At 51.2% G+C, this 57,671-nt stretch carries 48 protein-coding genes (2 of these 48 only partly in view); 24 read left to right on the plus strand and 24 right to left on the minus strand.

Annotation, left to right across the window (positions count from 1 at the left end; genetic code table 11):
• The 4 genes from GZZ87_RS04070 to GZZ87_RS04085 all read left to right on the plus strand — a co-directional run.
• Positions 1-145: the 3' end of a glycosyltransferase family 2 protein gene (locus tag GZZ87_RS04070; RefSeq protein WP_162026309.1), read on the plus strand. 818 nt of this gene lie to the left of the window's left edge; only the last 145 of its 963 coding nucleotides appear in the window; the start codon falls outside the window, past its left edge; it ends in the stop codon at positions 143-145.
• Entirely contained in the window at positions 142-831 is a 690-nt protein-coding gene (locus GZZ87_RS04075; protein ID WP_162026308.1) for a GNAT family N-acetyltransferase, read from the plus strand. The genes GZZ87_RS04070 and GZZ87_RS04075 overlap by 4 nt, the downstream gene beginning before the upstream one ends.
• Before the next feature lie 126 nt (positions 832-957).
• Positions 958-2,091 carry a dTDP-4-amino-4,6-dideoxygalactose transaminase gene (rffA, locus tag GZZ87_RS04080; protein ID WP_162026307.1) on the plus strand — a complete coding sequence of 378 codons (1,134 nt, stop codon included), beginning with the start codon at positions 958-960 and terminating at the stop codon, positions 2,089-2,091.
• Positions 2,092-2,158: 67 nt separating this feature from the next.
• Positions 2,159-2,986, plus strand: coding sequence for a class I SAM-dependent methyltransferase (locus GZZ87_RS04085; RefSeq protein ID WP_162026306.1), 828 nt, complete (start codon positions 2,159-2,161; stop codon positions 2,984-2,986).
• A 293-nt stretch (positions 2,987-3,279) separates the two neighbouring features.
• Here GZZ87_RS04085 and GZZ87_RS04090 read toward each other — a convergent pair whose 3' ends face one another.
• Complete coding sequence (locus tag GZZ87_RS04090) at positions 3,280-3,972, minus strand: glycosyltransferase family 2 protein (protein WP_162026305.1); 693 nt, start codon at positions 3,970-3,972, stop codon at positions 3,280-3,282.
• Positions 3,973-4,136: 164 nt separating this feature from the next.
• On the opposite strand from GZZ87_RS04090, the gene GZZ87_RS04095 reads away from it, so the two are divergent.
• From GZZ87_RS04095 to GZZ87_RS04105, 3 genes are all read left to right on the plus strand, one after another.
• The gene (locus tag GZZ87_RS04095) at positions 4,137-4,337 is read left to right on the plus strand and encodes a hypothetical protein (RefSeq protein WP_162026304.1); all 201 of its coding nucleotides are present in this window, start codon (positions 4,137-4,139) and stop codon (positions 4,335-4,337) included.
• A 10-nt stretch (positions 4,338-4,347) separates the two neighbouring features.
• Positions 4,348-5,307 carry a glycosyltransferase family 2 protein gene (locus tag GZZ87_RS04100; RefSeq protein ID WP_162026303.1) on the plus strand — a complete coding sequence of 320 codons (960 nt, stop codon included), beginning with the start codon at positions 4,348-4,350 and terminating at the stop codon, positions 5,305-5,307.
• A gap of 115 nt (positions 5,308-5,422) precedes the next feature.
• The gene (locus GZZ87_RS04105; RefSeq protein ID WP_162026302.1) at positions 5,423-6,664 is read left to right on the plus strand and encodes an oligosaccharide flippase family protein; all 1,242 of its coding nucleotides are present in this window, start codon (positions 5,423-5,425) and stop codon (positions 6,662-6,664) included.
• Positions 6,665-6,678: 14 nt separating this feature from the next.
• Here GZZ87_RS04105 and GZZ87_RS04110 read toward each other — a convergent pair whose 3' ends face one another.
• Complete coding sequence (locus GZZ87_RS04110) at positions 6,679-7,626, minus strand: glycosyltransferase family 52 (RefSeq protein WP_280178257.1); 948 nt, start codon at positions 7,624-7,626, stop codon at positions 6,679-6,681.
• 506 nt (positions 7,627-8,132) lie between these two features.
• On the opposite strand from GZZ87_RS04110, the gene pseB reads away from it, so the two are divergent.
• The 6 genes from pseB (at position 8,133) to pseI (ending at position 14,738) form a co-directional block, all read left to right on the plus strand.
• Positions 8,133-9,146, plus strand: a complete 1,014-nt coding sequence (gene pseB / locus GZZ87_RS04115) for a UDP-N-acetylglucosamine 4,6-dehydratase (inverting) (protein WP_162026300.1) — start codon at positions 8,133-8,135, stop codon at positions 9,144-9,146.
• 91 nt (positions 9,147-9,237) lie between these two features.
• Positions 9,238-10,443 carry a UDP-4-amino-4,6-dideoxy-N-acetyl-beta-L-altrosamine transaminase gene (pseC, locus tag GZZ87_RS04120; protein WP_162026299.1) on the plus strand — a complete coding sequence of 402 codons (1,206 nt, stop codon included), beginning with the start codon at positions 9,238-9,240 and terminating at the stop codon, positions 10,441-10,443.
• Complete coding sequence (gene pseF, locus GZZ87_RS04125; RefSeq protein ID WP_162026298.1) at positions 10,440-11,156, plus strand: pseudaminic acid cytidylyltransferase; 717 nt, start codon at positions 10,440-10,442, stop codon at positions 11,154-11,156. The genes pseC and pseF overlap by 4 nt, the downstream gene beginning before the upstream one ends.
• The gene (locus GZZ87_RS04130; RefSeq protein WP_162026297.1) at positions 11,153-11,785 is read left to right on the plus strand and encodes a pseudaminic acid biosynthesis-associated methylase; all 633 of its coding nucleotides are present in this window, start codon (positions 11,153-11,155) and stop codon (positions 11,783-11,785) included. The genes pseF and GZZ87_RS04130 overlap by 4 nt, the downstream gene beginning before the upstream one ends.
• A 216-nt stretch (positions 11,786-12,001) precedes the next feature.
• On the plus strand, positions 12,002-13,489 hold the full coding sequence (gene pseG / locus GZZ87_RS04135; RefSeq protein WP_162026296.1) for a UDP-2,4-diacetamido-2,4,6-trideoxy-beta-L-altropyranose hydrolase: 1,488 nt from the start codon (positions 12,002-12,004) through the stop codon (positions 13,487-13,489).
• A 169-nt stretch (positions 13,490-13,658) separates the two neighbouring features.
• Positions 13,659-14,738 (plus strand): pseudaminic acid synthase, encoded by a 1,080-nt coding sequence (pseI, locus tag GZZ87_RS04140; RefSeq protein ID WP_162026295.1) that lies wholly within the window; start codon positions 13,659-13,661, stop codon positions 14,736-14,738.
• Positions 14,739-14,803: 65 nt separating this feature from the next.
• On the opposite strand, the gene GZZ87_RS04145 is transcribed toward pseI, so the two are convergent.
• From GZZ87_RS04145 to GZZ87_RS04195, 11 genes are all read right to left on the minus strand, one after another.
• Positions 14,804-15,277 (minus strand): acyltransferase, encoded by a 474-nt coding sequence (locus tag GZZ87_RS04145; RefSeq protein WP_244648061.1) that lies wholly within the window; start codon positions 15,275-15,277, stop codon positions 14,804-14,806.
• Positions 15,278-15,421: 144 nt separating this feature from the next.
• The gene (locus tag GZZ87_RS04150; protein WP_162026294.1) at positions 15,422-16,468 is read right to left on the minus strand and encodes a DUF354 domain-containing protein; all 1,047 of its coding nucleotides are present in this window, start codon (positions 16,466-16,468) and stop codon (positions 15,422-15,424) included.
• The gene (locus GZZ87_RS04155) at positions 16,465-18,111 is read right to left on the minus strand and encodes a glycosyltransferase family 39 protein (RefSeq protein WP_162026293.1); all 1,647 of its coding nucleotides are present in this window, start codon (positions 18,109-18,111) and stop codon (positions 16,465-16,467) included. Before GZZ87_RS04155 ends, GZZ87_RS04150 begins: the two co-directional genes overlap by 4 nt.
• Positions 18,096-20,240 carry a sulfatase gene (locus GZZ87_RS04160; RefSeq protein WP_162026292.1) on the minus strand — a complete coding sequence of 715 codons (2,145 nt, stop codon included), beginning with the start codon at positions 20,238-20,240 and terminating at the stop codon, positions 18,096-18,098. Before GZZ87_RS04160 ends, GZZ87_RS04155 begins: the two co-directional genes overlap by 16 nt.
• Positions 20,230-22,092, minus strand: coding sequence for a glycosyltransferase family 39 protein (locus GZZ87_RS04165; RefSeq protein WP_162051193.1), 1,863 nt, complete (start codon positions 22,090-22,092; stop codon positions 20,230-20,232). The genes GZZ87_RS04160 and GZZ87_RS04165 overlap by 11 nt, the downstream gene beginning before the upstream one ends.
• Positions 22,093-22,109: 17 nt before the next feature.
• On the minus strand, positions 22,110-23,630 hold the full coding sequence (locus GZZ87_RS04170) for a glycosyltransferase family 39 protein (protein WP_162026289.1): 1,521 nt from the start codon (positions 23,628-23,630) through the stop codon (positions 22,110-22,112).
• A 263-nt stretch (positions 23,631-23,893) separates the two neighbouring features.
• Positions 23,894-25,717 carry a glycosyltransferase family 39 protein gene (locus GZZ87_RS04175; protein ID WP_162026288.1) on the minus strand — a complete coding sequence of 608 codons (1,824 nt, stop codon included), beginning with the start codon at positions 25,715-25,717 and terminating at the stop codon, positions 23,894-23,896.
• Between the two features lie 74 nt (positions 25,718-25,791).
• Positions 25,792-26,154 (minus strand): prepilin-type N-terminal cleavage/methylation domain-containing protein, encoded by a 363-nt coding sequence (locus tag GZZ87_RS04180; protein ID WP_162026287.1) that lies wholly within the window; start codon positions 26,152-26,154, stop codon positions 25,792-25,794.
• Positions 26,155-26,338: 184 nt separating this feature from the next.
• Positions 26,339-27,361, minus strand: coding sequence for a PIN domain-containing protein (locus GZZ87_RS04185; RefSeq protein WP_162026286.1), 1,023 nt, complete (start codon positions 27,359-27,361; stop codon positions 26,339-26,341).
• Positions 27,362-27,382: 21 nt separating this feature from the next.
• Positions 27,383-27,526, minus strand: coding sequence for a hypothetical protein (locus tag GZZ87_RS04190; protein WP_162026285.1), 144 nt, complete (start codon positions 27,524-27,526; stop codon positions 27,383-27,385).
• A gap of 261 nt (positions 27,527-27,787) precedes the next feature.
• Complete coding sequence (locus GZZ87_RS04195; protein ID WP_162026284.1) at positions 27,788-29,476, minus strand: SUMF1/EgtB/PvdO family nonheme iron enzyme; 1,689 nt, start codon at positions 29,474-29,476, stop codon at positions 27,788-27,790.
• 304 nt (positions 29,477-29,780) lie between these two features.
• Here GZZ87_RS04195 and GZZ87_RS04200 point away from each other — a divergent pair, with 304 nt between their 5' ends.
• Together GZZ87_RS04200 and aroA are read left to right on the plus strand one after the other, a co-directional pair.
• The gene (locus GZZ87_RS04200; RefSeq protein WP_162026283.1) at positions 29,781-30,626 is read left to right on the plus strand and encodes a prephenate dehydrogenase/arogenate dehydrogenase family protein; all 846 of its coding nucleotides are present in this window, start codon (positions 29,781-29,783) and stop codon (positions 30,624-30,626) included.
• Between the two features lie 123 nt (positions 30,627-30,749).
• On the plus strand, positions 30,750-32,108 hold the full coding sequence (gene aroA / locus GZZ87_RS04205) for a 3-phosphoshikimate 1-carboxyvinyltransferase (protein ID WP_162026282.1): 1,359 nt from the start codon (positions 30,750-30,752) through the stop codon (positions 32,106-32,108).
• 56 nt (positions 32,109-32,164) lie between these two features.
• Here aroA and GZZ87_RS04210 read toward each other — a convergent pair whose 3' ends face one another.
• The 4 genes from GZZ87_RS04210 to GZZ87_RS04225 form a co-directional block, all read right to left on the minus strand.
• Positions 32,165-32,911, minus strand: a complete 747-nt coding sequence (locus tag GZZ87_RS04210; RefSeq protein ID WP_162026281.1) for an RsmE family RNA methyltransferase — start codon at positions 32,909-32,911, stop codon at positions 32,165-32,167.
• A gap of 158 nt (positions 32,912-33,069) precedes the next feature.
• A complete protein-coding gene (locus tag GZZ87_RS04215; protein WP_162026280.1) occupies positions 33,070-34,284 on the minus strand; it encodes a DEAD/DEAH box helicase in 1,215 nt (404 codons plus the stop codon).
• Between the two features lie 227 nt (positions 34,285-34,511).
• Entirely contained in the window at positions 34,512-36,596 is a 2,085-nt protein-coding gene (locus GZZ87_RS04220) for a BamA/TamA family outer membrane protein (protein ID WP_162026279.1), read from the minus strand.
• The gene (locus GZZ87_RS04225; RefSeq protein ID WP_162026278.1) at positions 36,593-40,309 is read right to left on the minus strand and encodes a translocation/assembly module TamB domain-containing protein; all 3,717 of its coding nucleotides are present in this window, start codon (positions 40,307-40,309) and stop codon (positions 36,593-36,595) included. Before GZZ87_RS04225 ends, GZZ87_RS04220 begins: the two co-directional genes overlap by 4 nt.
• Before the next feature lie 229 nt (positions 40,310-40,538).
• On the opposite strand from GZZ87_RS04225, the gene gluQRS reads away from it, so the two are divergent.
• The 9 genes from gluQRS (at position 40,539) to GZZ87_RS04270 (ending at position 48,297) form a co-directional block, all read left to right on the plus strand.
• Positions 40,539-41,405 (plus strand): tRNA glutamyl-Q(34) synthetase GluQRS, encoded by an 867-nt coding sequence (gene gluQRS, locus GZZ87_RS04230; RefSeq protein ID WP_162026277.1) that lies wholly within the window; start codon positions 40,539-40,541, stop codon positions 41,403-41,405.
• Between the two features lie 488 nt (positions 41,406-41,893).
• A complete protein-coding gene (locus GZZ87_RS04235) occupies positions 41,894-42,739 on the plus strand; it encodes a mechanosensitive ion channel family protein (protein WP_162026276.1) in 846 nt (281 codons plus the stop codon).
• A gap of 116 nt (positions 42,740-42,855) precedes the next feature.
• Positions 42,856-43,530 (plus strand): (d)CMP kinase, encoded by a 675-nt coding sequence (gene cmk / locus GZZ87_RS04240; protein ID WP_162026275.1) that lies wholly within the window; start codon positions 42,856-42,858, stop codon positions 43,528-43,530.
• Between the two features lie 17 nt (positions 43,531-43,547).
• Positions 43,548-43,937: a GxxExxY protein gene (locus GZZ87_RS04245; protein WP_162026274.1), complete on the plus strand. Its 390-nt coding sequence runs from the start codon at positions 43,548-43,550 to the stop codon at positions 43,935-43,937.
• A 108-nt stretch (positions 43,938-44,045) separates the two neighbouring features.
• Positions 44,046-44,696 (plus strand): lysophospholipid acyltransferase family protein, encoded by a 651-nt coding sequence (locus GZZ87_RS04250; protein WP_162026273.1) that lies wholly within the window; start codon positions 44,046-44,048, stop codon positions 44,694-44,696.
• Positions 44,697-44,753: 57 nt separating this feature from the next.
• Positions 44,754-45,110 (plus strand): four helix bundle protein, encoded by a 357-nt coding sequence (locus tag GZZ87_RS04255; protein ID WP_162026272.1) that lies wholly within the window; start codon positions 44,754-44,756, stop codon positions 45,108-45,110.
• Positions 45,111-45,149: 39 nt separating this feature from the next.
• Positions 45,150-46,346, plus strand: a complete 1,197-nt coding sequence (locus GZZ87_RS04260; RefSeq protein WP_162026271.1) for an AIR synthase-related protein — start codon at positions 45,150-45,152, stop codon at positions 46,344-46,346.
• A gap of 75 nt (positions 46,347-46,421) precedes the next feature.
• Entirely contained in the window at positions 46,422-46,817 is a 396-nt protein-coding gene (locus GZZ87_RS04265) for a hypothetical protein (RefSeq protein ID WP_162026270.1), read from the plus strand.
• A 382-nt stretch (positions 46,818-47,199) separates the two neighbouring features.
• Complete coding sequence (locus tag GZZ87_RS04270; RefSeq protein WP_162026269.1) at positions 47,200-48,297, plus strand: transporter; 1,098 nt, start codon at positions 47,200-47,202, stop codon at positions 48,295-48,297.
• Between the two features lie 610 nt (positions 48,298-48,907).
• Here the strand turns inward: GZZ87_RS04270 and rapA are convergent.
• From rapA to GZZ87_RS04305, 7 genes are all read right to left on the minus strand, one after another.
• Positions 48,908-51,751 (minus strand): RNA polymerase-associated protein RapA, encoded by a 2,844-nt coding sequence (rapA, locus tag GZZ87_RS04275; RefSeq protein ID WP_162026268.1) that lies wholly within the window; start codon positions 51,749-51,751, stop codon positions 48,908-48,910.
• A gap of 198 nt (positions 51,752-51,949) precedes the next feature.
• Entirely contained in the window at positions 51,950-52,273 is a 324-nt protein-coding gene (locus GZZ87_RS04280) for a hypothetical protein (protein WP_162026267.1), read from the minus strand.
• 112 nt (positions 52,274-52,385) lie between these two features.
• The gene (locus tag GZZ87_RS04285) at positions 52,386-54,296 is read right to left on the minus strand and encodes a ferrous iron transporter B (protein ID WP_162026266.1); all 1,911 of its coding nucleotides are present in this window, start codon (positions 54,294-54,296) and stop codon (positions 52,386-52,388) included.
• Between the two features lie 41 nt (positions 54,297-54,337).
• On the minus strand, positions 54,338-54,598 hold the full coding sequence (locus GZZ87_RS04290; RefSeq protein WP_162026265.1) for a FeoA family protein: 261 nt from the start codon (positions 54,596-54,598) through the stop codon (positions 54,338-54,340).
• A gap of 816 nt (positions 54,599-55,414) precedes the next feature.
• Positions 55,415-55,966 carry a PqiC family protein gene (locus GZZ87_RS04295; protein WP_162026264.1) on the minus strand — a complete coding sequence of 184 codons (552 nt, stop codon included), beginning with the start codon at positions 55,964-55,966 and terminating at the stop codon, positions 55,415-55,417.
• Positions 55,966-57,579 carry an intermembrane transport protein PqiB gene (gene pqiB / locus GZZ87_RS04300; RefSeq protein ID WP_162026263.1) on the minus strand — a complete coding sequence of 538 codons (1,614 nt, stop codon included), beginning with the start codon at positions 57,577-57,579 and terminating at the stop codon, positions 55,966-55,968. Before pqiB ends, GZZ87_RS04295 begins: the two co-directional genes overlap by 1 nt.
• 1 nt (position 57,580) lies before the next feature.
• Positions 57,581-57,671 carry the final stretch of a paraquat-inducible protein A gene (locus GZZ87_RS04305; RefSeq protein WP_162026262.1) on the minus strand. 524 nt of this gene lie beyond the right edge of the window, so only the last 91 of its 615 coding nucleotides appear in the window; its start codon lies beyond the right edge, outside the window; the stop codon is at positions 57,581-57,583.

The following is a 57,671-nucleotide window of genomic DNA, read 5'->3' on the forward strand; positions in this document are numbered from 1 at the left end:
CACTACCCTAATCCTATCAATCTGGTTCCTGTCTGGTATCATCATCTTCTTGCTCGGCATGCTAGGCGTCTACATTGGCCGAAGCTTCGAGCAAGTAAAGAATCGGCCAACCTATATCATCAGAGACACACTAAATCTGGAATGAAAATCGAAAAGAAAGACTGGGATTCCGATTTCTTCGGCTTTCCAATCGGGCATATTCAATTGGATGAAACTGCACCACCCGAAAAGCTCCTAAGAGACAGTGATTTTGAACTCGTCTACATTTCTACACACCGACGAACACCTAAACTAACTGAAAAAATATTAAATTCATGCACCTACATCGACGAAAGGTGCACCTACCAAAAGCAAGTATCCCAAGTCAGCCCATCCGCTGTTAACGTTATAGATTACCACGGCAGCCTGACCCCTGAAATACGAGAACTAGCGTTGCTCAGTGGCGTCCATTCGCGCTTTCAAAAAGATCCGAATCTGCGACCTAAATATATCGAGCTTTACACTTGCTGGATCGAAAAATCCCTAACTGGCGAAATCGCCGACCGCGTCTTACTTGCTTACATGGATGATGTTGCTGTCGGCTTGATCACACTCAAAAAAGAGATGATGCAGGGGCAAATCGGTCTAATTGCGGTAAGCCCCGAACACGCGGGAAAGGGAATTGGATCAGAACTAATTCGGGCTTCCGATTTTTGGTATAATGAGCATGAGACTCACAGTGCCGTCGTGGTCACTCAGCAGCAAAACCAAGCAGCAAGACGCCTCTATGAAAAGAACGGGTATGAACTGTCCTCAATGGACTCAATCTATCACTGGTGCAGAAATGACTAGCGCTCGCTACCACCAATCAAAAAGCTATGAATACAGCGATAGGATGCAAAAACACGAGGGACATTATAGAATATGGCGTTTCGCTATCGATGAATTAGTTAAAGCCCCCTACAGTAACTCACCACGATGATACCATTCAACAAACCATTCATAATCGGTAAAGAACTGGAGTATATTCAGGATGCGGTATCAAAAGGGCACCTTTCAGGCGACGGTGCCTACACCAAGAAATGCCACAAATGGATGGAGCAGCAGTATGGTGCAAAGAAGGTCCTACTCACCCACTCATGCACCGCTGCCTTAGAAATGGCAGCAATTCTGTCGAATCTGTCAACCGGCGATGAGGTAATCATGCCGTCCTATACCTTTGTCTCCACCGCCAACGCCTTCGTCATGAGGGGAGCGACTCCAGTTTGGTGCGACATCAGAGCCGACACTCTGAATATTGACGAAAATCAAATCGAAGCACTGATTACACCCAATACCAAAGCAATCACAGTGGTGCACTACGCTGGAGTCGCTGCAGAAATGGATACAATCATGGCAATAGCCCTGAAGCATAATTTGCTAGTGATTGAAGATGCCGCACAAGGCGTTAACGCTACATATAAGGGACGTTACTTAGGCACAATCGGCCACTTGGGAGCCTACAGTTTCCACGAAACAAAAAACATCATCACAGGTGAAGGAGGAGCGTTGCTCATCAACGATGAGCGCTTCATCAAGAGGTCTGAGGTCATACGAGAAAAGGGCACAAATCGCTGCCAATTCTTCCGAGGTGAAGTCGATAAATATACTTGGGTTGACATCGGATCATCCTTTCTACCATCCGAACTGGTTGCTGCATTTCTCTATGCACAACTAGAGGACTCCAAAATCATCACCACACAGCGAAAGCGCATCTTCCAGAGATACTATGAAGGCCTACATAGCCTAGAACGCCAAGGCATACTACGTAGACCAATAATCCCCGACACATGTGAGCACAATGCTCACATGTTTTATATCATACTAAACGAGGAGCCCGTTCGACATCATTTAATCCATCACCTGAAAGCACATGACATCCACTCCGTGTTCCATTATGTCCCCTTGCATAATTCACCCGCTGGAAAAAAATACGGAAAGCAAGCCTGCGCACTCCCCGTAACTGAACGCTACTCAGAGCGTCTACTTAGGTTGCCATGCTATTATGGACTAGATTCCCAATCGATTGACAGAGTTCTTAAGGCCGTTCACTTGCACCTCACTTCAATCTAATCGCCCATCATTAAGCACTGATGCACAGCCTCACTAGCTTCGACTGCAAAAAGCAAGAAATAGAGAAATGAACATCAATCAGCTAGCTAACAATTTAACACTATCACACGGGATCTGGAAATCAGGGGATAAATCAAGTATTTCCTACCCTGATGATGGGAACACTATTTTTTTCGAAATAGAAGATAATAGCTTCTGGTTCCAACATCGTAATCGTTGCCTTCGGAAAGTGATCAACCACTATAGGCCCAACGGAATGATATTGGATATCGGGGGAGGCAATGGCTATGTCACAAAGGGATTAATCGAAGAAGGATTTGACGTTTGCTTAATGGAGCCCGGTAAATCCGGCATTAAAAACGCCCAAAGACGTGGAATAGAAAATTTGATCTGCTCAACATTTCAAGACGCAGAATTTAAAGACGGAGTCATACCTGCAATCGGGCTATTTGATGTCTTAGAGCATATTGAGGATGAACAGGCACTACTAGATGAATTACACAGGTCCATGCAAAATGCTGGAAAACTCTACCTAACAGTCCCAGCACATCAGATACTATGGGCTCAGGAGGACATCGATGCGGGTCACTATAGAAGATACACCACCGAAAGTATTAAAAATGTCCTAGAAGCCTCAGGCTTTAGGATACTTCATTCTACTTATATTTTTTCACCGCTACCTCTACCGATATTTCTATTTCGATCCTTACCTAGTAGATTAGGATTAGTCAGAAATGCATCGAATGCAGATAAACACAAATCTGAACATTCTCATAAAAGGGGGCTCGTTGGAAAATTCATTGATTTGATGCTGAATCGAGAATTAGATAAAATCGCACTAAATAAAAGGATCGGAAAGGGAAGCAGCTGTCTCATCGTGGCAGAAAAACTGTAACTATAGCCTCCTCATTACCTCGACTTGTCGACATCTCTATGACGATCAGTGTGTGCGCATGGAGTAAGCGTCCGAGTGGTATCCGCCGAAGTTCTATTTGACTGCGATCAAAGTTACTCGATTCCGAACCGCGACTATCCTGAATTTGTCACCTTCGGAAGGCCTTGCAGCAGATCCGTCATATACGCAAGAGGAACGATCACCCCCGAGGCGAACAGATCAGTGTTCACTCATCTCGGCGACTACCCCCTGAACCGGTGAACACCGAAATACTCGCTTTGACGCTTGAGCGCCTAGCGAAACAAGCCGTATTTCAAGATCGCATAGATCGCGCGCACACCGTCGCGCCAGCCGATCTTCTTCCCCTCGTCGTAGGTTCTCCCATAATAAGAGATACCGACTTCATAAATGCGCACATGGAGCTTCGAGACCTTCGCAGTCAGTTCTGGCTCCACACCAAATCGATTTTCTTCGATTGTAATCTGCTGCAGCACCTCACGACGAAATATCTTATAGCAACACTCCATATCGCTCAGATTGAGATTCGTCATCATATTGCTCAACAGTGTCAGAAACTTGTTACCCATCATGTGCCAGAAAAAGACCACACGATGCGGGCCACCACCAATAAACCTAGAGCCAAAGACCACATCCGCTTGATCTTTTATAATCGGTTGAATCAACCCCGGAAGCTCCGCTGGATCATATTCTAAATCAGCATCTTGCACGGCAACCACATCGCCGGTCGCGGCAGCAAACCCAGTTCGTAAGGCGGCTCCCTTGCCTTGGTTCACCTCATGGTAGAGCTTCTTAAACACAGTATCTGTAAATTCAGACTCTAACAGCGCACGCGTGCCATCAGTCGAGTAATCATCCACTAAGATGATCTCTTTAATGTCCATCGCTTCAACCGCGCGCACACGCTGGACGATTGCGTGCAAAGTGCTTTTTTCGTTGTAAATAGGAATGACGATTGAAACCTGCATGATGATTTAAAAAGTGCGGCTGCACACACGAAGCGCAACAGTTATTCACAGTCAAAAATTAGGACATTCGAGACCCCACTACAGAGCAAACGCTGCTTGCCTAAATCCACCAAGCCTTAATCATCCGATTGAAGTATGACACTAGATCACCTTCAGCACACGACATGAGTAATCAACTAACCGCAGAGGATCCATGGAAAGCCGGTAGCTTTGAAGGTTGCCGAATTGCACAAACTCAGGAGATCAGCCAACGCCCCTTCATCGAACGTTTGCGCTGGGCCTGCGAAATGTCGGAAGTCATTCGCAAACGCGACCTAGCCGCAGGTCGTATTCCGCCCGCACTGAATCCCAATCGATACGACTAATCGCTAATCGATGATGCCCGAACCCAGCCTACAACTCTCCGTCGTCGTCCCTCTCTGCAACGAGGGGGCAACGCTCACCCCACTCTTTGAACAGATCAAAGCGGTCGTGGATCAGAAGAACCTCGGGAGCTTTGAAGTCATTTTCGTAGACGACGGCAGCACGGACGATTCTTGGGAGCAACTTACGCGGCTCAAACAAGTGCACCCTGAGCACGTTAGCGCGTTGCGCTTCCGACGAAACTACGGTAAAGCTGCCGCACTCTCTTCTGGGTTCGCTGAAGCTAAAGGTAAAATCGTGATCACGATGGACGCCGACCTACAAGACGAGCCTGCTGAGATCCCCAGCTTCATCGCAAAACTGAACGAAGGCCACGATTGCGTATCTGGCTGGAAACAACTGCGCCAAGACCCACTCGGCAAGACCCTTCCCTCAAAAGTATTTAACTGGGCAACCGCTGCGGCTTCTGGAGTCAAGATCCACGACTTCAACTGCGGCTTCAAAGCTTACAGAGCCGATGCCATTAAAAGCGTCGAAATCTATGGTGAACTCCATCGCTACATTCCGGTGCTCCTTGCCGCCGATGGCTACTCCATTACCGAGATTCCCGTCGAACACCACCGCCGCACCCACGGCGTCTCTAAATATGGCTGGACACGCTTACTCAAAGGCGGCTTGGACCTCATCACCGTCGTCGTGCTGACACGCTATTTAAAACGCCCAGGCCACTTCTTCGGCGGCTTCGGAATACTCAGTGGCAGTCTTGGATTTCTCATCCTTGCGACCCTTTCGATTCAGAAAATATTGTTCTCTATCTCGATCGGAAATCGTCCGCTATTCTTCCTCGGAATACTGCTCCTACTGCTCGGCGTCCAACTGATCTCCACAGGGCTGATCGGTGAGTTGATCAATTCCAATAACACTCGCTCACACTCACGCTCTGAGCGAAGCTCAGTTGTCGAGAATCTCTAGCCAAGCGAAGCCACCTGAATTCGCGGCTACACGGCATATGTAAATTCAACAGAGCACCACTCATAAGCGCCCAAAGCAGATACTTATGAATGGAGATCCAATGCCAGCATAATAAATGTCGATAAAAACTCAGATTACATCGGAACGCCTAACATTGGTTGCTGGAGTGCTGATAAATAAAGCGAGCTTGTTCATCTTCACCATTGCACTCGCTCGAACACTCGGCCCCGAACTGATGGGCATCTGGCAGACCGCAATACTCGTGGCATCGTATGGCTCATTACTCACACTGGGCGTCGTGAATGGAATGGGTCGAGATGTGCCGTATTTTCGCGGCGCGGGCGACATGCTTGCTGTAAGAAATACGATATCTACAACCTTTTGGACAACCACTGCTGCCTCAATACTCACGGGACTGGCCATATTAATAATTCTACTAGTATTCAATCCCTCGCAATGGCTGACATTAGGGTGCCTGCTTTTAATCGCACGAGCCTTCAACGCCTTTGGTCGCACGCTCCTAAGATCTTTTCAAGATTTCAAAAATCTTGGACTTTATGAGGGCTTGAGCGGATTAATCATCCTAGGCGCAACTATGATCATCATAGTAAAGCCGTCGTTAACTGTCGCAGGAGTCGGCTATACTTTAGCGCTGACCATACTCTCCCCGCTTTGGTTCCGTCGTCTCAGTCTTTCGCATTTTCAACATCGAACTTACCTGAGACTCTTAAAATTCGGAACGCCGATCATGCTCGCGGGAACCCTCTTTACTTTGCTCACTGCGATAGATCGAATCGTTATCTTGGCGACAATGTCGCAACAAGATCTTGGCATCTATACACCAGCAATTACCGCCTTAAATCTCGCAGCACTTGGACCAAGCATTGTTTCAACATATGTTTACCCAAAACTAGCAAAGGAATACGGGCGCACAAACGATTTAGGGCAGTTGCGCCCTCTCATCCTAAAGATTATGCAAGCCAATACAGGGCTCGCGATCGTCATTGCTGCTGCAAGTTTAATTACGTTAAATTTAATAGTCATCCCATGGCTCCTCCCCGCATACTCAGATGCTAAATGGCCCGTTGCCATTTCCTTGCTGGCCTCCATTCCACTTGCTTTTGCTATGAGCGTGGGAGACCTTTTCAATGTGATCGGCCATCAATTCCGCTACCTCAGAAACATACTGGCGGCGGTATTGATTAACGGCATCGTAGGTTTTGCTTTAGTGCAGTATGCAGGGCTGGGCTTAATTGGCGTTGCAATAGGATCCCTGGCTTCGACCTTGAGTTTTGCGGCACTTCAACTTTGGTCATACTCAGCCCTTAAGCGCTCAAGCCAATGCGAGCAAACGTAATACTCAATTCGCAACTACAAAAAATGTGGCTCATCTATATCTGATAATACTAATACCGTGCAACCGACACGTTCCATGATTTCACGTCGCTCCTGGTTGCCATCTAAATCGAAATAGAACTTTTCAGCCCCCTGTATGGTAATTAAGGCGGTCGAAAATAGACCGAAGACTCTTAACTCCCGCTCCTCAGCTGCGACAAATTCTTCAATGATCAGTGGGCTATCGATCGTCTCAAACGGGCGTTGCCTTTCACGTGGATGTGGGAAGTAAATCCCGCCGATCTGGTGATAAGCGCGTAGGAAGTTTTTAACGACATCTGGATCATACACTTTCTCAAACGGCTGCCCCAAGAAAATGTTGAGTTTGCCTCCACTGGCACGCGAGTTACGCGAATTCCCTAAAGTAACTGCGACTGGCTCTGGACCAAAAGTATGACACAAGTCCGGCCTTAATGCATAATGCCTGACAGCAACGCGACAGAGTTCTTCGGTTGAATAGCTCAAGAAAAGGCGCGAAAGCCAAAGTTTCTGATCTCGATCCCTCAGCCACTTCAACTGTGACTCTGAACTGTAATTTAGAGATCCATCATCCATTGTTGCAACTGAAGCGCCACACCACTGTGCAATCACTCGAAAACACCAAAGCCAAACGTTCGCAAGAATGACAATAGAAATTTCGCGACGAACAATCCAGCCGAGAAGAGTCGCGATTTTCCGCCATTCTTTAAACACACTGGCAAAGTGATGATTCCCGAGCTGAATGAAGACGCCATCTACCGAGATACTGCGCATGAGTGAATAGTATCTCTCCTCTTTTGGGGACGGCTTAAGAGATAGATACAGCACAAGCGGCGAAGGTAGTCCGTATTGCTTTACAATATTATAGGTAATATATGCCTGCAACGGCGACCTTAGAAGAAAAAGCGTGTGCTTTCGACGACCTCCTTTCCTAAAAAACCTCATGATGCCGCCAAATGTGAACCTGAGAGCGAAAAGAAGACATATAACGTCATATTTTGGTAGCCCCGAAGCATATTCGTGAGGGAGATTATTAGTAGTAAATTCAATTTCAGAGGACTATATGCCTTAATATGAACGGCTGTGAATCCGTTCTTTTGCAAGGTAAAATATTTAATCTCGGGATCGAACTCAAGGTCATGCCGAAAAAAAACATGGAGCGAAACCTCCTCGCCTCTGAGTGCCCGTTTTTCACTCTGCTATTGATTCACTGACGGACGCTCAAGCACCTCACGTAGCTGTAGAACTAGCAGCTCTCCCAAAGATACCGCGACTCTATCAAAGACTATGGGGCTTTGATAGAGTCAAACCAGCAGCATTCCACAACAACAAACAAAATACCAAGCTTATCTGGACAAATTCTACGAAAATGAAAAGATCACAGATCGCGCTAACGACAGCACACACTTCCCCTATATATTGACTCAACCCGACTCAGAGAAATAACAGGTATGGATCTCAACGGAAAATCAATCCTCATCACCGGCGGCACCGGCTCCTTTGGTCAGCATTTCATTAAGACAGTGCTCAAACGCTGGCCTCAAGTTCGGCGCATCGTCGTCTTTTCCCGAGATGAGCAAAAGCAATTCCAGATGGCGCAAGAGCTCTCACCTGTAGAGTATCCAGCACTTCGATACTTCATTGGCGACGTGCGCGACTATGATCGCCTTAAACGCGCTTATGAAGGCATTGACTACGTCGTCCATGCAGCAGCCATGAAGCACGTCCCCATCGCTGAATACAATCCGATGGAGTGCATTAAAACCAATGTCTATGGCGCTCAGAATGTGATCAACGCTGCGCTCGATTCAAACATCTCCCGAGTCGTTGCGCTTTCCACAGACAAAGCATCGGGAGCGATCAATCTTTACGGAGCGACGAAACTTTGCTCGGACAAACTATTCATCGCGGCAAACAATTTCAAAGGCACGCGCGACATCAACTTCTCGGTCGTCCGCTACGGCAACGTCATGGGATCAAATGGATCAGTCATTCCCTTCTTCCTCAAGCAACGTAAAGAAGGCGTGCTCACGATTACCGACCCCCAAATGACCCGCTTTAACATCACACTCGATCACGGAGTGGAACTCGTGCTCAAAGCACTCGATAGCGCTTGGGGCGGGGAAATCTTTGTGCCGCGCATTCCATCTTACCGGATCACTGATCTGGCCGAAGCAATTGCACCAGAATGTGAGCAGAAATTCACTGGCATACGAGCGGGCGAAAAAGTTCACGAAGAAATGGTAAGCGCATCGGACGCTCCCAACACTGTTTGCATCGACGACAGTTATGTCATCCTGCCGCATATCCCGAATTGGAATATGGATGCATACATGAAGCAATTTAACGCACAGCCCGTCGAGCTCGACTTTAACTACAACTCAGGGAGCAACGACCAATTTCTCAGCATCTCTGAAATTCGCGAACTGATCAGACGCCACATTGCCCCCTCTTTCTCCGTGTAAATTCGCTATCGACTGATGGCTCCTCACTAAGCTTGAGTCAAAAACATCGACTCTCGGTTCCAGCAAACTTTAGAGCGCTTATACTCAAGCCATGAATAAACGAGACTTCATACCTTACGGCCGACAAAGCATTGGAGACAGCGATATTGCTGCAGTCCGAAGTGCCCTAGAGTCCGACTTCCTAACTTCGGGTCCAGAAATCGAAGCGTTCGAAGGCGAGTTCGCTGAGTTCGTCGGCGCAAAGCACGCCGTGGCTGTTTGCAATGCCACCGCAGCCCTCCACCTCGCCATGCTCGTAACAGAGATCGGCCCAGGAGATCGTGTATTGACTACGCCCAATACTTTCCTCTCCTCTGCTAATTGCGCCGCCTTTGTCGGAGCCACGCCCGACTTTTGCGATATAGACCCAAACACGTATAACCTTTGCCCAAAGGCCCTCGCTCAAGCGTGGAAGGATGACACAAAAGCAGTCGTTGCCGTCGCCTACGCAGGCCAGCCTTGCGATATGCCTGCAATCGCTAAGATCGCTCGCTCACACGGCGCCGTCGTTATTGAGGACGCCTGCCATGGCACTGGTGGTGGTTTTGAGCTAGACGGACAGCGCTATAAAACCGGAGGTCATCCATGGGCAGACATTACAACATTCAGTTTTCACCCCGTCAAAACGATGACCACAGGAGAAGGGGGCATTCTCGTAACGAATAATGACGCCTACGCTCAAGCCGCACGCAAGCTAAGGTCGCATGGTATCACCCGCGAGGCAGAGCATTTCAGCGGGCTGGGGAGTGAGACACCCGCGCTCCAAGAGCAAGGCCCATGGTATTACGAGATGCAACACCTCGGCTACAACTACCGTATCACCGACCTGCAGTGCGCACTCGGGCGTAGCCAACTAAAGAAGTTACCCCGTTTCATTGAGCGCCGACGAGAGATTGTAGCGCGCTACAATGCGGCCTTTGCCGACTTGCCTTGGCTACAAACACCGCAAGTCCCTTCACCGCAAGACAGCACTCACATTTCGTGGCACTTATACTCAGTCCAGATCGATTTCACCGCCTTAAACCAAACTCGCACGGAAGTGATGCAACGCCTGCGCGAACAAGGCATTGGCAGCCAAGTGCTCTACATCCCGGTGTATCTACAGCCCTACTACCGAAATACCTACGGCTATAAACAGGGCAAATGCCCTATCGCGGAGTCTGTCTACGAAAAGACGCTAAGCCTGCCTCTATTCCCTCGCATGAGCGATACTGATGTTGAAACAGTCATTCACCGAGTGCGCAATCTGACCTCATGAGCCCACTACAAACCATTGCTGTAATTCCAGCCCGTGGAGGTAGCAAACGCATCCCCCACAAAAACATTAAACCCTTCTGCGGGAAGCCGATGATCACCTATTCGATCGAAGCGGCAATTAAGTGCGGCCTATTCGACCAAGTCATTGTCTCCACCGACGATGAAGAAATAGCCGAGATCGCAGAGAAGCATGGAGCGATCTGCCCCTTCCGACGTCCAGCCCATCTCTCCGGCGACTACACGCCAACGCTTCCAGTCGTTCGCCATGCGATCGAAACCGTCGAAGCGCAACAAAACACAGCACTCAAACAAGTTTGCTGCATCTACGCAACGGCACCATTCCTCAAGGTGAAAAACCTGCAAGCAGGCCATACTTGTTTGCAAGCAAACTCAGAACTAGAGTTCGCCTTTTCCGTGACGACTTACCCCGTCCCGATCCAACGGGCACTCTACCTTGACCCAAAAAGCGGCTCTATGAAAATGTTTCACCCTGAGCATGCCGACACTCGCTCTCAGGACCTCAAAGAGTCCTACCACGATGCAGGGCAATTCTATTGGGGCTGGCGCGACGCCTATATGCAGACTGAAAACATCTTCTTAGCGAAGTCCGCCCCCATACTTCTGCCTAGAGAAGAAGTGCAGGATATCGACACCCTCGAAGACTGGAATTGCGCCGAGCAGCTTCACCACCTACATTTAGCCCAACAATCATGACAGATAAAAAATTTGAGACTGAACAAGAATTATTTTGGGCAGGCAAATTCGGAACAGAATATATCGAACGCAACCAGGGTGACGCCCTGCTAGCCTCGAATCTAAATTTCTTCACGAATGCCCTCCAACGCGCCGACAAGCTGAACTCATGCATCGAGTTTGGTGCCAATATTGGCATGAACTTAAAAGCGCTCAAACTGCTGTATCCCGAGCTTAAACCGCAAGGCATTGAAATCAATGAGGATGCCGCTGCAGAATTACGCAAAGTAATCGGCTCAGAAAATGTATTCTGCCAATCCATCTTCAACTGGCAAACAAAGCAAACAGTCGATCTATCACTCATCAAAGGGGTGCTCATTCATATAAATCCCGAGAAACTAAAGGAGACTTACCAAGCCCTCTACCAAGCGTCCAATCGCTACGTGCTTGTATGTGAATATTACAATCCGGCTCCCGTTACAATCAGCTACCGAGGGCACAACGACCGCCTCTTCAAGCGAGACTTCGCCGGAGAAATGATGGATCTCTACCCCGACCTCAAGCTAGTGGACTACGGCTTCAGCTACCACCGCGACCCCGTCTTCCCACAAGACGACATCACTTGGTTTTTAATGGAAAAGAAAAAATAACGATACTGACATATCGCATAAGCTACTCTACGCATCTCTCATATCGGCTGAAACGAAGTTAATAATACAACTGAGAGCCGACTGTTTAAAGGAATTCCCAACCAGCCCGAGAAAAATAGCACCCAATGCGACGCACACTTAAATAGACCGAGATTCATTATTCTGTGCGACGAATAGAAAAGACGGCACGATGAAGAAATCCACGACTCATATAAAATGAACATTCTCATTCGTGCAGATGCAGGAGGTAATATCGGAACTGGGCATGTCATGCGAATGCTTGCCTTAGCACAGGCTTGCATGCGTCGAGGCTTGCACGTCACACTTGCTTCAGTCGATTGCCCCGCAGTATTAGCTCGTCGTGTGGCATCTCTCGGAATTGATATCCAACAGATCCATGCAGAAAAAATAGGCTCACACGAGGACGCGAAAAGCACACTAGCAGCAGCGAAAGAATTGAACTGCCAGTGGATTATTACCGATGGCTATCATTTCGACTATGAGTATCAAGTGCGCATCAAGCAGAGCGGACGCTCCCTACTCTGCCTTGACGACTACAAGTATACCGAACGCTGGCACTGCGACGCACTCCTCAACCAAAACCTGGATGCCGAGAAAACCCAGTCCTATTCGAGCGAAGCACACCACGCGCAACTATTACTGGGCGCACACTATTGCCTACTACGCGAGGAGTTTCTGAAGCACACAAATACCAGAAAGGAATGGAAAAAAATCGAACGTTTGCTCATCACACTGGGCGGTTCCGATCCAGAGAATGCAACAGAAGCAACTTTACAGTTAGTGGATTCAATCCCACTAGGGCGACAATTGCATATTCGAGTCATTGCTGGAGCAGATAATCCTCACCTCAATCGTCTGCGCGCCTTCAGCGGTCGACATCACATCGAGACACTTACAAATGTGCTAAACATGCCCGAGCAGTATGATTGGGCAGATGCCATCATATCAGCGGGAGGTAGCACATGCTGGGAATGGCTACACCGGGGACTTCCTGGCGCTATTGTAACGATTGCAGATAACCAGCTTCCAATCGTTAAAGCCTTAACAAAAGAACGAAAAGCAGCACTACCACTTGGATGGTTCCAACAGTTTGATTTTAAAAAGCACGGCTCACACCTCGCTACTTGGCTGGAAAACCCCAACAATTTGATCAACCAAGCAGAGGTAAGGTCAATAATCGATGGCAACGGGGCCGATCGGATCGCGGGTTTCCTCAGCGGACTCCCGTTCATGCTGCGAACTGCTCAAGCCCACGATTGCGGTCAATATTTGCAATGGGCGAACGATGCTATGGTTCGAGCAAATTCATTTTCTTCAAAAATAATCGACCCTGCGACGCACCGCCAGTGGTTTCAACGGCGTATTGAAAGTCCCAATGCATGCCTGTTAGTCGCCTGTAGCTTCGAAAACGATCCTATCGGGCAGGTCCGATTCGAATTCGACTCAGATACGAACTGCTGGACAATCGGTGTATCCATTGACGCACACTATCGCTCTAAAGGATTAGGTCGGACACTGATGCTTGAGGCCTTGAGATGGATGCGCCTACATCATGGCGACGACTTAACAATTCGAGCAGAGGTCATCAATACGAATACAGCGTCGGTGCGTTTATTTGAAGCATCCGGATTTACCACAGCAAGCACAGGTAAAGAATACACGACTTACTCCATAAACCCATGAACTGCCCATTCATCCTTATCGCACGCTCGCTCCCTGACATAGCCCCCGTGGATTGATGCCCGAAAGCCTTTCTTGAAATAGAAGATCTTCGTTTCACATTTGACTGAGCAAATCAACCTGACGCGGAGGTTCGAGACAAAGTGCACATCATAAAAAAAGAACACCCAGTATGACATCTCTACCAAATCACTGCATCGAAATTGATGGCCGCCTGATCGGAGCAGGTCATCCCACTTACGTAATTGCTGAGATATCTGCCAATCATAACCAAAACATCGACGAAGCGATTGATCTCATACAAATCGCTGCCAATAGTGGTGCAGATGCCGTCAAGATTCAGACCTATACGCCTGATACCATGACGATTCAATGCGAGAACGATTACTTCAAAATAGGGAAAGACACACTCTGGGAAGGGCGTAGCCTTTATGAACTCTATGGCGATGCCTATACACCGTGGGAATGGTTACCGGAATTACAGAAAGCCGCAAGAAACGCAAAAATCACACTGTTCTCCACTCCCTTCGACTCCACTTCGGTCAATTTCCTCGAACAACATAACGTCCCTGCGCACAAAATTGCTTCGTTCGAACTGACTGACCACCCCTTATTAGCTACCGTCGCTCAAACCGGAAAACCCGTCATTCTATCAACAGGACTCGCGAGCCTTGAAGAAATCACAGACGCTGTTGAAGTTTTGCGAACGAATGGCTGCGAACAATTGGCCCTGCTGAAATGCACAAGTGCCTACCCCGCTCCCCCAGAAGAAGCAAATCTAGCTAGGATTCCACACATGCAGGAAACATTCTCCGTGCCAGTAGGATTATCCGATCACACGATGGGCACAACCGTATCAGCCCTTGCTGTCAGCTTGGGTGCATGCATCATCGAAAAGCATTTCACCAAATCCCGAGCAGTGCCCGGCCCCGATAGCGCATTTTCTCTCGAACCTGATGAGTTGAAAGCCATGATCGAGGCGGTGCGCATTGCTGAAAAGGCGATTGGTCATGTGACTTACGACCTAACCGAGATGGAACGTAACAGTCGCACTTTTCGTCGTTCTATTTTTGCAGTCAAAGACATTCAACCAGGTGAAGAAATCAATGAATCCAATGTGAGAATCATTCGTCCTAGTTATGGACTCGCCCCAAAATACATGAATCAAGTTCTAGGGCTCAGGTCAAAAGGCAGCATACGACGTGGAACTCCCTTGTCTTGGGATCTAATCAATCATACATCCATCGAATAAGGGCCCCTAGAGAGCAAACACTTCCCCCATAAAATTACAAATAATTGAACTGACAATTAATCTGGCTAATTAAAAGCATTTTCAGACTTACATCTTTCATAATGCTCTATATCACGTGACTTAAAAACTTTAGCAGGATTACCTCCCGCTATTCCATACTTTTTAATATCGTTCACAACAACGCTACCCGCTTGAATAATGGCACCTTCTCCGATAGTAACGCCACCAAGAACAATCACTCTACTTCCAAGCCAGACTTGATCTTCAATTATAATATCTTTAAGAATATAGGTATCATCATAAGGAATTTTACTCCCCGAATCATAGTTATGAACCTGAGAGATCATTAAGCACTCAGGTCCTGAGTGGAAATTATTTCCAATGGTCACGGCTCCACCACCTCTAATCTTCATCCCATTAAAGTTAACATTATTACCCAACCGCGTATTTTTATTTACAGTTGATATACCATTTACCCTTAATCCACGACCAACTGAATAAGCGCTTTTAGTTACCCAATAAGTAAATATTCTACTCAATTGATTTTTTAATATTCCCGATATTTTTTTCCCTAGACTAAATACCAAATTCGACTCCTTAACTAATATAGATTCCTTTTTTACTGATTGAATGCTCAATTGATTCAATGGTAAAACATATTACAACGCGCAAAAACTATAGCGTTAGTAGTGACTCTCCGACGATCCGCGCAACAACACCTTCACGACGAAATCCACTAGATTTGGGCACTTAGCAAGTAAGCGTTCAGCAGCGACTTGATGTTGGTGCAATACCACCTCACTCAGGCTCTGAATCATCTCTTGCGCACAAGCCATACCAAGAGTGACATCGCTAAAGCCTCGAACCAATCCATACTCCTGTTCGAGTAGATTCAGATAACCACGAGGCTCTGTATTATTAATATACACGGTCGACACCCCCAAGCACGCGGCTTCGCTAGCTGTCGATGCACCCTCGGTCAAAACAAAGGCTGCGTGCGCCAAAACCGCATGGAAATCCTCAGGTCGCAGCGGCATCGCATAGCGCTTCAACGAGTCAGGTAATTCTGATTCTTCAGCGGAAATGATGATACGATAGGACTCGGGGACTGCGTCAATAAATCCCTGTAGATTCGAGCCAAAACCAGCATGACCAATATCATGCAAGGTGTTCCATGCAGACATACGAATCAAAATATAACGCTGTGGATGCAATCCAGGGTAGCGCATGAAACAAGTCCCCGAAGAACGGTCAAACTCACGACCTAAAAAGAGCAGTTCATGCATCCCATCATACTTAATCTGCCTTGGGCCCAGCTCTTTATAAAAACATTCTGGAGTATAAATCTCATCTGCAAAGGGGTGTGCAATCCGGTGATTGAAATGCTGAAATTCAGAATCTGTAAATATCAGATTACGCACACCAAGTAACTTCGCGCTCTGCGTATAACTGCCCATCAAGCTCGCCACCACATCAGGCTGAAAACGACGAATCGCCTTCGCTACCGTCCACTGCCGCTGTAGCATTTCAACCATCGGGAATTTATTTTTCCCTGTCTTACGTTTTGGAATCTCAGAAGGAATCCAATCATAGACTTCCAATAATCGACGCATCACATCGCGATCACGACCAATCATCAGAACCTCATGCCCACGCTCGATCAGTTCACGAACTGGATATTTCCAGAAGTGAATGTGCGCAGGATGATGTGCCTCAAGTAAGATTCTCATGGTATGGGCTCAGTCTTTAATTCGAAAACGAAACATAGCGGCACCCCTTGACGCTCGACCACATGTAAGACTTCCGCTTCTGGATAAGCCTGATGCAGGTTAAAGCGAGTCACAGAGACAAAGAAATCTGCACCGTCGCGTTCTTTAGACATTTCAAATCGTTCCGGATTCAGGTGCTCCTGCAACATCCATCTAGAATAGCGAAGGTGCACTTTGAAAATTCGCCTGCCGCCCGGATCGAGCGTTTCCACATATTCATTCAACCACTCAGCCGCTTCCTTATGCGAGAGCCCCCAGTAGTCCGTTTCATCGCGCGTGTAGGCAGCAGGTAAACCTCCGCTCATTCGGTTAAAATAGAGATACTGATATGGGTGCAATGCGACCATATCAGCCACAACAAAGAGCACGGCGACTCCAACGCCCCCTTGTAATACCAATGCAAGGTAGCGCTTACCACTTTGACTGGCCTTCCGAATCAACCACTCCAGTGCTAAGGCACAGGCACATGCCATAGGCGGCAAGATGAACAAATAGTGCCGCATCCCATCGTAAAGTGTCGGATCTTTATATAGTAAATAAGCCAATGGAAACAATACCGCGAACACTGGCACGGCGCGTGACAGCAGCGCTGCCGCGCTCGGCCAACCTGCTCCACGAGCATAGCTGACGAGGCGTGATACCCCTAAAACGATTGCCGACAAAAATAACAATTGCAGCGAGACGGGCACCGTAAGCATCAACCAATATGGGATATAGTAGATCGGGAGATCCTGCGCGTCCCAGAAATGCCCATCCATCAGCACGCGCCCTCCCCAGCCATAACTCTGCACGGTCTCCAGCGCATCCCCTGCCCCAGCAAATGGATTGACATGCAAGGTCGGCCAAAAAATCAGCAGCACAGCCAACGCTACCAACCCCGAGACCGCACCTCGTAAAGCCCACACTCCGACATCGGAAAGCACTTCACGCACATCGATTGCTTGGCCTCGCACCGCTGCGCCACCATACTTCGCAATTAAAAAGAGTGCGATAAACAGCCCGAAATAACAGAGCACCAAAAAACCCGCAATACGCGCGGACAGCGCCAATCCCGCGGCAAGACCAATCGCAATGACATATCGCCACGCTGGCTTCGGCAGACGCGACAAAAGCGACACAACTGCCCACACGCCCAGCGCATACATGCCGGCAAGTGGAATATCCTTGGGGTTAAAGAACATATGGCCGTAGTAACGCGGCACTGTCGCCAACAGTAATAGACCGAAAAAACCAGCCCGTTCACCACCGATACGTGCAGTGACCCGCCAAATCGACAGCAACCCAATCAGCCCAAAACAGAAACTCCAGATATGCCCTTTCTGACTGCGAGTGCCCAATTCGGGGAAAGCTTCGTGCACAATCGCCAAGGGCAAATCAAATAGCCCTGAGTAGCTACTCGTTTGAGCACTGACGCCCTTTCCCGAGACGAGATCGGAATAATAGGCTAATTGTGAATCGCCCCCTTTAAAGCGAAATGGCTCATCCCACGACATTCCGTAATCGCCAACAGTGACAGTTCCTACGCAAAGGATCGCAGAGAAAAGCACGACCGACCAAAGGCACCAGCGTGAGCGGGGTATCAAACTCTTTAATTTAAAGGACATAGGGATGGGCTAGAATAGCTAGGTGCGAAAAATCGAGTGTAACGCTCCGTATTACGATAATAATCGATCTGGTGAGACGCCCAGGTTTCAAGTAATGACTGCAACTCAAGCCCACACTCACTCTCAGAATTTTGTGGATTCAGCTCGCCCGGATCCACAAGCAGGTTGAACAAATGCACACCTCCGGTATCCCAGTCATACATGAGCTTATGACTTGGGGTGACGACAGCTAACTGCTTAAGCGCCGGCGACTGGCACACCAGAGGTGCCCAAGTCCGTTCTTGCGTTCCAACGAGGCTGAGTCCTTGAAACCCTGAATACGCTGGCAAGCCTGCAAGATCTAGCACTGTAGGCGCTATATCCACATGCTGTGATAAACGATCCTCAACCCCTGTTCGCGAAAGTGCCCCCCCCGACAACACCAAGGGAGTCCGCACCACCTCATCAAACAGGTCCCTAGCGTGTCCCGAAAATCCATGCTCACGAAACGCCTGCCCCGTATCGCCAGTTACGACCAAAAGTGTGTTCGCCCATGCACCTGTCTTCTTCAACTCAGCAACCAAACGGCCAATATGCTGATCGACATAATATAAACTATCTCGATAACGAGGCCTGACATAAGGAATCACCTCTGCTGGCAAATTCAAAAAATTTAATTCACCTGTATCAAACTCCGCTCCAAATGGACGTGGTTTCGATTCCGGGAAATAGTAAGGATAATGACTTCCTTGCAGGTTTATATATGCAAAGAATGGACTGGAATCTGCCTCCATCCATTTGAGTGCGACATCCACGGTATCACGATCAAACCCCTTTCCTCTATTAAGTTGAAACGCTCGCGTCAAGTAACGCTCACCAGCACTCAGGTCACCCGCATGATAAAACACATCCAAACGATCTGAATGTAGATAATTCAACATGCCTCCCCAGTTCTCATTCTGAGATGAAAAAATCCCGGTGCGACTCCCCATCACATTCAATAAATCATACAGCCGCGGTCTAGGATAATGGGCCTGATTCGGGTATACATGAATGATTGATTCCCACAATGGATAGACTCCAGAAATGACGGAGATATCCGCGTAGCTGGAATGACTCGAACTGCTGTAATGATTGTTAAATAATAAACCATCCGCGATCAATGCCTCCAAATTCGGCATCGTCGGCTCTGCCACACCTACCGCATTTACCTCATCTGCTCGCAAAGATTCGACCAGAAGAATAATTACATTGGGGCAACTAAAATCCTCTCCCGACACGACTTGAACGAGCTTCGAATAATCCTCCAAATCGATTCGTTCGGAATAAGACGCCCGTAGAACGGACTCATCTGGAACAAAAATCCGCCCCTGTCGTTTCGATGGTAGTATCAACGAAGTCCAAGGCCCAGAGCGACTCAAGAGTAAGCCTTCAACATAATCCTCGACCGTTGAGGTGAGCACCGATGGATCACGGCTCGACAAACGAAGTCGCCCGACTTCAGAACCCTTAATTTCCAAAATAGCCCAAGGGGGGTTCAAAAACAAAAAGAGAGCAAATGAAGCAACACCAGCACCACTCAGAATCGCTCGCATGCGAACTGAAAGCCGCCTCATCACCATAGGAATCCAAAAAATAAGAATTAAATACAGAGACACACTCACGAAAAACAGCACAAGCAATCCTATCGGTGAAAACTGTAGCGCATGCTCAAACAGATGGACTGGGGACTTTAAATAAAACAAGCAGGAATCGAGACTAGGAAAACGCCCAGAATACGAGTAATGCACCCAACCGAAGATAATCGACAATAAGAACAGCAGTCCGAATGCCCTGAAACAGATACGGGAAACAAAACCTATACCTTTTTGTAAAGAAGCGCTGAGCTCTGAATACCCGAGAGCTCCTGTAATGGCCAACGGCAACAACACTGGAAACGCCATGATCGTCTCTAAAGATAGAAGCTGCCTGAAGAATAGATCCCCAACTGCGACATCTGCAGACATAGCCCCCTCTAAGCAGATGGCGAGCAAAGCCGTGACTCCCCAATACATCCAAATCGGAACCATCAGCCACCAAGCACAATCAATGATACATCGAACAAATCTATGGTCATTAGACTCTAATACACCTGTTGGTTTAAATTTCATTAAAAAATAATATCTGCTTCATACTCGACCCTCCTTCATACGAGGGATCTTGCCCCTGCCCCGAGGGGCCTACCAGATTCAATGCCTCTGCGCTCGACCTAGATCCAAACTCGACAACACCACGCCGCCACAGCAACCGCGCCGAGCTCAAGTCACCTTGTCGCCAAGCAATCACTCCACGGATAAATAGGATTGCTCCGCCTTCAGGAATCTCACCCATGTCAGCCAGCTCTAAATCACGCCACAAGACGACGCTTGCTTCTCGATTGCCCTGAAGAAACAGATTCATCCACAGATTGAATAGGCTTACCACTTGAATACGCTTCGCTTCCGCACGGGCAGGATCTCTAACCAATACCGCCTCAGCATAGCGCAGCGCCTCAGCATCTTCGCCCAACTTCGCACTCGCACTTGCTAGCAATAACTCATCCTGAATAAAACTAGCATCATCACGCGCATCAAAAAAGTTACTATAGACGCACACCGCTCCCAGCAGGCATCCGGCCCCCACAAGCATCCAGGCACGTCGACGAGATTGATACCATTCACGCCACGGCAGGACTGTCCACCCTCCGCAGAGCACTGCCAACAACGGCACCAACGGCAATCGGAAGCGGGCACTCGCAAAGAATATCAGCACCCCGGCGGCATACGCCAATCCAAGCAAACCCAGCGAAAGAAACACACCGCGCCGAGCCTTCGAATAGCCTAAAAGCCCACAAAACACTCCGCACAGCAACAGCATGCCCCACCCCAGCGGGTTCCACTGCAACAATAAGAACCGATCCTTATGATACGCATAGGTTAAATTATTATACTGTTCCCAATCGTTAAACAGGTAAACGACTTTCTTGCCCATCAAGCCGATCCAACGGACAGGATCGTCGGCAATTTCTCGAAACAGCTGCGCTCGCCAATACGAAGACATCGCACCGACATCCAGCTCCGCATCGGGCCCGAGTGCTTTACGATAAAGATATTCAGACTCCATGCGTGTCGTATTCATCCCAGCCGGCACCTGATCAAATGCAACGCGCTGCTTATAAAACTTACCATTCGCGCCCTCACGATTCGCTGCATACAGATTGTATGCGCCCTGCCACGGTAGAATACGGAACTCACCTGACTGCCGTAGATTCCAAGCACCTTGCCCGATCAAAGTGAGAAGTAGGGCTCCTCCGATCAAACAAGCAGAGCCGCATGCTCGCCCCGTAGGCTGTCTTGATACATATACCTGCAGAATCGGAAGCAATGGCAGCAATAACACTGCAGGCAGGAAATTAGGCCGAGCCAAAACCGCTAGCCCTCCAAGCACACCACAAAGTATAGCAAGGAACAAAGCACGCCAACGAACCTGAGCCGCACCGCTGCGTAAGAACAAAACAACCGAGCCTAAGAAGAGAGACAGCGCAAAGGTGAGATCCAAGACCTGCACCGAAAAATAAAGTGCGACCGGATAGGCCGCATAGAGCAATCCTGCCACCCAAGCAGCCAGACGACTCTTCCACAATCGCTCTGCGAGACACCCGACTAAAAAACCATTCATAAAATGGCACAACAACCCAAAAAATGAAACCAGCCAAAGGCTCCCTTGCGGAAAGAACGAGAGCACCCAAGGATACAGCAGCGCGCGATAAAGCGGCTCAACTGGAACCTGACCTGCCGCGATCAACTCAGCCCACGCCAGATTTTCACGCCCATCTAACACTGGCGAACGGCCCAAAGAATCCACTAGAAACTCGAGACAAAAGCCACACCCGTAAACAAGCACGGCAAGCACAATCAAACTACGAATCCACACGTATCTTTGAGCATAACCGCTTTCACGAAGAGATTGCTTAACAGCGTTCATATTTTCTCAAAAAACAATCACTCACTTCGGTGTGCTCCCTTCAATCGATACAACCTGGTCAATTCAAATGGCCTAAAACTCATCTCTTCAACCAATTCAAAAGATACAAGCGACAACAGCTCCTCCTCTGCGGGCGATTTATATCTAAATTCATTTGAACGATAATCATAACGCGCCACCAAATAGACAGAATCAAAATTATCAAATTTAAACACTCCCCCATCCATTGGCAACACCTCTAGTGCCTGAGCCGGCGCAATCGAAGATTGGTCATACAACAACCATTTCAGATTAAACTCATCGATCATTAAGCATTTCCCTGAAAACAGCTCCGCTTGAGCACGAAACAGCCAGCGCTTTTCACGAACCATATAGTTCCTCTCCGAAAAGACTGCCTTTGCGTTACTCGGAAATGAAACAGTCACAATAAAGCAAGTAAGTAGAATAAAGACAGTGCGCCACAAGGACTTCCACTTACTCGCAAACACGCCAACCGCCAAGACCGTCAAACATACCAACAACAGATGAAACGGCAGTGCATACCTAGAAACAAAAGGAGAATCCAAACGACTCGCATGAAAGGACAGTAAAACAAGCAGATGAAACGATAAACTGACACCAAAGATAAGCACCGTAATCCAGGCGGGATCATGCCGCCAATACGTCCTCAACTGCTTGTTGTGTGAACATACAAAAAAACCAATCAACGCAATCAACCCTGCAATACTCAAGAAAATCGAATTCGAGAGCGCCGGATCAATTCCAAAGAAATAGTAGATCGCATGCGGAAAGTTGACGGCGATATTTTCAATCGAAAATGGCTGAACTCCCTTCCGAGCAATCTCCCAAGACGACTCGGTATTCGTGTATATTTTATTTTGCAATAGGACAAACAACAACATCGGAAGCACCATCACTGTCACCCAAGGGAGCTTAACTGCACGCACTTGAACCCAACCGATCATGATAACAGCCACGATCGGAAACAAAAACAGAATCGATTCATAGCGCGCATACGAAAGCAACACCCCCAGCAACAGCAAACAACCAGCCTTCTGCACATTCGGAGATTTCAAATAAACAACAGAGATGCAGAGAACCATCTGCAATAACGATAAGTTGACCAACTCCATTCCCGCTCCAGATGCGTTCTGAGCCAGTAAAGGTAAACTGGCCCACAGTAATACTGCCAACCAGCCACCGGCTCGACTGTAACACTGAAAACCAAAGATATAGGCCAGCCCCAACAAAAAGATCCCTGCGAGCACATTCACTAAAAATGGGTTAAAGTAATTAAACCCTAAAATATCATGCGCACAGGCAACCACGAACGGATATAACCATGGTCGCTTATCGACTCGCGTGTTGAACAATTCAAAGTCACCTCCCACATCAACTCCGACAGAACCATACGAAAGCTCTCTCGCCTCATGTAACTGCTTGGCCGTTGAAGCCAACAAATACTCATCCGCTACTATTTTATAATCAAATTTTGCATGATTCAACACACACAACACACCCACAAAAACGGCTAACACAAAGGAGAGTGCTTCAACTCGGCACCTCGCCCGAGACCACCAATCAGCACCACGCAACAAGCGACTACAATAATACCCAAAAACCACGCAGATACTCAACAGAACGTGATACCCCAAATATCGAATCAGCTGACCTGCAAAAGCATCCGAACAATACAATATGAACAACAACGACAGTGCGCACGAAACTAGCACGCCAGTAATTTTAAGATACAAATGATCTCCCTGAATACTCTCTAAAAAGACTTTTAAACGATTTGTTCTCACGGTAGCGCTTTTGCATATACGGTAAAGGCCTGATTCAGCCCCTGTGCCTCATCATCGTCCACATCCAAAGAAATCCTGGGAATGTCCTCTAGCCTAACTTCGAGGAGTCGAGCCATTCGAATCTCAACTCCATCCACCAGAGACTCAGAATCAATGACTTCCAACTCAAACCGATCATTTAACAGAGGCTCTAACAACACCTCATCCTCACCTAAAGTTTCCACATTGGTATATACAAAATAGATATCCGAAAATGTTCTGAGTCGGTCATGTAACTCAATTCGATCCGGATGCGCCAAGACAAACTTTGGTATGGTTCCAGATACTTGTTCAGCGATTGGAATGAGATGGCTACTCGTCACAAACAGTGGGTTCTCAGACGCTGACGACCGAACTTTCTCACGCAACCACGCCGCCCCCTGGGGTGTAGCATGTTTCAAAAAGTTACTGCGTGCACACAGTGGCCACGTATACGAAACAAACAAGCACGCAGGCAGTAAGAGCAGATAAGCCCCGCCCCGCGATTCTGCAACAATCAGACGCGCAGCTACCACAGTAAGCACAATTTGAAAAAATACATATGGCAACGCAATGCGAGATGCCACGATATCGTCCAATTGCCCCCAATAGTAACACATCAGCAGCAAAAAATTAACCACCGCGATTAAAATGAAATATCCTAGATGACTGGACAGTAACCAATCGAATTGCCGTCGAACAGCAGCAGGCCGCACGCAGGAATAACAAAGCAGTAGCGCGACAGACCCCACGAAGCACACAGAGACAATCATACTCCCAGGAATCGTGTCATTCATAGAAAAGAAGAAGCGCCACGCGTGCCCTAAATTATCTCCAAAAAATGAAAGCGCGAACGGATCCTCCCCGGTCTCAGCATTCAACTGCCACAAGCCCTCGTGAAAGGTCTCACGCAATAACGCAACTGGCAACATAAGCAACGGAGCCACAATCGAAAGACGACTCAAAAACACACCGCGCGATCGAATCCAACTCGCCACAAACACCAAGGCCACCGCACACACATACAGCGATGATTCGTAGCGAGTCTGCGCCAATAACACTGCCAAAAGTATCAGTAAGTTCATCCGAGCAAACGATGGCGCACGTGAATAAACAAGTGCTGCCAACACTGTCGCAACCAGCATCACTAGGTTCAGGAAATCAAACCCGCCACTGGCAACAACCATTGCCAGCAGCGGAACCGTCAAAAACAACAAACACGAAAAATAGCCTCCCCACTTCGGCCAGACCATAGCACCCAGCGCATAGAGTAATATAAAAAATACAGGCACCAACAATCCATTCAGCAGCACTCCATTCATCGAGTCGTATCCCACGATATCATGCAGTAAACTAACCAAAAAGGGATAAAAATAGGGACGCTTATCTACATAGCCCCCAAGCAAATCAAAAATGCCGTTGATTTCGTAGGCCTTTGATACCGTCAACACCTGATTGTGATGATGCATTTGCAACGACGTCGCCGCTAATACGGGCTCATCCATCACGATCTTATACTCACGCGGCTGCATCGATATTAAAATCAACGAAGCGACCACAATAAACAGACCTGGCACACACAAACGACGAACCAAGCTCGAAACATCACAAGCCTTAGACTCTTTGAAGCAGACGACCAAAGACGCAACTAGGCCGACAAATGTGCCCAACATCAACCAGTAACCACAATGCTTCACCAGCCAAATGGCTGTCGTCGTTTCCACTCCCCAAACAAGCATTGCAGCTGCACCGGCAGCACACACGCACAGCGCAATCAAACGGATAACAGGAGTTCGACACATAAAAAAAGTTGCTACCTCTGCTGAGGTAGCAACTTTGAATCTTAAAATAAAGATAAAACGATTAGCAGTTCAGACTAAAAGTCGATCGACAATGTGGTGCTTGCGCTCACGGATGAAGGCACGCCATTTGCCAAAATCGGAGAGCCTGAGCTGATGCTCGCGTCATATGTCTCATTTGCAACAGACTTAAACGCCTTCAAGTAACCATTATCAGCATTCGCCAATTCGGCACTTAAGACTTCTTCAAGACCTTGTTCCAAGAAATATTGGTCAGCAGCGGATGCCAACTGACGCAAGTTGTTGGAGATGGCACTCTTTTGAGAAGCTGCGCGAACCTTTTGGAAGGCTGGGATCGCCATAGCGGCGAGAAGACCGATGATGACCACAACGATCATGATTTCAACGAGTGTGAATCCTTTTTTGCTTTTGTTTTGCATGATGATATTCCTTTTTGTGTTATTATTTATTATATATCCACTGGGGAGAACCCGAGCAGGTTAGCAATAAGAAGACACAGTGGCATGGAACTCAAGTAAAAGCGGCTACGGCGCAACGCTTTAACAGTTTTTTAGCGCGACTCTAATCAGCCCGATAAACGCCCCTTAAGAGAGCGCCAAGCACCTATGCATCAATGCCCGAGGGACGATACGTCGCAAATATCATCTTCCCCCCGGCAGACGGCACCACCGAATCGACCTCCACGCGCACTTCTTGCCCAATCTGCGAGCTGCCGCCATTGACCACCAGCATCGAGCCATCGGGTAAATAACCGATCGCTTGCCCGGCATCCTTACCTGCGCGCACCAGCTCGACACTCACTCGCGTCCCGATAGAGATCTCTTGGTTCAGCGCTTTCACCAACGAGGTGACATTCAGCCACTCCACCCCATGAAACTCTGCCATCTTCGCCAAGTTATAGTCCGTAGTCAGCAGTTTCGCTTTCATCGACACGGCAAGAAACACCAATTTCGAATCCACCGCCCGCTCATCGGGAACATCACTTTCATGGATGCGCAGATCTAAGTGCGGCATCTTACGCAAACGGTTTAGCACATCTAAGCCCTTACGTCCCTTCTCTTTACGAACTGGGTCCGAGGAATCCGCGATTGCCTGTAGCTCATCTAACACAAAGCGTGGAATTAGCAACGCATGCCCCATCCACTTACTCTCACAAATCGGCGCAACCCGCCCGTCAATCAAGGCACTCGTATCAACAACGACCAAGGGCGTCTCAACATTTTCCGAGCTGAAGCGCACATACGGAATGACTAAGTTAAATTCATCCCGACCTCGAAGGGCAATCACGGTAGCCAGATACATGGAAATCACATACAATGCTAAACGAGAAAGATACAGCATCTGCGCGAGCTCAGGATCTCCTTCCAAGGGCTCAAACAGCGGAGACGTGCCTAAGAGATAGGCGACCCCGCCCCCCACAATCAGGCCAAAGGTAATAGCGGAGAGGCCACGCAAGGAAAAACCCTCCAACATAAGATCGATCAATATCACGAGAACCGCGATCCCCATCCCTACAGACAGAACGGACAAAAAGCTCCAATCGCCCACCTGATACGACATCAACGCACAGCCCAAAAAGCTGATCAGCAGAAAGAAGATGCGGAAAATTAACAGAGTTTTCTTCATGTAAAAATAAGGGACCGAATTTTAGAAACGCAGCGCCCCTGTCAGCCAAGCGGCCACAAAGGGAAGCACCATAAACAAGAGCATCAGGATCGTGATGATCGATTGTGCCCGACTGGCCTTCTTTTGCAAATCAGCGTCGTCGCACGCTTTTTCTAATTCCTTCATACCTCGCATGTTGGCAGAAGCCACCAACGAGACGCAACCCAAACCTTACCAGCGCCTAGGCTATTTACCTCAATTCTAGAGTCAGGAGTGAGGAGTCAGGAGGGAGTCATTGGTAATCAGCGGCTTAGAGTGCCGCCGCGTGCCGCCGACCGAGCGCAGCGACACTTAACCGAAGGGCGAAGCCATTTGGCTAAATTCAAAGACATAATAAAGCACTGAGGTTCAACTCCTGACTACTGGCTTCTAACTTCTTTTTTTTAATTAATCCACGACGACCACGACCCGGAATCCGGTCAATCGATTACGCTCACCTCGCGGTGCACTGCGCACCGGCACGGTAAAAATCGCTTCAATACGGTCTTGCGCGTGCCCCCCGATATGGCGCGCATCCTCGGAGTCAAACCGGTCAACCGACTCTAACCACTCACTGACATTCCCCAAAAGATCGTAAAACCCGCTCGTAAACGGCTCCTTCTGGCCTACTGGTTGCGCCACACCATCGGCATCCGAAACACTCCAAACATGATCTTCGAGCACCACATAGCGCAGTGGCCCCAAGGCTTGGCGAAACTCATTCTCAGTCGGCAGGCGCACTTCCTTACCCACGATCCATGAGAGCCGCTCGCAAAAGCTCTTCGCTTCCGTCCAGCTCACTGAATCCACCGGATTCACATCGCCTTGATTACGGCTCGGATTCGTGCCCATGATTAAATTATACAGTGCTTGAGGCACCTCCGTTCGTAGCATCTGTATGCCCTCGGTCTCTGGGACTGGAAGGAGTGCATCATACACACGATCCTGAATGTAACCGAGATCGTTCTGCACCAAATTCAAATACCGCACCTTGACCTGGAGCTCCTCGTCATTGAGCGAACTGCGCGGGAAGGCCTCTTCCATCTGCTTAATATCACGGCGCAGCGCCACAATGACCTCAGCCGCCTCATAAGTGCGACGCTCTGAAAGTAGACGCTTCAGCAAGTCACGGTTCTTCTCGATCTCCAAGCCCAGCTCAAAACTTTGCGCGGTCTGGCCCTTTCGCTGAAATTCTGTGACACGCTCAGACGACGCATACGGGCTATCCGGAAATGCCTCATTTAACTGCTTCTGCAAACGCGCCACTTCTTTATATAGATCCGCAGCCTGGAGCATTTCGCCCTTCGCACGACTCGCATCCGCCAAGTCCGCCATTTCTTCAATCTCTAGGTGATCCTGCCCTGACTCCATGCCAACGAGCTTCACCTTTAGACGTTCCAATCTGGAAACACTTGACTGGTTTGTGCCACGATACTCACGGTTCAGCCGCTGCTGGATCTTCATCGCCTGCTTCAATAAATCCGTAGCAGGCTCCCACTCGTTCTTCGCGATAAAGACATCTGCATCTTCCTCCAGTTGCATACTCTCTCGTAACAAAGGTTCGGCCGCAAGATAACGTGCCTGCCGCTGCAAGCGCGTCGCGCGTCCGATATTATAAGCCGCACTCAGCGGAAAATCCTCGTTAATCGTTTGTTGAGATTCAAAGGCCTCCTGATACTTATCCCGCGCCTCCTCATACTTTCGGTCATTCGCCAAGGCCTGCGCCTCTGACTCCAGCTCAACGCTCACGTCCTGCAAATGCTCCGCAGACAGACTCTGATAGCGCTTCTCTAAATTCTCTAAGCGCTGCGAAGCCTCCGAATTATAGCCGGGGATCGATTCCACATACTGAGCCTGCAGATCAAACGCACGCTTCAACAGCAACACATCCTCTGGCGTTGCAGGTCGAAGCGCCAGAATTTCCTCAAACTGAGCTTCCAACTCGATACTTTGCTTGCGCATCGCTTGAGCCTCCACAGACACCTCCGTCTTTGTGTTAAGCGTCCGGTAGTCCACCTCCTTTGGTCCAAGCTGACTCAAGAACCAAAACAGAGCCAATACGCCCGCACATCCCAAGAAAATGAACAACGTGAGCATGAAGCGCTTAAGCCCACTAGTTTCGTGGGATCGACGAGGCGGGGAGGACTTCTTCAAATGAACCATAAATAAATTGGAGCTGGCACTGTAAAAACGGTCTGCCTAAATGAACCCGCCGCCTGCACTGCCGCAAGGCTAAAGGCGTAACTTGTTGCTTGTTGCTTGTTGCTTGTTGAACGCAAAGCGCCAGCGCGCACAATCAATAATCAACAACTGCATCTCGCGACTTTGCGCCCAACGGACAATTGACAAGACTCGACTGTCAACTGACAACTAATAAACAACAACCAACAACAACGCGTCCATGTTTCAACAGATCACGATACTCGGCCCAGGCCTCCTCGGAGCCTCTTTAGCGATGGCGGTCAAAGAGCGCGGACTTGCCGCACGAATTGTCACATGGTCGCGCCGGCCCGAAACTCGAGCGAAATGCCACAACCGCAGCTGGTGCGACGCCGTGCTCGAAACCCCTGAAGAAGCCGTTGCAGGCAGTGACCTGATAATCATCTGCACCCCGGTGCAAACCATCGTGCCACTCCTAGAGCAGATCCGCCCCGCACTCGCCGAAGGCGCACTCGTCTCCGACGTCGGCAGCACCAAGAGCCTCATCTGCCGCACCGCGCGCAGCGCACTCGAAGGGCACTCCGCAACTTTCCTCGGCGCACATCCCATGGCCGGCTCTGAACAAGCAGGCCTCGAACACGCCCAAGCGGATCTCTTCGAAAATGCGGCCTGTATCCTCACCCCACTCGACGATGCGCCTACTGAAGTCATCGCGAAACTCGACGCTTTCTGGGAAGCACTCGGCATGGTCGTCACCACCGTATCGCCCGAAAAGCACGACGAGATCGTCGCCCACGTCAGCCATTTACCGCACCTGCTCGCCTCGTCCCTGTGCAGCTACCTCGCCACGCAAGACAACACTTGGCGCGCGCTCGCAGGCGGCGGACTACGTGACAACACACGTATCGCATCCGGAGATCCACAGCTCTGGCGACAGATTCTCGAGCAAAACAGCGACGAAGTGCTACGCGCCATCGAAGGGTTTGAACAGCAACTCCACACGCTCAAAGCAGCACTGCTCAACCAAGACTCACCCAGCGTGATCGCACACCTGCAACGCGGCAAAACCTACCGCGACCAATTGTAAGCCGATCAGTATCCACACTTTAAACTCTCAGCATTGATCCGGTTCGCTTCGCGCCCGGTCTTGTCGTCACTCCGTTCCTCGGAACAGTTTTTCAAAATTTCAGATTTTCAGCATTTCAAAAAGATGACCGATCCATTCCCAATCACCCCCTTCACCAAAACACTCGACAACCACATCCAGCTGCCCGGCTCAAAAAGCATCACCAACCGCGCCCTGATCCTCGCGGCACTCGGCGACGGCGAGACACGTCTCGAAGGCGCACTCTTCAGTCGCGATACACGGATCATGCTCGAGGCGCTCAACACGCTCGGGTTCCAATGCTCTGCCGATCAGTCCGCGCAAACCATCACCGTCAAAGGCGAAGGCGGCACGATCCCCAATACCGAAGCTGAGCTACACGTGGGCAACGCCGGCACAGCCGCACGCTTCCTCACTGCCTTCCTAGCGCTGCAAGCCGGCGGCACCTACCAACTTGATGGCGACCCCGCCATGCGCGAACGCCCCATGTCCGGTCTGCTCGATGCCCTGGTTGCACTCGACGCCGCCGAATTTGAATTCCACGGCAAACCAGGACATTTCCCATTTACGCTCAAAGCAAAAGGCTACAACGGCGGCAGTGCCACAGTCGATGCCAGCGCCAGCAGCCAAATTCTGTCCGCGCTCCTGCTCTCTGCACCGGCAGGCTCAGGCGACACTCAACTCGCCTGCCCCGGCGTGCGACCGTCCTATGTTGCGATCACGTTGAAAATGCGCGAAGCCTTTGGCGCTGCACCCGTCACTAGCGATGCGGACGGCAACTATACACTGCCAGCACTTGCCTACACCGCTCCCAGTGACGGCATCTACCGGATCGAGCCAGATATCTCCGCCGCCAGCTACTTGCTCGCACTCACATTGATTCAAGGCGGCCAACTCACCATTCCCAACCTCAGCGCCGATCCGCTCCAAGGCGACGCCCACTTCATTGAAGTGCTCGCCCACCACGGACTGCGTGTGGATGCCGAAAAGAATGAATGGGTCGCCGCCTGCAGCGCCCCCGAAGCAATCGGCCGCGGACACCGCGAGATCGACTTCAACCCATTCTCCGACACTTTCCTGACCTACGCTGCAATCGCGCCGCTACTCGATGGCTCGGTTCGCATCACCGGCATCGGGCACACACGCCACCAAGAGACGGATCGTATCGCAGGCATGGCCAACGAGCTCTCCAAGCTCGGCCAGCTCGTTAAAGAAGAGGACGACGCACTCACCATCAGCACCAAACCGAACGAGCTCCGCGCCCGCGCCATCAAAGCGCGCCACGCAGGTAAACTCATCGAGATCGACACCTACGAAGACCACCGCTTCGCCATGAGTTTTGGCATCCTAGGCAGCTTCGACCTCATCGGCGACGGCATGCCTTGGCTCGCCATCAAAGATCCCGAGTGCTGCGGTAAGACCTTCCCCGACTTCTTCGAAGCCTTGGATAAACTACGGGGTTAAAATCGCAGAAGCGACACTCAACGTTTCAGCGTTTCCCCATTTCAGCTTTCAGCGTTTCATAAAGCTGTCGCCGTCTGCTCCGCCCACAAGCCGAGTTGACTTGCGGTAGCCGAAACCGCCGCAACGCATGCTGTCTCAGCACGCAGCACATGAGCCCCCAGATGCGCGAGCTTCCAGCCGTTTTTGCGAAAGATATCACGCTCGTTCGGCGACCACCCACGTTCGGAGCCGAGCGCAATCACAGCACTTGATCCGAATTGAGGCAACACAGCACCAAGCGCTCCACTTGCCTCGTAATTATCCAATGCGACGTGCACATCTGCGCCATGTAACGCACTGATTGCAGACTGCAAATCAGCATGCATCGCGACTTGCGGTAGATGCGTGCCAAAGGCCTGCTCGGTGCCGAGGCGAATGCGATCGCGCCACTCATCTGTCTGCCAGAGACTGCTTTGCGCATACGAAGGCTCGCTCCGTTCGGATTCGAAGAAATGAATGCCCGTGACGCCTAGGCTTGCCGCCTCAAATAAGATACGCTTCGCGGTATGCGGGCGCGGCAGCCCGATCAACAAATTAATTGGCAACGGCGCAGGTGCTGGCTCGGTGCCAACCACCTCCAACTCAAAACCGCCATCTGGCTCCGCAGTCACCACTTTGGCACGTGCCCGCGGTCCATTGACAAAGCCCAAGAAAACTAGGGTGCCCACCTCTGCGCGCAGCACTTTGCGTAAATGCTGCGCCCGAGGATCTGCACTTTCGAGCCGAACCGACTCAAACACATCATCAAAAAGCATTAAGTTCATAAGTAATCAGACCTTTCCGGCTTTCAGATTCCCGTAGGGGCTTTGCTTGCGAAGCCCGCGAACACACTGTTGCTCTCAGAAACTGCCGAAACATCTCCCTACGCCCGCGGGTAATTTTCAGCAATTTCAGTGTTTCAAGATTTCAGCTTTTCCGACGATTACCGGCGACGACCGAAACGGCTCGAAGCGGAGTTACGCTTACGACGCTTAGGCGGCGCAGCAGACTCGCTACGGATGACCGGTTCGTGGAAATAGTTAAAGTCGTCGAGCTTGCGCTGCTTGATCGGCTGATCGATGAATTTCTCAATCGCATCGAGTTTCGCCTGCTCATCGGGAGCGACCAAAGTCATCGCATCGCCTTCGCGTTGCGCACGACCAGTGCGGCCGATACGGTGCACGTAGTCTTCTGCATGCTCGGGCACATCGTAGTTGATGACGTGCGTCACATTCGCGATGTCCAAGCCACGCGAAGCAATGTCGGTCGCCACGAGGATCTTGATTTTTCCGTCTTTAAACTGCTCCAGTGCCTTGGTGCGGGCCTTTTGCTGCAAGTTCGAGTGCATCGCGGCACAACTGTAATTACGCTCCTGCAACCAACGGGCGATACGATCCGCGCCTACCTTCATGCGGCAGAAAATAATCATGCTATCTACTTCCATGCTTTCGATCAAAGCGATCAACAGGTCAAACTTTTGCATCGCCCCGACAGGATACACTTCGTGCGTCACCGTTTCAGCAGGCGTCAGCTTGATGCCAATCGAAACTTCGACTGGATCTTTCAAGCTCTTCGCTACGAGGCGCTTGATGTCATCTGACACCGTCGCAGAAAACAACAGGGTCTGACGATTCGCATTACACATCTTGATGATGCGTTGCACATCGTCGATGAACCCCATGTCGAGCATGCGATCGACCTCGTCGAGCACGAGCACTTCAATCGAACGAAGGTCAAAATTGCCCTGCTGCAGGTGATCGAGTAAGCGCCCTGGAGTCGCGATGACGACGTCCGCACCTTCTTTGAGCTCGTCGAGTTGCTTGCCGTAACCGACGCCACCGTGAATCAGGCAGCACTTCGGCGCGCAGTATTTACCATACGATGTAAATTGATCTTCGACCTGAGCTGCGAGCTCACGTGTTGGCCCGAGCACGAGGCAACGAGGTGGAGCGCCCTTTTTATGCCCGCCGAGGCGGTGTAGAATCGGCAGCGCATACGCGGCGGTTTTACCAGTGCCGGTTTGAGCCGAGCCGATAACATCCTTGCCTGCAAGAATGTGCGGAATGGAGCCCGCTTGAATAGGAGTCGGCGTAGTGAAGCCGAACTCGTCGATAGATTTAAGAATAGACTCGTCGAGTGCTAGATCGTGAAACGTCATTTGATGTGTTGTCCTGGGTGAAATGCCCGGCCAACTTACGCATCCGGGTCCAATTAAGAAGTCGCGTAGCGTGCGCGTATTTCTTTGAGAATCAAGGAGAAAGCGTAGCAGCGAAATATCCTCAATCTTACTCCGAATCCTACTCCTACTCTTAATGCCTCAAACAAATGCCTCAAAACCAAGGACTGAGTCAGATTAGGATTAAGACACAAAACCAACCGAACCGACTAAAACGGAAACCCAACCGAGAGGTGTAGGGTGCCTTGCGTATCATGCTTTCTCGGATCAGGATTATGCCCATACTCCAAGCGCAGGGGTCCCACCACGGTTTTATAGTTCAGGCCCAATCCCACCGAATAGACATACTCGGTGCCGTCCTCATAGAAGCCGTCTTGCGAATTATAGAGACCGTCATAAAAGACCACGAGCGAGAGATCCGAATAGAGGCGCTGCTCTAGCTCGATATTGGTCAAAAGATAGGCCTGTGCGCCAATCTCGTCGCCATTGCGATCCAGCGGCGCTGCTTTGCCTTCGCGATAGCCACGCACGGTGTCTTCCCCGCCCATAAAGAAGCGCTCCACAAACGGCACATTACTGCTGGCATCGTCTGTCGACAGAATCGCGCCAGTGCGCATCCCTAGGTGCAGAACCAAACTCTCCGTCAAGGGCAAATGGTATGCACCGTCCAGCTCAACCTTATGGAAGCTGACGTTACCGCCAAAGATTTGATTCGCCAGCTTGTAGCTCGCGGACAATTGATACCCGTGGGTCGGATTCAATGCACTGTCCACCCGGTCATAACTCGCGCGCATCATTAGGCTGGCCACAGTGGCCGAGTCTTTTGAATCAAACAGGTCGGGATTATCACGATCCGCATCTTCATCAGTGAATCCATATTCGGCGGTCAATAAAACCCCTGGATGATTGAGATACGTGGTCGCACCGACGCGCACACCTTGAGTCGTATAATCATAAGAGATCTCCTCACGCTCAAGATGCTCAGCGCGGGCATACCCCGTCACATCGGTGCCGAAAACATAGGGCACCGCATACGTCGCATTCGCTTCGGTGGATTTCATACTCTGCTTCACATTCGCATCATAGCGCTGCGCCGTGCCCCACAGGTTACGCTGTTCCCAGTTCGCACCGACCCGTGCCTGCTCGTAGCTTCCCCAACCAAGCAATAGCCGAAGTTCTTTACGCCGGCTCGCTTCCAATGAAAACACCACCTCTCGCTCGGCTCCCTGCTCCGGCTCATACGCCACATCCACTTCATTAAAAACCCCTAAGCCCATCAAGGCGCGGCGTGTCTCACGCACTTCGAGTAAATTCAAAGGCTTGCCTTCCTGCATCTCGACACGTGGCTCCAACACCGTGCGCCGAACATCCTCCCCCCCCTGAAAACGCACCCCAGTATAGGTCACCTTTTCCCCGCGATTGACCTTAAAAGTAATGTCTCGCACCAATCCCCCCTTCGCATTCACGTCTCCAACGCTAACATCCGCCGTCACGCGCGCATCCGGATATCCCGCCGCATAGGCTTCATTACGTAAATCCCGCAGCTGATCTTGCTCCCAATCTTGAGTCAACAGCGCCCCCGCAGCATCCAATTTCCGTGTTTCACCATCCGAGCCATCCACATTCAATAACACAACGCTCACCTGCCCCACTAGGTGCAATTTCCCCTGATCGATAACAACCGAGGCCTGCACTCCACCGGTCACGTCATCAAGCTCGACATTCGAGCTGACCTGCTTCGCATCTCGATACCCCAGATCCTCCAATGCACCTAGCACACGCCCGATACGTCGTTCAAAATTCGCATGTGTAAACACCCGTGCCGACTCACGATAATACAAGGCACCGCCTGCCATGAAGTAACGATCCACCTCGTTTTTAGGCATCGCATCCACCCCTTCGACCGAAATCGATTCGTAATAATAGCCGATACCGGGCAGCAAATTGTAAACTGCATGCTGCGCAGTAAAACCAACTGGAAGCTGAACCGAGTAGTGCATGCCCCAATGCGCAGTCGTCACCACGTCCCCGGAAGTAAAAGAGCCAGCGACGGCAGGCTTCAGATAGCCCTCACGCTTCATCTGCTCCAGAATTAAAAACGCACAATCTTCCAACGCCGAGACATCCAGCTCATCTCCAGGAATCACATCACGCAAGAAGGCCAAACGCCGCATCAAACTACGATCCTTAAAATACCCTAACCCCTTAACCTCGACATCCTTATGCGCATGCAGTGACAACCCTTGCCCGAGGAGCACGATCAACAGCAGCGGATATAGAACGTATTGCCTCATCGCTTAAACACACTCCACATCAAATCGAGATTATAGGCTTCATGAATATCATAGCCGCCATTGATAGACAGGTCATCCGTCAAGCGATATTGCACGCCAAAGGTATTACCACCATCACGGCCACCGGCCTCTCCCACATCGATCGACAGTCGATCCGCGATTCCGGAATCGACCCCACCCGCGCCCACGCCGAGCAAGCCTTTGCCTAAATAGATACCGACCGCACCCACTCCACCGCCGGAACTACTACCAGTGGCCAACAGCTGAACGATTTCACTATTCGGCAATACCGGCGTTGAACTAAAAGTAACACTCGGATCCTGCAACGACTGCTCCACTTCCATAGTGATCACATACGAAGACACCTGGGCAATACCGCTAAAGTTGAGCTGCACTTCATTCGGCCGAGTGCGCTCAATGGTCGCCGAACCATTATCCAGATCCATCTTCACACTCGGAAACAACACATCCCCCTCTGCCACCCGCAGGCTCCCCAGCAACTCAGGCTTAATAAAAGTGCCCCCAAGCGTCAGATTCGCAGACACACGCGCACGACAATACGGACTCCGCACCCGCAAAAACGCATACCCCTTCCCGACCAAGTCAAATGTCCAATCCGCAATCGAAGGCGTCGTGATCGAAAAATAAGGCGGCTGACTACTGCGCCGACCCTTCACACTCGGTGCAAATGGATCAAACTCCACCAACAAAGTGCTCGGCGTAAAATTCAACTCCCCCGATAACTCCGGCACATCCTCGGCATGCAAGCGCTTCGCAGTCAGATCCACATCGCTACGCAAAATTAAATCCGTCGTGCGCACCAGCGGCACATTCGCGCCCTCAACCCTCAACTCCCACAACGGATGCTCAAAATCAGTTCCATCGATCCATCCAGTAAGCGCGACAGGGCTACTACCGATACGGGCGGATGCCTGCGTCACCGTGAGTTTACGATCAACCAGCGTCAGCTCGCCACCCATTCGATCTATAAGCGGAAACACTGAAGTCGGCCGCATCCCGAAATCCTCAAAGCGCAGATTCCCACTCAGATCCAAGCCCGGTTTCAACTCCAAATGACCGTTGACCGCACCACTCTGCCGGAAAACATCGGGGAACAAATGAATCCATTTCTCTAGTCTCCAATCCAAAAAATCCACACGTCCATACGCGTGCTGACCCAAAGGTGCCCAACTCACACCATGATCATTCAACACCTTCAACGCGTCGCCAGCAGTCACTCCGCCGTGGCCTTGCACCTTGCTCTCATTCACTACCAGCTCAAATTGCTGAATCTGCCAGTCATTCTCATCAATGAGCGCCTGCAGCATCAATTCACTGAACACTGGCAACTTTGCCTCGGTAAAATGATCGCCCAAATCAAGCGCATCGACCCGTAAATCCAGCGTCCCGCCGGGATCGCTTAAAGACCCCGTCACATTCAGATCCAGCGTAGCATCACCGACACCAAGGCCGACTTGCCGCGAGAGCCACTCCGTAAACGCAGGGGTCGTCTGCCCCTTGAGCGCGCCCGATAAGTGCCCGCCTTCAACCGCATCCCAAAACCGACCTCCGTTTTTTAGAATTTGCAATCGAAGCGGCAACGCAATCTGCCCCGACAACTGTGGTTCCTGCTCAAATTGCAACGCCAGTTGCTCGAAACGAATACCAGACTGATCAATCTCGCCCTCCAAATCCAAGCGCAGCACCTCCTGCGACTTCACCTCGCACTGCGCATGCACCTTCACGCTCCCCAACACCTGAGGCTCCAACTGAGACAAGCGCAACTCAAACGCATCAATATTAAACTCCGGCAAAGGCTGCTTCAACCAGTGACTAATACGCGCCGCCGTCATCTTGGTGACGGAAAAGACGAAACCGTCCCCCACGCCCCAATCGATCTCGATGGCATGTCCGCCATCCGCTTCCAGATGCACCGGCTCCACCTGCAGGCGATTCAAAATATCCCCCTCCGTCCGATACCGAACCGTCGCAGGCGCTAGCAAGCTAAACTGTGGGAGCGCCGGATCCGACATCACAAACCGCTTGATTTCGACCGAACACACACCATCCCGTCGCTGCGCCTTCAGATCAATCTCGGTCGTCGCCCCATCACATGTGGCAGAACCTTGCGCCTCATACACCCCACCTGGCATCGAACTCAGCTCACCCGCCAGCACAAACGGCTGAAATACAGGATGATTGACCGTCACCGGATCCAACTGCCCCTGTAAATGCGGCTCATCCCAACTCCCCCACACACGTCCCGCACACTTCAATTCGTCCGAAAAATACTTCGCATCCAACTGCGCGTTCAACCAATCCGCTCCCAGCGCCGCCGTATAATTACAATCCAAAGTGCGCGCCTCCCAATCGGCCACGCCTGACAACTCCACGCGCTCTTCCGGCGTATCAGCCAACAGATCCAACACCAGATGATCCAGACGCACCGTTGAGCCTAAAACTCCACCAGAGACGCTCACCCCCGCAAGGCGATAGTGTTCATAGCCCAAATCCTCTCCCGTCAGATCAAAGGTCAAATCCAGCCCCTTCGCCGAATCTGGAACCACCTGCACTTTTCCCTGCAAAACACCCGTCGCTGGAAACTGAGACTGCTTCGATAAATCCAAAGCAGCCGTCAACTCTGCCCGCGCCGTCACCCCCTTCCCCTTTAAATCAATATTCACTGGATTACTTAACACGGCATCCCCCCACTCCGCATGCACCCGTAGTTGCTCAATCTGTAAAGCCTCCAAGTCACCCGACACCGAGACTTCCGCACTCACGGGCATCGCAGCCTCCACCTGCTCCAACGGCACATCCACGCCCAGCTGCAAACTCGCTTGATAACGCCCATCCTCCCACAACGCATTCAAACCAGAGACATTCAACTCATCCGCCTCGAGCGCCTCTATCCCCGCAAACCAATCTGGATCCACGCGAAAGACCTTCGACTCGATACTGACACGCTGCGGCACTAACTGCCCCACGCCCCAAGTTCCACTCGCGCTTATCGCGTCCTTACCATGCGAAATGACGATCAGTGCCTCCAACGCATCCTCCGTCCCGACTAAACGCGACTTCGCATGCAGCCCCAACTTCGCAACCTCCACATCCAGCAACCACTCCGCCTCAGAGCTCAAATCCCCAGTCAATACAATCGTCTGCGGCCAATACGCGGTCTTCACCGAAGCACCCAGCTTCCCTTCATGCACACGCACCTCGCGCGCCACACAAATAGACTTCGCCCCCATAAAAACCTCCGCCTCATCCAGTGTCACTTCAGGCAACCACAGCTCATACAGCGCCAACTGCTGATTCACTTCTCGGTAGATCGCCACCACATCGGGCGCATCCGAATTCGAAGCCACAGTATCAGCCGACTCCAGAATTCGCACCGTCAACCGCCCCGCAGTCAGCGGGAGATCACCCACGCCCGCGCCGAGAGTGCGCTCCCACAAATACACAGACCAAGCCGGCAGCTCCACAGCATCCACCTCCACAGCCACGCTATCCGAGGCATAACCGACCTGAGTCAGTCGTAGACCACCTCCTTCAGTCATGGATACCGAATCGACTTGCACATCGAACCGCGCCAACACTGCCGGCAACACTGCCGGCAACCACCAGCGACTCGTAAACAGCAGCACAGCCAAGCCAAGCAGCCCGATGAGGCTGCCCCGAATCAACAGGCGTCTGTAGCGATTTCCTTTCACAAAGACTCCTAACCTAAATCGAGATTCAAGCATCACAACTCTAGTTTTACATTGAATTTGCACCCGCTAACGCACAGATCGAAACCGATTTGCAGATGCACTACAAAACAAACACAGCAACGTAGCGGACTAGCGCATGCCACTTCGACCGCACACCCCGAGCCAATGCAGATCAACATAAGCCTCCGAAAGCTTGCACTCACCTTAAAATAACCATTAACTGCCTCGCATGAAATCGTCCTATCGAGGCCGCATCGCACCCACACCCACCGGGCACTTACACCTCGGTCATGCGCGCACCTTTTGGATCGCCATGGAGCGCGCCCGCGAAGCCGGCGGCACACTCATTTATCGAGACGAAGACCTCGACCCCGATCGCTGCAAACCAGAATACGCCGAAGCCGCGATCGAAGACCTACACTGGTTTGGCTGCGAGTGGGACGAAGGCCCTGACGTTGGCGGCTCCGTCGGACCGTATCAGCAAAGCCAACGCATGCCTCTGTTCCTCGACGCATGGGAATACCTGAAAGAAGCCGGCTTCATTTATCCCTGCGATAAGTCCCGCAAAGACGTGACATGGGCCACACAAGCACCACACGGTGACAAAAAAGGCAGCGAAGCCATTTACCCCGAGAATTTACGTCCCCCGATTGGCACAGGAAAAACCGCCACGACCCCTGGCGAAACAAACTGGCGCTTCCGCGTGCCCGACGACCGCAAGATCGAATTCAACGACCTCAGCCTCGGCCCCTGCTCATTCGAGTGCCTACGTGATTTCGGCGATTTCTTAGTGTGGCGCAAAGACGGGCAGCCCGCTTACGAACTAGCCGTCGTCGTCGACGATGCCGCAATGGGCATTACTGAAGTCGTCCGCGGCGAAGACCTCCTCATCTCCACCGCCCGCCAACTGCTCATCTACGAAGCCCTCGGCAAGCCAGCACCCGCATTTTACCACGCCCCTCTACTCTGCGACGCCAACGGACAACGGCTCGCCAAGCGCCACCGCTCCCTAAGCCTACGCGAACTCCGCGAAGCTGGACAAACACCTGAAGCACTCCGCAAGTCCGCCGACTGGTGGTCTGGGTTGGACGACTGACAGACAAAATCCGCTAATTCTGCCGAACGAATGCATTTTCAACTACGAATCCAAGAGCACAGTAAATCACTTCACAGCAGACACTCCGATTCGCGCAGATCCGCGAGATTCGTAGTTAACAGCAGAGCCACAGTGCCGAACACGTGTATTTTCAACTACGAATAACACGAATCTTCACGAATCCAAGAGCACAGTAAATCACTCAACAACAGTCCCCAGATTCGCGCAGATCCGCGAGATTCGTAGTTAACAGCAGAGCCACAGTGCCGAACACGTGTATTTTCTACTACGAATAACACGAATCTTCACGAATCCAAAAGCACAGCAAATCACTCCACAACAGACCCCAAGATTCGCGGAGATCCGTGAGATTCGTAGTTAACTGCAGAGCAACAGCGTTGAATACTACGCTACCTGTTTAATTTGGATTTCAGACTTTTCGCGTTTCAGTCTTTCAGACTCTCAATTTTTCAGCTTTCATAAGTGCCATGCCTACCGAACAACTCGAAGAGATCAATGCACTGAAAGATAAAATCATTCTCTACCTAGTGGAGAACGGCACCTCCATCGCCGTTCAGATACTCGTCGCCGCTCTGATAATCGCGATCGGGTTTTGGTTAGCTAAAAAAATCGCGGGGCTCATCATTAAAGTCTGCGACAAACGCAATATCGACGTCACACTCGCGCGCTTCTTTGCCGGATTCAGCAAATTGATCATCATCGCATTCGCAGTGATCATCTCGCTCAGTCAGATCGGATTCGAGATCACCCCCTTTGTTGCACTCCTTGGTGCCAGTGCCTTCGGCCTCAGTCTCGCGGTTCAAGGCCCCGTATCCAATTACGGTGCTGGTATCGTGCTCATCATTACTCGTCCCTTTGTTGTCGGTGACACCCTCACCATCAACGGCCTCACTGGCATCGTCGATTGCGTGAACCTCGGCAACACACAGCTCATCAACGAAGACGAAGAGCGCACCACCATCCCGAATCGCTGTGTGCTCGGCGAGATCTTCACCAACTCTTACAATTACAGCATTGTCGAAGCCGTCGTCGGTATCGACTACGCTGCGGATCCAGAAGCTGCCATCCAATGCATCACCAAGGCGGTGCAATCCGTCAAAGGCATCTCGCCCGACCGTGCGCCCGACGTCGGCATCGAAGACTTCGGCGACTCCTCCATCAATATCGGCTACCGCGTCTGGGTGCCCACCAACAGCTACCACCGCACCCGCTATACCGTGAACATGGCCGTATTCAAAGCGCTACAAAAGGCAAACATCACCATCCCGTTCCCACAACGCGATGTGCATCTTATTCAGCCTAAGGCTGAATAAGAAATGAATGATAGCTAATGACTGATGGCTAAAATTAAATCCTCGGATCATCACCGATTAGCCATCACTCATTAACCATCACCCATTAGCTATTAGCTATTAGCCATCAATAATCCATGTCAGCCAGTTCCGCATTTAAAATCATCGCCGTCGACGGCGGCGCCGCCACAGGAAAGTCCTCCACCTCCCGTGCGATCGCCGAGCGTCTCAACCTCATGCACGTCGATACCGGCGCGCACTACCGCACGCTCACTTACGCACTACTCGACGCCGGTGCCAATTCCGAGTCCCCCGAAGCAATTCCTGCCCTGCTGGAGTCACTCAAACTCGACACCACCATCAAAGGGCGCAGCGCACTGCTCAGTATTAATGGCCACGTGCCAGCTGATGCCGAGATTCGTTCCCCCGAGGTGAATGGCAACGTCTCTAAATTCGCCGCGATCGAATCTGTCCGTGAATTTCTGTTCAACTATCAGCGTAGCCAGGCCGACGTCGCCCGCGAGCACCCCGAGTTCTCCGGTCTCATCATGGAAGGCCGCGACATTGGATCCATCATTTTCCCCAACGCCGAGTTCCGCTTCTTTCTGTTTGCCGACGAAGCCACCCGCGCCGCCCGCCGCGCCAAAGATGGCCAGACCGACTCCATCGCCGAGCGTGACAAGCGCGACAGCCAGCGTAAGACCGCGCCACTCGTCTGCCCCGAAGGAGCCACACGTGTCGACACCGGCCCGCTACCACTCGAAGGCGTCGTCGATCACATTTGCGGCATCATCACAGAAAATAGAGTCTGAACCGTTAATAAACGTGAATGGACGTTAATCAGACAAAAGAAATAGTGTTTAAAATCGTTGGCGCTGCGATGACCGTCCACAACGCGATTGGGCACGGCCTACGCGAAAAGACCTACGAACGGGCGCTCGTTGTTGAATTTCAGCACGTGGGCATCAACTACGACCAGCAGCACAGATACCCAGTGCTTTACCGAGACGTAAAGGTCGACGAATACATTCCCGACCTAGAAGTGGAAGATTTCATTGTCGTAGATACAAAGGTCGTCACGAAAATCCATGATGACGACATCGGCCAAATCATCAACTACCTCAAGATCACAGGCAAAAGCACTGGTCTCATCTTAAATTTCAAACATCCGAAATTAGAGTGGCGCAAAGTCACCTACAACCCATCATCGCCGTCATAAATTAACGTTTATTAACGTCCATTAACGGTTTAAAAAACAACATTAGCATTTCAGCGTTTCCTAATTTGCTTTGCCATCTACGGCAGACCTCCGTCAGCTTTTCAAAAAATGTCACAACCACGTCCTAAAATTCCGTTTTTTTATGAATGCGTCCGCGTTACCGCAGACTGGTTTTTCAGCACCTTCTACGACTACTCGACGTCAGGCATGCGCAACGTGCCGCTGACAGGAAGCGCGATCTTCGCGGCCAATCACATCAGCTTCTACGATCCACCCGCAATTGGCGCGCAAGTGTATCGTCCGTTTAATTATTTCGCCCGCGACACGCTCTACAAAGGGCTCTTCGGCAAAGCGCTCCTCAAGCTCGAGACGATTCCCGTCGCCCGCAACAACGCCGACGTCAAATCACTCAAAGCTCTTTTCAAAGCACTCAAGAAGCAAGGCGCCGTTGCCATGTATCCGGAAGGCACCCGCTCGGTAGACGGCAAACTCGCCGAGCCCAAGCCCGGCGCGGGCATGATTGCCTGCAAATCAAGAGCGACAGTCATCCCGACCCGCATCTTCGGCACTTTCGAAGCCTACGGCCGCAACCACAAGTTGCCCACTCTCGGCGGTCCGATCCATATCGCCTACGGCAAGCCAATGACCACCGCCGAAATCGACCCCGGCAAAGACCACCCCGAGCGCTACCTAGAAGCCTCCCGCCGCATCATGGCACGCATTGCCGAACTGCAACCTCCCGTTCAAACTATAGTTTGAGGAGCTCACAGGTCGGCAATGCGAATTTCTAATAGCTGATGGCTAATAGCTAAAAACATGAGTAATTTGAAGGACTTTGAAGACATGAAAGTATGGCAAGATGCTCAAGCTCTTGCTTGTGAAGTGTATCAAGACTTCCGCCACACCAAGGACTTCTCCTTTAAAGATCAAATTACACGCGCGGCGGTTTCGGTCTCAAATAATGTAGCAGAGGGAGCCGAACGAAGCACCGCTACCGAGTTTTCTAGGTTTTTAGATATCGCCAAAGGCTCGACAGGAGAAGTTCGCAGCATGTATAGACTCGCCCAACGCCTAAAACTACTTTCACCTGAGATTGTCGAGCAACGAGCGGAACTCTGCTTGGAAATTTCAAAGCAACTCGCAGGCTTTGCAAAATATCTCCGCAAAAAGTAAGCACTTTCAAACAAATCATTTAGCCATTACCTATTAGCCATGAGCAATTTAAACGATCGCTACGCCCAACGCGGCGTCTCCTCCTCCAAGTCCGAAGTCCACGCAGTCGTGGATAAGCTCGACCGCGGCGTCTTTCCCGGTGCGTTCTGCAAGATCGGTGCCGACATCCTCACTGGCAACCCTGAGAAGTGTAACATCATCCACTCCGACGGCTCTGGCACGAAATCGACCCTCGCTTACTTGCACTACAAGGAAACAGGCGATCCGACAGGCTTCCGCAAGACCGCTCAAGACAGCCTCGTCATGAACATCGACGACCTGCTCTGTGTCGGCGCGATCAACGGCATCCTCATTTCCAGCACCGTCAACCGCAATGCCCGCGCCATCCCAGGCGAAGCACTCGGCCAACTCATCTCCGGCACCGAAGACTTTCTCGCCACCATGCGCGACTACGGCGTCGGCGTCCACAGTGGCGGCGGCGAAACAGCTGACGTCGGCGACCTCACTGGCACCGTCACCGTAGATTCCTGCGCAGTCGTCGTCATGGATCGCAAAGACGTAGTCGATAATGCCAACGTCAAGCCAGGCCTCGCCATCGTCGGCCTCGCATCCGCGGGACAAGCCACTTACGAAACATTTGAAAACTCCGGTATCGGCAGCAATGGCCTGACCAGCGCGCGCCACGACTTGCTCAGTCCCTACTACCTCGAGAAATATCCCGAGACCGTCGATCCAACAACCGACAAGCAATACCTTTACTGCGGTCCTTACAAGATGACCGACATGCTGCCCGACTCCGACATGACTGTTGGTGACGCCATCATGAGCCCGACCCGCACCTACGCACCGATCATCAAGCAGCTCCTCGAAGAAGACCGCGAAAGCATCTACGGCATGGTGCACTGCTCCGGCGGCGGTCAAACCAAGTGCATCCGCTTCGGCACCGGCGTCCACCACATCAAGGACAACTTCCTGCCAATTCCTCCGATCTTCAAAGCGATCCAGAAGGCCAGTGGCACTAGCACCGAAGAGATGTTCCGCGTATACAACATGGGGCACCGTATGGAAATTTTCTGCGATCCAGAAGCCGCAGCTGGCATCATCGCCAAGAGCGAAGCCTTCGGCATTCCCGCGCAAATCATCGGACGCACCGAAGCCACACAAAAAGCCGACGGCCAAAACCACGTCACCATCGTCCACGACGGCGAGACGCTGGAATACGAATTAAACCACTAGGCTCCTCCACTATCCAGTATTAGGCCGCTACCCACTGGCCTCTATCGTCTAGTCTCAGGTCTACCCGCCTTGAACTTGCTCACCTTCATACGCCGACTCGGTCGGCTGCTACTACTCCTCTGCAGTTGCTTGCTCCTCACAGGGCCTCAGCTACTGCTGCAGCTTGGGGCATGGAGTTGGATGGTCGCGAGCTACTCGCAGGAAAGCAGCATCGAGCAAGCCTTTGCCGATACCTTTGGCGGCGAGCGCCCCTGTGAACTCTGTAAGCTGATTACAGCAGTTGATGCCGAGCAGGAGACCACCCCGATCAAAGAGTCAACCGAGGTAAAAAGCCTCAAACTACTCCTCGGCCAAGCTGAGCGCCTCAGCCTCGCTCCCACATATTTTATCGCCGCCAAGCGCGGCAACAGTGATCAATCCGGCCGACTGCGGCACTCAGATGTGCCCATTCCGCCGCCGCGACTCGTTTAGCGAGCAATCGCTACTGCCGCGTATTCAGCTTTGTGTTTTTTAGGGCATCGGAGCAAAAACCTGAGATCGTAGGTGGCTTCCTTTAGGTGGCCACCCGCTTGGAGAAAATGCTACCCATCGCCGTGTCGATCGAGCACCTAAAGGAACTCGACTACCCTTTTCACAAACCATCATACGCGTCGAAAATCAGACACTTCCGCCCCAGAGCGAGCTTGCGGATCTAATTCAATAAGTAGGGGCTTTGCTTGCGAAGACCGCGACCACTCCAAGCTGGATCGCCCCTGAGTAACGCCAGCCCCCTTCGTTAGCTCCGAAAAGCGATCAGCTACTCAGCAATCAGCCGATCAATCACTACCCAACCATCGGCACAGCCGATCATACAATGAACACATTTATACAAACTACACTACTACTCACCACACTCACTGCGGCCACCAGCGCCGCCTACGCCGCGCCAGCATTCAGCTGTTGCGCCACCGATGAGAACCATGTCGGACGTCCCGATGACCACGCACCCATTTCAGTGATGGGCGATCACACGCATGCCAAAGGCGGCTGGATGATGTCCTACCGCTACATGCATATGGATATGGACGGCATGCGCCACGGGAACGATCGCGTTTCCTCTCAAGATGTCTTCGATGCTGGCTACACTGTAACTCCTGAATCGATGTCGATGGACATGCACATGCTCGGGTTCATGTATGCGCCGACTGACAAACTAACACTCATGCTCATGGGCAACTACACAGAGACCGAAATGGATCATAAAATCGTCAATCAAATGGCGGCGAATATGATGAACAACGGCAACCGTAAGTTCACCACAAACACCAGCGGCATCGGCGACGTCAAAGTCGGCGGCCTCTATCGTTTCTATCTCGAAGAAAACCGTAAAGCACACGCAGGCCTCAGCTTGAGCCTACCAACCGGCTCGATCGACAAGAAAGACAAGACCCCTGCCATGGGTGGCGGCGCCAACCAACAATTGCCCGCCCCAATGCAACTCGGCTCCGGCACCTACGACCTGCTCCCCTCGCTCACCTACGTGCAGCAATTTGAGAGCTGGTCCTACGGGGCACAGGCCAACGCTGTCATCCGCCTCGAAAGCGAGAACGACAACGGCTACCGCCTCGGCAATGTCTTCGGTGCGACCACATGGGCAGGCACTAACCTCAACGAATGGGTCGGCCTCAACACTGGCCTGAGCTACACCTACACCAGCAAGCTCAAAGGCGACCAAGACGACATCAACCAAGGTCCAATGATGGGCCGTGACACCGTCACCACCGCATATGAAGACAACTACGGTGGCGAGCGCCTCGACGCGATCTTCGGCATCAACTTCTACGTGCCCTCCGGCACCTTGAAAGGTCAACGCATCGCCCTCGATCTACGCCTCCCGCTCTGGCAGGACCTCAATGGTTACCAACTGGAGACAGACACCGTGCTCACGCTAGGCTGGCAGATGGCATTCTAGGGTCGCTTCGCGACAATGAATGATCCTAGATTCAGGAGTTAGAAGTTAGGAGTCAGACGGAGGTCTGCCGTAGATGGCGCAGCAAGTTAGTCCTTGGTGATGAAACTCTTACGAACGTATTCGCTGCCGCCTACCGAGCGCAGCGACACTTATTATGCCCTTGGGTGCAACCGAAGGGCGAAGCCATTTGGCGAACCCTAGGATTCTTCATAAAACACTGATATTCAGCTCTTAACTACTGCCTTCTAGCTTCTAACTACTCTTTTTAGGATGATGGCTAATTCGTAATAGCTAAAAAACAGAACGGGCATCGTGCATACACGATGCCCGTTTTTTCGCTTCATTGTAGCGGACTGGCGAAGCCATTTCGACAACATCAACCTAAGCCAACGCACGGATCGAAACCGCTTCGCGGATTCCGCTACAAAACAAACACAGCGCCCGTAGCGGACTGGCGAAGCCATTTCGACAACATCAACCTAAGCCAACGCACAGATCGAAACCGCTTCGCGGATTCCGCTACAAAAAACGATTCCACCACCGATCAACCAGTTTTCCAGTTTTCCAAGTTTCCAAGTTTCAAAATTTCCGTGTTTCAGGTTTCAGCTTTTCAACTCTCTGGTCCACGCAGGATCAGGCGCACGCCGTCGAGTCGAAGATGCGCCTTCGCAATATGCTTGGTCACATCCGCCACCACGTTCTCGGCGATCTTGATCTCCTGATCACGCACATTCGGATTCACCTTACTCAGTTCCTTCAAACGAGTTGCCTCGCCATCGAGTCGCGCATGCGCCTCCGTCATTGCGGTTTGCAGTAAGACAGACTTCTGCTCACGAGCATGCCCGCGCGCCGCCTTCAGCATTTCTGGCACGAGCGCCTGTAACAATTCAGGATTCTGCTTCAAGCGGAAGGCCTCTTCATCGCGCGCGTGCTTGTTGACCAAGGCATGCCCATACTCCTCTGAGCAGTCTTGCCCGGCCATATCGACGACGATGCGCACCGGCGTCGGCGGCAAAAAGCGATCCACGTGCAAACGCGCAGGTGCGACACTTTCTAGAACAAATACCGCCTCGATCAAAATCGGCGGCGCATCAACCGTGTTATTCGCCCACACCACAATCGAGCTATTACCCTTCTCCGAGCTGAGCACCAAATCCACCGAACCACGCACCATCGGGTGATCCCACGTTAAGAAGCCCACGTCCTCGCGTCCCAAGGCACGCTTACGCTCACAGGTCACCATCAAGCCTTCATCCGGCAAGCCTGGAAAGGCGTCGGTAAACATCTGCCCGGGCGACAGGTGATAGCTACGGTCATCAATGTCTTCAACCGTCACACCGAAGTGATCAAAAATACGGTTCATAAACTGATCCAGCGTGCGATCCCCATCCTGCACACGAATCTGATCGACCAGTTCACTGGCCACATCCTCACGGAACGAGTTCAAGGCAATCAAGCGATCCTGGCCTTGGCCTAACTTCGCCTCCAAGTCTTTACGGAACGCGCGACTCGCATCAATCAACTCATCCGCCTCCTTCAAAATGGACGGATCCCCCTCGTGATAAACGGGACCGAGTTTACGAAGCGCCGCTCCAAACTGATCCAAATACGCGTATCCGCCCTTCAGCGAATGCTCCACGCCATCAATGCCCTCATGATGCCAGCGCATCAGCAACTCCGTGCAACTATGCTCCAAATACGGCAAATGCACCTTAATCGTTTCTGTCTGTCCGATACGGTCGAGACGACCAATACGCTGCTCCAGCAACTCAGGATTCATCGGTAAATCAAACAGCACGAGATGATGCGCAAACTGGAAATTACGCCCCTCACTACCAATCTCAGAACACAGTAAAATACGCGCACCGTCCGCCTCTGCAAACCACGCCGCATTACGATCGCGCTGCAGCAGCGTCAGTTCCTCGTGGAAGACCGCGGCCTTCACGTTAATCTCTTCGCTCAATGCATCAAAGATCGCCTGCACCTTTTCCTTGGTGCGACAGATCAACAAGATCTTCTCTTCGCCCAACTCACGGAGCAAATCCGCCAGCCATTTGATCCGCGGCCCTTGGCGGTAGTCAATCGGCTCAGCGTCTTCATCCGGCGTCGCATCCAAATCGAACTCACGCAATAAACGCGCCTGCAACTCTTCTTCAGAGAGCGTCTTGCGCGGCTCCAACTTCTGCGGCAATCCCTGCCGCTCGGGGAACCCCGTCAACGAATCACGCGAGTTCCTAAAGATCACACGGCCCGTGCCATGGCGATCCACTAACTCGTCGAGCATCGCCTTGCGATCCTTCAAGCGCGCTTCAAACTCCGCACCCGAACAATCTTCAAACACCTCACGCAAGAACACGTTCTCGTCCTCTAACAATTTGTCACCACCCAGCAACTTATTGGCAACTGCAGCGACCTCAGTATAGCCCGCTTGCTCTTCTTTAAACTTTTCTAGATCTGGGTAACGCTCTGGATCGAGCAGGCGCAGACGCGCAAAGTGCCCCTCCGCTCCCAATTGCTCCGGCGTCGCCGTCAACAGTAGCAAGCCATGGCTCCGACGCGTCAGCGCCTCCACTAATTGATACTCAGGACTCACTTCCTCTGGCGTCCATTCGAGGTGATGCGCCTCATCAACGACCAACATGTCCCACTTCGCATCCGTGGCATGCTTCGCCAATTGCTCGTCTCCCAGTAAAGTGCTGAGGCTGCAAATCACCAGTTGCTCCGACATAAACGGATTCTCATCCGGCTCGGACTTCAGAATCGACTGACAACGATCGGTATCAAAGAGATGAAACCACAGGTTAAAGCGACGCAGTAGCTCAATAAACCACTGATGCACCAACGACTCCGGCAACACGATCAACATACGCTCCGCACGCCCAGTCAGGTGCAAGCGGTGCAAAATCAAACAAGCCTCAATGGTCTTACCGAGCCCTACTTCATCGGCCAACAAGACACGCGGCATGTAGCGATTCGCCACCTCAGCCGCGATATAGAGCTGATGCGGAATCAGGTCGATACGTCCACCCGTAAACCCCGCCACATCCGACTTACGCATCGCATGTTGGCGCTCAATGGTCTCATAACGCAGTGCAAACGCCACAGATTGATCAATCTGCCCGCCGATCAAGCGATCCTCTGGCTTACTAAAGCTGATCGTATCCGCCAGCTCTGCCTCTGCCACTTCAACGCCGCCACCGACATACGTCAGCAGGCCATCGTCATCGCGCACTGACTCAATCAGCACCGTCGCGCCACCTTGAGAATTGATCGTATCGCCCGCGCGAAACTCCACCCGCTTGATCGGTGCATTCGCCGGTGCATACAGGCGCGCCTCACTCGCTGCCGTAAAAATGAGCCGTATTTGATGCCGCGAAACCGACTCCAAAATACCAAGTCCGAGTTCCGGTTCTGTCTCGCTGATCCAGCGCTGTCCGATCTTAAAATCTGCCATTTCGGAAACGTCGACCAGCAGCGAGCCCTTGTCAAAGCGAAGATACACCCAAATCCACCATAACGTCTTTAACCATTAAAAACGCCACTTCTGTAGCGGGCTGGCGAAGCCATTTCGACCACAGCAACCTGGGCTGGAGACTGACCCAGTAGAAGCGGCATCCTGCCGCTTTTGATTCCGCAGATCCACTGTCACCCCTTACGCAACGCGCGAGGCCTCGGTGGAGGAGTCAATAATCGACAGCTTAAAAATAACCGCGGCAGTGCAACCGGTGCCATCATCGGCGCGCACGATTAAGCGCGTTTGGCTACCCGCTTCGGCATAGACACCAGCGGACAAAGCGATCTTCGCCGGGTTTGCTGTTTTATGCACTCGCACGAGACCATAAGATTCAAGCGCGACGGTATAGCGAAGACCGACCGCCCCAAAGATCTGATTCAGATCGAGTGGAATCGGTTGATACATGTCAGTGATGTCTAATTCAATAGTCTCGTAGGTAGGTGTAGCTGTGTCGGTGTTCATCGGTAGGAATTTGGTTAGTGGTTTTGGTTAATTCTGGAGCCACTTTACCATTTCGAACCTGAACCGAAGATGAATGCGCAAAGAAATTGCGAAACTCTTCACAAATCCCCCGCTACCCGAAGCACTGCCACGTAAGTGTAACAGCACCACACAGCACCACACCGACTACCGTCGGCAACACTGCAGCCCATACGGTCCAACGCACGCTACCCGTTTCTTTATAAATCGTATATAGCGCAGTGGAACACGGGTTATGGCACAAGCTGAACAGCATCAAACAGGTTGCGGTCAATAAGGTCCAACCTCCCGCAGCGAGCAACGGCTGCAAAATCCCACTCTGATTCGTTTCGAATAACACACCGTTCCCAGCAAAACCATCCACGGCTTGCCCAGTCATCATCACGGTCAGCATCAAGATCGTCGGCACCACGATTTCGTTGGCAGGAATCGCAATGATATAGGCCAACAAGATCACACCGTTTAAACCAATCAACACGGCAACAGGATTGAGCCACTCAATCATCCAAGCTGCTGCGCTCGCATCGCCGATCTGCCAATTTGCAGCCACCCAAATGACAGCACCCGCCGGTGCCGCAAAGATGATAGCACGCCACAACACAAAGATCGTGCGGTCGATCAACGACGTATAAAGCGTGCGCCAGAAATTCGGCGGACGTAGTGGCGGCATCTCTAGCGTAAAAGCCGATGCCTCGCCCTTGAGCAGGGTTTTCGACAGTAGCCAGGAGCTCACAAATGTCAGCAGCACTCCTAGAATACCGACAATAAACACCGCCGCCGTCGCACTCAGGTTCGCATACTTCGGCCCCACGATTCCCCCAAAGAAGATCGAGGCAATCAAGATCTGCGTCGGCCAACGCCCATTGCAGAGCGCAAAATTATTTGTCAGAATCGCAATCAGGCGCTCGCGCGGACTTTCAATGATACGGGTCGCAATGATCCCAGCCGCATTACAGCCGTAGCCCATCGCCATCGTCAGCGCTTGCTTACCATGCGCCCCAGACTTCTGAAACAGCGGATCGAGATTGAAAGCCACCCGCGGCAAATACCCAAAGTCCTCCAGCAAAGTGAACAGCGGGAAGAAAATCGCCATCGGCGGCAGCATCACACTCACCACCCAAGCCAGTGTTAAATAAACGCCATCCACACTGAGCCCCACGAGCCACTCCGGTAAGCCGACACCCAAACACGTTTCGCGCAACCAAGGATGCACCGTATCCAGTAGCAGTGTCCCCAACATCGCCGAAGGCACATTCGCCCCTGTAATCGTCAACCACAGCACAAATGCCATGACCAGCGCCATGATCGGAAAGCCCGTCAACGGATGCGTCAGCCAATGATCCAAATGATCCTGCCAGATGCGCCGATCTTTACCGCTCTGCGTGACAAATTGCTCCGCGAGTTCCGACGCCGTCTCGTGATGATGGTGCAACTCGGCATCGGGATCGACCACGCCCGCGTCGTCACGCTCCTCCGCGCAACGACTCGCAATCGCTGCTTTCAAAGCTTCAAAGCCTTTACCACGACGCGCTTCCATCGAAATCACTGGTAAACCCAATGCCTCCGAGAGCCCTGCCACATCTACCGTCAATCCGCGTGCACGGGCTTCATCCAACAAATTCAGCGCAACCACCACACGCGGTGTGCGCTCACGAATCTGCAACAAATAGGCGAGGTTTCGCTCCAACGCCGTCGCATCCAGCACGACGACGGTCGCCGCAGGTCGCACTTCAGCCAGAAAATCAGCTGCTACGCTCTCATCACGCGACACACCATGCAGTGAATAGGCACCGGGTAGATCGACGATTTTGAACTGCTGCCCTGCATGCGAAAAACTCCCCTCGGCGCGCGACACCGTCTTACCCGGCCAGTTGCCCGTATGTTGATGCAGCCCAGTCAGCCCGTTAAAAATGGTGCTTTTCCCAGTATTGGGATTACCCGCCAGCGCGATCAAGTGATCCCAATCGTCAGGCTTGAGCGCGTATTCTTCGACACTGCTGCGCATGTGCGCCGGACAGGAAGAACATCCGGAACTGCTACACTGACTCACACTACAGCCTCCACGTGAATCCGGCTCGCTTGCGCATGACGCAGGCCCAGCACCGTTCCCCGCAGCTTATAAGCACGCAGTCCGCCCATCGCCGACGCATTGCGCACAGTCACCTGTGTGCCTGGCACCACACCGAGATCAATCAAGCGTTGGCGTTCGTAGCTTTCAAACCCATCCGCCAATTCGAGCACACGTGCCTGACCTCCGGAAGGAATGTCCGCCAGCGTGCATGCATACTTTGAAGCTATGTTTACCATAATATGGCCCTTAAAAGACTAAACTTTGAGTCTTCAAAATGAATCGCCTCAGTTCGGATGTAAAGCCTTGGTATCGGTGAGCATACAGCTATTAGCTGTCATTTATAGACGCATTAAACATGCACACACTCATCAAAAAGTGCGAATGGGATGCTACATAAAACTGAGTAAGAGGCATTCAGCCGTAGGTGGCTTCCTTTAACTTAAAAAGAGTAGTTAGAAGCTAGAAGTAAGAAGTTAGGAGCTGAATATCAGTGCTTTACGAAAAATCCTCGATTCGCCAATTTGGCGGTAGTGAATACACTCGTAAGAGTTTAACCTAAATACGGCAGTTGGCATGGGCTCTGATTCTTAAACCGTTCAACTCATCTTTTTAGGTTTAATGACCAAAGACTAACTTCTGACTCCTTACTTCTATACTCACGCGCATCAAATATTGTGACTTTGTCAAATCGAAGAATCTGGCGTAGGGGTGCTGCTTGCGGCACCCGCGAAGGCAGCTAAAGTTTTACAACTTCCTATGCGTGTGGCCTTTGCGCGGTCTTCGCAAGCAAAGCCCCTACAGCAAGATAGCGAAATAGCATGAATGCACTTTTCACAAATCATGATGCGCGTGAATATAACTCCTGAATATATGGCCACCCGCCTGCAACCAAGGGTGCCATTAGCCATGTCGGTCGAACCCCTAAAGGAACTCGACTACACTTTTCAGAAATCATGATGCGTGCAGGTATAACAACCCATGAATCCGGGCACAAAAAAGCACAGGCGCGACGGCCTGTGCTTTTGAAAAAGAAAGATAGAATCGACGGTCTGCTACTTCAAATCATTGGCAATCGTCTGTGCCATATCGATCAGCAATCGCTTTTCAGCGGCCACCAGCGCTTCGTAGCCAGGCTCCTGCAATGGAAGGCTTCGAACATATTGATACTCTGCGGCTTTGCCATCCTGCGTCAGGCTCCAGTAAGCGACCAGCACTGCATTGCCATCCATATCACCATGCAGTTGATCGATCTTCACATCGAGACGGCGTGTATGCTCCTGGCTAATCCGCGAAATCGCGATATCAGCTCCTAAGCCCGCCGAAATCTCGGTGTTTAAAAACTGACGCAAACTCGTGCGCAGAGGCTCGGCCCACTGGTGATACTTCGCCGTGTGGATCGTATTCGAAGCGCCTTCAAGCACTAAACCAGGCTGATCGATGTAGCCCGCGATGATCACTTCACCCAAATATAGATCGGCCGAAGTCTGTAGGGCTCGAGTTTCTAAGCCGTGATCCGAGCGTAGCAAATACGTGCTACGGCTAATAGGCTGAGTCGAACAAGCCGCCAGCAATAGAGTCAAAGTAAGGATAAATAGTGGTCTCATTAGTTATTAGCTCCTGGTTGTGGGTCTTCTGGATAGTTCATTGGTAGCACGAGGGCATTCGGCGTATCGTTCAACGTGCGTGTCAGCGCTTCGACATTATAAAGCGTCTCATTGAGTTTGTTCATACTGCCCTCAATTGATTGATAGGCAGAACTACCAGGGCCAAATGAACGCAGAATACGCTGAGTATCCTCCAGCGTCTTGACCAGTTCAGCCCCCACCTTCTGATCATGGATATCCTGCACCAGTGAATCCATCGAATTCAGTGTATCGGTCATCGCAGTCATCGTGCCATTAATCGCACTCATTGTTTCGTCCAGCGGTAGACTATTTATCTTCGTCAAGAATGATGAAATCTGTTCTTCCAACTTATCTAGGCCCACCTGCACTGTCGGAATCGTCGCATAGCCCATGGTCGCCCCGAGGGAGGCAGGAGCGGCATCCGTGCGGTAATCAATATTAATAAATAGGCTCCCCGTAATCATGCTCCCAGTCTCCAAGCTGCCGCGCATGCCAGCCTCAACATTACGAGCGATACTCGCTTTCATAATTTCAACCGACTCTTTGGTGTCAGGCAACCCTACGCGACCAGGCTCAACCCTGATCAAAACCGGAATCGGACGATTGTCTTCAGAATCACTAGCCTCCTCCGCCATCACTTCATCAAACAGGATGTCTTTAACATATCCAACAGGAATACCGCGATACTCAACTGGAGCTCCAGGAAGCAGCCCGCGCAAAGATTGCTCAAACTCCATCACATAATTGAGATGATGATAGAAAGGCTGCTCTTGCATATCAGAATACGTATCGAACAGCTTAAATTCCGCGTCATTATCAACCGGCCCCCCGTCCTCCAAACCATCTGGAATACCAAAGGCAACACCACCTAACAGCACGGTATCCAGAGAACCAGTCAAGACCTCGATCCCGCTGGCAGATGCGTTGATCTCCACTCCGCTGACATTCCAAAAACGCACAGAGCTGTTCACCAACTGATCAAACGGCGCATCGATAAAAACGTCATAATGCACTTGTTTACGCTGCTCATCAAAGCCCATGCCTTCAACGCGGCCAACCTTATAGCCATTATACAGAACCACATCACCGGCACTCACAGACCCGGCCTTGTCACTATACAAATTCAGCTTTAAGCCCGGCGCTCCAGTCGGCGTCAACGGAGGCGTTTCCAATCCAGAGAACGCATCATGCTTCCCTATCGCCTTTTCACCAGGAGAGAGCTCAATGTAAGCACCGCCTAGCAAAGTGCCGAGCCCACTCACACTACCACCGCCGACACGGGCACGCACCACCCAAAAATCGGTGTCTTCTCGAAGCAAATGCTTCGCCTCAGGGTCGAGCTGCACAGTTAAAAGGACTCCATCCATATCCTGATTGAGCGTCACGTCCTCAACCTGGCCCATGTTCACATTGAGATACTTGATCTTGGTCTTCCCTGCAACCACACCCTCGGCGGTCTCAAAGCTAATCGTGATCACTGGCCCCTTCGACATCTTCGTGTGCACGACCATCCAGATTCCGATGACCAGCGCCACGATAGGCAGTATCCAAATCACCGAGAGGCGTTTTTTAGTCTCTATTTTAGGTTTCATATCAGTCATCCTGTTCCTCCTGTTGGTCCCAGAATACTCTGGGGTCAAAACTTTCTGCGGCGATCATAGTCACGATCACCAACAGCGCAAAC

This window comes from Lentimonas sp. CC4 (assembly GCF_902728235.1).
Classification (GTDB): domain Bacteria; phylum Verrucomicrobiota; class Verrucomicrobiia; order Opitutales; family Coraliomargaritaceae; genus Lentimonas.

Coding starts and splice junctions, on each gene's coding strand:
- GZZ87_RS04220 (WP_162026279.1), bottom strand. CDS start 36,596: ATGAGGCAATACGTTCTATATCCGCTGCTGTTGATCGTGCTCCTCGGG.
- GZZ87_RS04255 (WP_162026272.1), top strand. CDS start 44,754: ATGAGTAATTTGAAGGACTTTGAAGACATGAAAGTATGGCAAGATGCT.
- GZZ87_RS04245 (WP_162026274.1), top strand. CDS start 43,548: ATGGACGTTAATCAGACAAAAGAAATAGTGTTTAAAATCGTTGGCGCT.
- GZZ87_RS04180 (WP_162026287.1), bottom strand. CDS start 26,154: ATGCAAAACAAAAGCAAAAAAGGATTCACACTCGTTGAAATCATGATC.
- pseF (WP_162026298.1), top strand. CDS start 10,440: ATGAGCCCACTACAAACCATTGCTGTAATTCCAGCCCGTGGAGGTAGC.
- GZZ87_RS04235 (WP_162026276.1), top strand. CDS start 41,894: ATGCCTACCGAACAACTCGAAGAGATCAATGCACTGAAAGATAAAATC.
- GZZ87_RS04215 (WP_162026280.1), bottom strand. CDS start 34,284: ATGACGTTTCACGATCTAGCACTCGACGAGTCTATTCTTAAATCTATC.
- GZZ87_RS04150 (WP_162026294.1), bottom strand. CDS start 16,468: ATGAGAATCTTACTTGAGGCACATCATCCTGCGCACATTCACTTCTGG.
- gluQRS (WP_162026277.1), top strand. CDS start 40,539: ATGAAATCGTCCTATCGAGGCCGCATCGCACCCACACCCACCGGGCAC.
- rffA (WP_162026307.1), top strand. CDS start 958: ATGATACCATTCAACAAACCATTCATAATCGGTAAAGAACTGGAGTAT.
- aroA (WP_162026282.1), top strand. CDS start 30,750: ATGACCGATCCATTCCCAATCACCCCCTTCACCAAAACACTCGACAAC.
- rapA (WP_162026268.1), bottom strand. CDS start 51,751: ATGGCAGATTTTAAGATCGGACAGCGCTGGATCAGCGAGACAGAACCG.
- GZZ87_RS04200 (WP_162026283.1), top strand. CDS start 29,781: ATGTTTCAACAGATCACGATACTCGGCCCAGGCCTCCTCGGAGCCTCT.
- pseG (WP_162026296.1), top strand. CDS start 12,002: ATGAACATTCTCATTCGTGCAGATGCAGGAGGTAATATCGGAACTGGG.
- GZZ87_RS04175 (WP_162026288.1), bottom strand. CDS start 25,717: ATGTGTCGAACTCCTGTTATCCGTTTGATTGCGCTGTGCGTGTGTGCT.
- GZZ87_RS04270 (WP_162026269.1), top strand. CDS start 47,200: ATGAACACATTTATACAAACTACACTACTACTCACCACACTCACTGCG.
- GZZ87_RS04210 (WP_162026281.1), bottom strand. CDS start 32,911: ATGAACTTAATGCTTTTTGATGATGTGTTTGAGTCGGTTCGGCTCGAA.
- GZZ87_RS04295 (WP_162026264.1), bottom strand. CDS start 55,966: ATGAGACCACTATTTATCCTTACTTTGACTCTATTGCTGGCGGCTTGT.
- GZZ87_RS04195 (WP_162026284.1), bottom strand. CDS start 29,476: ATGCTCACGTTGTTCATTTTCTTGGGATGTGCGGGCGTATTGGCTCTG.
- GZZ87_RS04250 (WP_162026273.1), top strand. CDS start 44,046: ATGTCACAACCACGTCCTAAAATTCCGTTTTTTTATGAATGCGTCCGC.
- GZZ87_RS04160 (WP_162026292.1), bottom strand. CDS start 20,240: ATGAAATTTAAACCAACAGGTGTATTAGAGTCTAATGACCATAGATTT.
- GZZ87_RS04075 (WP_162026308.1), top strand. CDS start 142: ATGAAAATCGAAAAGAAAGACTGGGATTCCGATTTCTTCGGCTTTCCA.
- GZZ87_RS04290 (WP_162026265.1), bottom strand. CDS start 54,598: ATGGTAAACATAGCTTCAAAGTATGCATGCACGCTGGCGGACATTCCT.
- pseB (WP_162026300.1), top strand. CDS start 8,133: ATGGATCTCAACGGAAAATCAATCCTCATCACCGGCGGCACCGGCTCC.
- GZZ87_RS04260 (WP_162026271.1), top strand. CDS start 45,150: ATGAGCAATTTAAACGATCGCTACGCCCAACGCGGCGTCTCCTCCTCC.
- pseI (WP_162026295.1), top strand. CDS start 13,659: ATGACATCTCTACCAAATCACTGCATCGAAATTGATGGCCGCCTGATC.
- GZZ87_RS04090 (WP_162026305.1), bottom strand. CDS start 3,972: ATGCAGGTTTCAATCGTCATTCCTATTTACAACGAAAAAAGCACTTTG.
- GZZ87_RS04155 (WP_162026293.1), bottom strand. CDS start 18,111: ATGTCCTTTAAATTAAAGAGTTTGATACCCCGCTCACGCTGGTGCCTT.
- pqiB (WP_162026263.1), bottom strand. CDS start 57,579: ATGAAACCTAAAATAGAGACTAAAAAACGCCTCTCGGTGATTTGGATA.
- GZZ87_RS04185 (WP_162026286.1), bottom strand. CDS start 27,361: ATGAAGAAAACTCTGTTAATTTTCCGCATCTTCTTTCTGCTGATCAGC.
- cmk (WP_162026275.1), top strand. CDS start 42,856: ATGTCAGCCAGTTCCGCATTTAAAATCATCGCCGTCGACGGCGGCGCC.
- GZZ87_RS04190 (WP_162026285.1), bottom strand. CDS start 27,526: ATGAAGGAATTAGAAAAAGCGTGCGACGACGCTGATTTGCAAAAGAAG.
- pseC (WP_162026299.1), top strand. CDS start 9,238: ATGAATAAACGAGACTTCATACCTTACGGCCGACAAAGCATTGGAGAC.
- GZZ87_RS04095 (WP_162026304.1), top strand. CDS start 4,137: ATGAGTAATCAACTAACCGCAGAGGATCCATGGAAAGCCGGTAGCTTT.
- GZZ87_RS04100 (WP_162026303.1), top strand. CDS start 4,348: ATGATGCCCGAACCCAGCCTACAACTCTCCGTCGTCGTCCCTCTCTGC.
- GZZ87_RS04085 (WP_162026306.1), top strand. CDS start 2,159: ATGAACATCAATCAGCTAGCTAACAATTTAACACTATCACACGGGATC.
- GZZ87_RS04130 (WP_162026297.1), top strand. CDS start 11,153: ATGACAGATAAAAAATTTGAGACTGAACAAGAATTATTTTGGGCAGGC.
- GZZ87_RS04165 (WP_162051193.1), bottom strand. CDS start 22,092: ATGAACGCTGTTAAGCAATCTCTTCGTGAAAGCGGTTATGCTCAAAGA.
- GZZ87_RS04280 (WP_162026267.1), bottom strand. CDS start 52,273: ATGAACACCGACACAGCTACACCTACCTACGAGACTATTGAATTAGAC.
- GZZ87_RS04105 (WP_162026302.1), top strand. CDS start 5,423: ATGTCGATAAAAACTCAGATTACATCGGAACGCCTAACATTGGTTGCT.
- GZZ87_RS04285 (WP_162026266.1), bottom strand. CDS start 54,296: ATGCGCAGCAGTGTCGAAGAATACGCGCTCAAGCCTGACGATTGGGAT.
- GZZ87_RS04110 (WP_280178257.1), bottom strand. CDS start 7,626: ATGAGGTTTTTTAGGAAAGGAGGTCGTCGAAAGCACACGCTTTTTCTT.